Source organism: Kitasatospora sp. NPDC091335, from assembly GCF_044757205.1.
In the GTDB taxonomy this organism is placed as follows: Bacteria; Actinomycetota; Actinomycetes; order Streptomycetales; family Streptomycetaceae; genus Kitasatospora.
In genome coordinates, this window is record NZ_JBIVUM010000023.1 from 1 (window position 1) to 57001 (window position 57001).

The following is a 57001-nucleotide window of genomic DNA, read 5'->3' on the forward strand; positions in this document are numbered from 1 at the left end:
CCGCCTCCGGCCTCCCCGCCGGCGTCACCGCCACCTTCAACCCCACCTCGGTGCAGGCCGGTTCGTCCTCCACCCTGACCCTGTCGGCCTCCTCGGCCGCCGTGGCCGGGACGTACCAGATCACCGTCACCGGGACCGGAACGGCCACCCACACCGCCCAGTACAGCCTGACGGTCGGCGGCGGGGGCAACCCCGGCGGGTCCGCGCCCGACATCGACGTCGCCAAGATCCAGGCCCACCTGGCGCAGCTGAACACCATCGCCAACCAGAACGGCGGCCACCGCCGGGCGGGCAGCGCCGGCTACAGCCAGTCGCTGGCGTACGTCAAGGGCAAGCTCCAGGCGGCCGGCTACACCGTCAGCGAACAGACCTGCACCTCCTGCACCTACCAGTCCAACAACCTGATCGCCGACTGGCCCGGCGGCCCGGCCGACCAGGTCACCATGTTCGGTGCCCACCTGGACAGCGTCTCGGCCGGCCCCGGCATCAACGACAACGGCTCCGGCTCGGCCACCCTGCTGGAGAACGCGCTCGTGCTCGCCCAGCAGAACCCCAGCCTGACCCGGCACGTCCGGTTCGCCTGGTGGACCGGTGAGGAGCAGGGCCTCCAGGGCTCGCAGTCCTACGTCGCCCAGCTGGGCTCCTCCCAGCGCTCCGCGATCAAGTCGTACTACAACTTCGACATGATCGCCTCGACCAACGCCGGCTACTTCATCAACAACATCAACTCCGCGGCCTCCGCGCCGATGAAGGCCTACTGGGACTCGCTGAACCTCAGGCCGGAGGAGAACGTCGAGGGCCAGGGCCGCTCGGACGACTACTCCTTCCAGCAGGCCGGCATCCCGACCTCGGGCTACGCGGCCGGCGCCAGCGACACCAAGACCTCGGCTCAGGCCGCCAAGTGGGGTGGCACGGCGGGCCGTTCGTACGACTCCTGCTACCACTCGTCCTGCGACACCACCAACAACATCGACGCGACGGTGCTGAACCGCAGCGCCGACGGCGTGGCGTACACCATCTGGAAGACCTCGGTCGGCGGCACCACGCCCACCAACGACTTCTCCCTCTCGGTGAACCCGGCCACCGCCACCGTCAAGCCCGGTGAGTCCGCCACCGCGACGGTCGCCACCGCCACCACCTCCGGCTCGGCCCAGACGGTCAACCTGACCGCCTCGGGCGCCCCGGCGGGCGTGACGGTCTCCTTCAGCCCGTCCTCGGTGCAGTCCGGCGGCTCGGCGACGGTCACCGTCGCCACCTCCGCCTCGACCGCGACCGGCACCTACAACATCACCCTGACCGGCACCGGCGCGGCCGCCCACAGCACCAGCTTCTCGCTGGTGGTGGGCAACGACTCGCCGAACCCCGGTGGCACCTGGACCCCCGGCACCACCTACCAGGCGGGTGACGTGGTGACCTACAACGGGGTCAGCTACCGCTGCCTCCAGGGCCACACCGCCCAGGTCGGCTGGGAGCCGTCGATCGTCCCGGCGCTCTGGCAGGCCCTGTGACCGAGGCGCACTGACGCCCACTGAACCGCTGCGCCGCAGTCCGTCGAGGGGGACGGACCGCGGCGCAGCCGTGTGCGGGGGCAGGGGCTCAGCCGGGCCGGGCGGCGGGTCCTGCCGCCTCCGAAGTGCCGGGTCCCGGGCATGAGTTCTCCCATCCGCGCAGCGAGCAGGGGCCGGTCGGCCCCGCCGCACGGTACGCGTGCGGACCGGGCCGGGCGGGCCGCCGCGCTGTCTCCGGCCGGGGCGGCCACCCGTTCGGGGCAGGCCGGACGGCCCCCGCCCCTGGCATAGAGTCGGAGCGGACACACCGTCAGACGCGCCGCCGGCCGACCGGAAGGACCACCCCCGTGAGCACGGACACCCGCCCGGTACCCGAGCTGGGCGCCGAGGTCGTCGAGCAGTGGCGGGCCGAGGAGGCCGAGCTGGTCGACCTGCTGGCCAGGGCGCAGCGCGGGGTCGGCGGCCTCGCCGCCTTCCGGCTCGGCCCGGCGCCGACCGTCCTGGTCACCGACCCGGCCGCCGTGCAGCACGTCCTGGGCCGCCACCCGGAGCGGTACGTCAAGCGCTCGCACCGGGCCCGGATGCTGGTCGGGGACGGCGTGCTGTCCGCCACCGGGGACGCCTGGAAGCGACAACGGCGGCTGTTGCAGGCGCAGTTCACCGGCGCCGGGATGCACCGCTACGAGCGGCGGATCGCCGCGGCGGCGCGCCGCACCGCCGAGCGCTGGGCGGGGTACCGGCGCAGCGGGGAGACCTTCGACGTCGGCGAGGAGATGCGCGGCTTCGCCCTGGACACCGTCTGGCGGGCGCTCACCGGGCTGCCGCTGGACGACCGTACGGATCGCGAACTCCGCTCGGTGGAGCGGGTGGTGGCCGCGATGCCGACGCTGCCGAGCAACGCGGCGGACGCCAGGGACGCCGTCGCCGGGGACCTGGCCAGGATCGACGCGGTGGCGCACGCGGCGATCGACGCGGCGCGCTCGGCCGGCCCGACCGAGGAGCCGGGGGTGCTCCGGATGCTGGTCGAGGCGGGCGAGCGGTTCCCGGAGTACACCGACCGGCTGATCCGCGACGAGCTGGTCACCCTGCTCGTCGCCGGGCACGAGACCACGGCCACCACGCTCACCTGGCTCTTCCTGCTGCTCGACCGCCACCCCGAGGCCCGGACGGCCGATCCGCAGGCGCTGGTGAGCGAGACCCTGCGGCTCTACCCGTCCGCCTGGCTGCTGCCCCGGCACGCGGCCGAGGACGACGTCATCGCCGGGCACCGGATCGCCGCCGGGACGGACGTGCTGGTCTGCCCGTACCTCACCCACCGCGACCCTGCGCTGTGGCCCGACCCCGAGCGCTTCGACCCGGCCCGTTTCTCCCCCGGTGCGGACCGCCCCGCCCAGCTGGGCGCCTACTTCCCGTTCGGCCTCGGCGCACGCGCCTGCCTCGGCACCAGGTTCGCGCTGCGCGAGACCACGGCACTGCTGGAACTCCTACTGCCGATGGGGCCGTTGACGTTCCGGTCCAGGCCGTCCGGCTCGGCGTACAGCATCACCGTACGGCCGGACGGGCCGACGCCGGCGGTACTGGGCTGAGGCCCGCTACGGCGCGGTGCCGCGTGCCGGGCCGTCCGGACTCGCGGTGCCGTCCGGCCGCACGAGGCCGTCCGACGGCGCGGGCAGGAAGCCGTCGGCGAGCCGCTCGCCGTTCAGGGCCGCGTCCACCCGGGCGCCGATGTGGGCCCGGGTGGTGGAGCAGTCCAGCGGGCGGTCCCGGGTGCAGAGCAGCATGTGGGTGAGGACTGCCGCGGCGTGCTCCAGCCGGCGGGCCCGGGTGAGCATCTCCTCCCGCTGGGCGTGCAGCAGCGCCTTGCGCTCGGCCGCCTGCTCGCTGGCCAGCACGGCGGCGGTCCCGCTGACCGGGATCATCCCGTCCACGTGCCAGAGCTGGACCAGGGCGAGGCGCTCCAGCGCCTCGCGGTCGTAGTAACGGACCCGGCCGCGGCGGGTGGTGGGGGCGATCAGGCCGCACTCCTCGTAGTAGCGCAGCGCGGGCACCGAGAGGCCGAAGGCCGTGGCGACCTCGGTGATCGAGTGGAGTTCCGCCATGCCGTGACCGCCTGAGGGGTGAACCGGGTTGCGCTCAAGCGCGCTTGAGCGAGAACGCTTAGGCAAGCCTAACCTCCTCTCGCAGTGAAGGGCTCGCCACTCATGCCGCTCACCACCGCGCCGGTCACCACCGCGCCCGCCCCGGCCCGCACCCCACGGGCCGCCGGGGCCCTGCTCGTCCTCGGCTTCGTCCTGCTCAGCCTCAACACCCGGGTCGCGTTCGGGCAGATCGGACCGCTCGCGCCGGTCGCCGGCTGGGGCCCGGGCACGGTGACGCTGCTCGCCCTGCTGCCGCCGCTGGGCATGGGGCTGTTCGCCCCGCTCGGCGCCCTGGCCCGGCGGCGGCTCGGCGAGGAGCGCGGGCTGTTCTGGGCCAGTGTGCTGCTGCTGGCGGGGGCGCTGCTCCGGACGGCGGGCCTGCCCGGGCTGTACGCGGGCACGGTGCTGGTGGCCGCCGCGGTGGCGGTGGTGAACGTGCTGGTCCCGGTGTTCGTCCGGGCCCGCTTCGCGCCCCGCCGGATCGGCACCGCGACGGGCGTCTACGCGCTGTCCATGGGCGTCGGTTCCGCGGTCGTCGCCGCGCTGGCCGCGCCGGTCGCGGTCGCCTGGTCCTGGCAGGCCGCGGTCGCGATAGCCGTCGTCCCGGCGGCGCTGGCGGCGGCGGGCATGGCGCCGCAGCTGCGGGTGGCCCGCGAGCGGGCCGCGAACGCCGCCCCCTCCCCCGTCTCCGCCGCCCCCGCCGGGCGCCGGCGGGTCGGGCGGACGGCGCTCGGCTGGAGCCTGACGGTGTTCTTCGGCGTCCAGACCCTGGTCTTCTACGCCACGCTCGCCTGGCTGCCCACCGTCCTGGTCGACGCCGGCCTGAGCCGGACTGCCGCCGGCACCGACCAGGCCGTGCTGATCCTCGGCCTCGCCGCCGGCGGCTTCCTCGCCCCGGCCCTGGCCGCCGCCGGCCGCAGCCAGCGGCCGCACATCCTGGGCGTGGTGGCGGTCTGCGTGTCCGGCCTGCTCGGCGTGGTGCTCGCCCCCGCCGCCGGCGCACCGCTCTGGGCCGCCGTGCTCGGCATCGGCATGGGCGGCGGACAGGCGCTCGCCGCCGTCCTGTTCGTCCGCCGGGGCACCGACGCCGACCACGTCGCCGCGCTCTCCACGATGGCCCAGACCTGGGGCTACCTGTTCGCCGCCACCGGCCCGGCGCTCACCTCCGCCCTGCGCACCGCGAGCGGCTCCTGGACGCCGCCGCTGCTCGCGCTGGTCGCCCTGCTGCTCGCCGGATCGGTCTTCGGCGTCCGGGCGGGCCGGGCTGTCACAAACCCGCGCCGCGATCCGTCGGACCGGTGACCGCACGGTTCACCCGCGAGAAGAGGAACACCACGATGAACGCCCTCCCGATCACCGCCCGCCCGATCACCGCCGAGATCCCGCTGCGCCCGCGCCTGGCCCAGGACCCGGTGGGGCTCGTCCCCGAGCTCGCCGAGGTCTCGGCCGCGCTGTTCAAGGCCACCGGCAACCACTCGGTCCCCCGCGCCACCATCAGCCTGGTCCAGCTGCGGGCCGGCCAGATCGCCGGCAGCACCTACCTGACCGTCCTGCACACCGGATTCCTCCGCAAGGCCGGCGAGTCGCCCGAGCGGATCGCCTCGGTGGCCGGCTGGACGGACTCGCCCTACTTCACCGCCCCCGAGCGCGCCGCGCTCGCCCTGGTCGAGGCCGTCCTCCAGCCCAACCCGCACGGCGAGCGGGTGCCGGACGCGCTGTACGCCGAGGTGGCCGGGCACTACGACGACAAGGCGCTGACCACGCTCATGCTCGCCATCGGGCAGGTCAACTTCTTCACCGCCATCGCGCTGGTCGCCAAGCCCGTCCCCGGCCGGTCCTTCACCGACCCGTGGGTCTGACCGTTCCGTGGGCCTGACCGGCCCGTACCCATGAGGTGGTCCGCCCGGCCCGACGCCGGGCGGGCCGTCCCGCTGTCGACCGATCCCGTGCCCCGGCATAGGCTGGTCCGCGCTCGAACGGACCTTCGTCCACCGGGCCGGCGGGCCGGCGTACCGAAGGGCGGGCCCGCCGCGGAAGCGGCATCTCAGGGGGGACGGACCATGTCCGGGGAGCGGAAGAACGACCGGCACGACGAGCTCGATCCGATGGACGCGTACGACCGGTACGGCCGGTACGACGCGGATGGCACACCCGAGGGGCAGGACGGGTACGACGGGTACGACGGCCACGGCGCCTCCCGGGAGTACGACGAACTCGCCGACGACGACGGCGGGTACGGCCTCCACACCGAGGACGGTGCCGAGGGCGACCCGGCCCCGCGCGGCTCGACCGGCCGCAAGGTCGTGATGCTGGCGGCCGGCGGGGTGTTCGCCGCCCTGCTGGCCGTCGGCGGCTACGGCGCCTACAACGTGCTGACCGCGGTGACGGACAACGGTCCCTCCGCCGGTGGCGGCGGGCAGAGCGCCGACACCGCGGCGAAGGCCCCGCAGGAGCCGCCGACCGCCGAGCAGGCCGGGTCGGCGGCCAAGGAGTTCCTGGCGGCCTGGAGCCGGGGCGACGTCACCGCGGCCGCCGGCCTGACGGACCACCCGGAGACGGCGCGCGCCGCGCTGAGCACGTTCCACGAGCAGGTGGGCGCCCGCTCGCTCGCGCTGACCGGGACGGGCCGCGCGCCGGCCGACGCCCCGAGCGAGCCGGCTCTCGGCTTCCACGTGAAGGCCGAGTTCGAGGGCACCCCGGACGCCTGGGAGTACGACGGCGTGCTGAGCTTCGTCCGCTCCCAGGACGGGCGGCCCGTGGTGCGCTGGAAGCCGTCCGTGATCCACCCCCGGCTCACCCAGGTCACCACCATCACGGTGAAGACGCTGCCCGACCCGGTGTCCAAGCCCACCGACCGCAAGGGCCGGCCGCTCGACACCTTCCCGTCGCTGCGCGCCGTCCTCCCCCAGATCGCCCCGCCGGACGGCGCCACCGCCGTCACCGGGCGGGCCGTGGTGCTCTCGGGCGGCGGCGGCAGCGAGCCGGAGCAGCTGTTCGTCCTGACCCCGCCGAGCGCCCCGCAGGTCAGGCTCACCCTGGACGCCGACCTCCAGCAGGCCGCCGAGGAGGCCGTCAAGCAGCAGTCGGCGAACGGCAATCCGGCCTCGCTGGTGGCCATCCAGCCGAGCACCGGCCACATCCTGGCGATCGCCAACGCCCCGCAGGGCGGCTTCAACCGCGCGGTCGCGGGCGGCCAGGCCCCCGGCTCGACGATGAAGGTGATCACCTCCGCCGCCCTGCTGGAGGCCGGGGTGAGCCCGGACACCGTGGTGCCGTGCAAGGACACCACCAACTCCCCGCGCGCCTGGCACAACGACGAGCGCGGCGACTTCCCGTCCTACACGCTCACCGACGACTTCACCCACTCCTGCAACACCGGCTTCATCGACAAGGGCCTGGAGAAGCTCCAGCCCGGCACCCTCGGCAAGGTGGCCCGCGACCAGTTCGGCCTCGGCCTGGAGTGGCACATCGGCATCCCGAGCCGGGACGGCACCATCCCGGCGCCCGGGAACAAGGACGAGGCCGCGGCCCAGTACATCGGCCAGGGCCAGATCCAGGTCAACTCGCTGCTGATGGCCTCGGTCGCCGCCACCGTGCAGAACGGGACGTTCCGCCAGCCCGTGCTGCGCGAGGACGCCAAGCGCGTGTCGGCGCCCGGCAAGCTCCCGGCCGACGTCGCCAGGGACCTGCGCGCCATGATGAACAAGACCGCCACCCAGGGCACCGCCCGCACCCCGATGGCCGGCCTGTCCGGCCAGATCGGCGCCAAGACCGGCACCGTCGAGGCCGGCGGCCAGGCCAACAACAGCTGGTTCATCGCCTACCGCGGCGACCTCGCCGTCGCCGCCGAGGTCGAGGGCGGCGGCCACGGCTTCAGCGCGGCGGGCGTGGCCGCGGCCCAGGTGCTGAAGGCGGGCGGCAAGGGCTGAACCGCCGCTGCCGCCCACGCCGTCCGCACGGCCGCCGGCGCCGGAGGGCTCAGGCCCGGCCTTCGCCGCGGATCAGGCGGAGGTTCGGCACGCCGGGGAACGGCGGGGTGTGCTCGGCCTCCCGTTCCGCGATCAGGTCGGCCAGTAACCGGGCGCCCATCGCCCGGAACCCGGCCTTGCGCTCCTCGTCGGCCTCCTCCTCCCCCGGATACAGGGTGATGTGGACGGCGCCGTCCCCGCCGTCCCAGGTGTAGCTGCGGTACGGCGGCGGCTGGGGCTCGTCCGTCGTCGCGGGCTCGTCCGTCATGGGGAACCTCCGGTGGTTGTCCTGGGGTGGTCGTTCTCGGCCGGCCTGCCGCCGTGCGCAACGATTCGGGAGCAAGAAGGGCCCGGCGGCACGGTGCGATTCGCCCGTTCCGGTACGCACGGGCTCCGAACCGGACGGCCCGAGGGCCCGTCGAGGCGGCCGACGGCTCGTCTGGACGGCCTGGGAACTCACCGGACGGCCGGGAACTCACGGGCCCGGCCCGGGGATTTCACCGGGCCGGCCGCACCCGGCCCGCCCGCGCCTCCAGGTACCTGCGCTCCGCGAGGCTCGCGGTGGCCCGGGCCGCGCGCCGGTACTGCTCGTACGCCCCGGCCCGGTCGCCGGTCCGCTCCAGCAGGTGGGCCCGGACCGACAGCAGCCGGTGGTGCCCGGCCATCCGGGCGTCGGTGTCCAGGGTGGCGAGCAGGGCCAGGCCGGCCTCGGGGCCCTCGGTCTCGGCGAGGGCGATCGCCCGGTTCAGGGTGACCATCGGGTTGGGCGCGATCCGCTCCAGGATCAGGTACAGGGCGTACACCTGCCGCCAGTCGGTGTCCTCGGCCGCGAGCGCGTCGGCGTGGGTGGCGGCGATCGCCGCCTGGAGCCGGTACGGGCCGAGTTCGGGGCCGGCCAGGGCCGCCTTGACCAGGTCCGTTCCCTCCTCGATCAGCGCGCGGTCCCACGCCGTGCGGTCCTGCTCGGCCAGCGGGACCAGGTCCCCGGAGGCCGTGGTCCTGGCCGCGCGGCGGGCGTGGGTCAGCAGCATCAGCGCGAGCAGCCCGGCGACCTCGCCGTCCTCCGGCAGCCGCGCGCGCACCGTCCTGGTCAGCCGGATCGCCTCACGGGCGAGGTCGAGGCGGTGCAGTTCGTCGCCCGAGGAGGCGGTGTAGCCCTCGTTGAAGATCAGGTAGAGCACGTGCAGGACGACCCGCAGCCGCTCCTCGTGCCCGTCGGCCGGCACCCCGCCCTCGGATCCGGCCGCCCCGGGCAGCTCGAAGGAGCCGCCGGCGGCCCTGATCCGCTGCTTGGCCCGGCTGATCCTGGCCGCCATGGTCGCCTCCGGCACCAGGAACGCGCGGGCGATCTCGGCCGTGGTCAGCCCGCCGACCGCCCGCAGCGTCAGGGCCGTCTGCGAGGCGGCGGTCAGCGCCGGGTGGCAGCACAGGAACAGCAGCAGCAGCGTGTCGTCGGTGTCCGGCACGTCCTCCGGCACCACCTCGGCCGCCGCCGTCGCCCACTCCCGCTCGCGCCGGGCGCGGTCGCCGCGCAGCTGGTCGATCAGCCGCCGCGAGGCGACCGTCACCAGCCAGCCGCGCGGGTTGGCCGGCACCCCCTCGGACGGCCACTGCACGGCGGCGGCGAGGACCGCCTCCTGCACCGCGTCCTCGCACCCCTCGAAGTGGCCGTACCGTCGTACCAACGTGCCGAGGACCTGCGGCGTGAGCCCACGCAGCAGGTCCTCGAAGTCCGGAGCCGTCATGCGTCCAAGTGTCCGTCGGAGAACATCACCTGGCGCACCTCGACGCCCAGCCCCTCGATCGCGGCGTCCGGGATGCGGGCGGCCAGGTCGATCGCGCGCTGCCTGTCCTCGCAGTCGACCAGGTAGAAGCCGCCCAGGAACTCCTTGGCCTCCAGGAACGGCCCGTCGGTCACCACCGGCTGGCCGTTGCGGACGGTCACCACGGCGGCCTGCGAGGGGTCGACCAGCGCCTGGGTGAGGATCAGCTCGCCGGACTCCTTCAGCTCCTCGATGAACCGGCCGTGCCCGCCACCGATCGCCGCCTTCTCCTCGTCGGTCAGCGCGTCCAGCACGGCCGGGTTCAGGTGCAGGCTGATCAGGAACTTCATGTCGTCCTCCTCGGATCGGCGAGCCCCGTCGGGGCCCCTTCGGCCGGTGGTCGGAGCGGACGCCGCGGTCTTGACGTCCTCCACCGGACAATCTCGCACGAGTCTCCCGCGCCCCCTGCGCCCCCCGGTCCCCCCGGCTCCCTCGGGTCGCCGCCGGCCCGTGCGGCCGGACGGCCGCCGGGGGGCCATCTTCCGTACCGGAACCGTCCACCTGATGGCCTGTCACCCATTGATAGCGTCGGTCGTGACGCCGCGTCACCACGGCGCAGCACCACCGACGAAACGAGAGAGCTCCCCATGGCCCCCCGGACCATCCGCCGAGCCGTCATCCCCGCCGCCGGGCTCGGCTCCCGCCTCCTGCCGCTGACCAAGGCCACGCCGAAGGAGATGCTGCCGGTCGGCGACAAGCCGGTGATCGAGCACACCGTGCGCGAGCTGATCGAGAGCGGCATCACCGACATCACCATCGTCGTCAACGGCGACAAGGGGATGATCCAGGAGCACTTCCGCCCCAACCCGGTCCTGGTCGAGCAGTTGCGCCGGGACGGCAAGGAGGCCTTCGCGGCGGCGGTCGAGGAGGTCGGCGAGCTGTCCCGCAAGGGCCACATCAGCTACCTCTACCAGCACGGGCCGTACGGCAACGGCACCCCGGTGCTCAACGCCGCCCGCCACTTCGGCGACGAGCCCTGCCTGGTGCTCTGGCCCGACGACGTCTTCGTCGCGGAGGTCCCCCGCGCGCAGCAGCTGATCCGGGCGTACGAGCAGACCAACGCGCCGGTGCTCGCGCTGATGCCGATGGCGCCCGAGGACTCCTACCGCTACGGCGTGCCGGTGGTGAAGGAGGACCTCGGCGGCGGTTCGCTGCGGATCTCCGGCCTGGTCGAGAAGCCGAAGCCGGCCGACGCGCCCTCCTCGTACGCGGCGATCGGCGGCTACGTCATCACCCCCGGCATCGTCGACGAGCTGCGCGAACTGACCCGGCGCTGGCACGAGAAGCCCGAGGACGAGGTCTACCTGACCGACGCGATCAACGCCTACGCGGCCCGGCGCGCGGTCTACGGACAGGTCATCGACGGCACCTGGTACGACACCGGTAACCCCGCCGCCTACCTGCGCGCCCAGTTCGCCGCCGCGCTCGCCAACCCCGAGTACGGGCCGGAGCTGCGCCGGCTCGCCGCGGAGCTGTCCCCGGCCGCCGACCGGTAGGCCGGGGGCGGGGGCTCCGGCGGGGCGTCAGGGGCTCCGGCGGGGCGTCAGGGCGTCAATCGGGCGTCAGTAGTCCGGCAGGTCGAAGTCCAGGGCGGCCTGGTAGGCCGCCTCCAGCACCGGGTCGGCCTGTCCGAGGTTCATGACGGTCTCGGACCGGTCCTTCCGGTCGCCGGTCAGCTTGAGGATCGCCCGGTTGGCGTCCACGTGGTCGCGCAGCCGCCGCTCGTAGGCGGGGAAGGCCGTACGGTGGTCGCCGCCGGCCGCGTGCGGTTCGCCCGCCAGGACGTAGGCGGCGGTCAGGGCCACGCTGGTGCCCTGGCCGGTGGCCGGGGAGCAGCAGTAGCCGCTCGCCCCCGGCTCACAGCTCGGTGGGCTCGCCCAACCCCAGCGTGCGCAGCATGTGGTCGGCCATCCTGCGGTGGCCGACGGCGTTGGGGTGGGTGGGGTCGTCCAGCCACGGGATCGCCTCGCGGTCGGGCAACTCGGCGAGCCAGTGCGCCTCGTGCTCGACGGGCAACGCGCCGTTCTCGGCAGCGAGTTCGATCATGTGGCGTTCCCCCCTTGCCTGTTGGCCCTGTTCGGCAGCCGTCGCACGGCAGGCCATGACGCCGGGCAGCGATCCCCTGCACCTGGCGCCGGCCGTGGATCCGGGCCCGCCCCCGCGGCCGGCCGCCCGACGCGGAGGAGCCCGCGGCGAGCCTCGCCGTCGGCGAGCGCTTCTCAAGCGGCGCCTGGAGGGACAACGCCTCGGCCGACGACCGCTGGAGCGTCGTGGGCCCGGAGCCGGACGCCGCCGTGCGGCGGCGGGATGCAGTAGCTCGTTACTGCTTGACAAGGTGCGTAATACTGTAACGAGCTGTCGCCCCGGCGGATCCCGGTCTCCCCGGCCCGTCGGGTCCCTCTCCCCGCAGCCCGGAGCACCGCATGCACCCCTTCCTCGACCATCCCGGGCCGCTCGCCTTCGCGCACCGGGGCGGTGACCTCGGGCGCCCCGAGAACTCCCTCGCCGCCTTCGAGGCCGCCGTCGCGCTCGGGTACCGCTGCCTGGAGACGGACGTCCACGCGACCGCCGACGGCGTACTGGTGGCCTTCCACGACTCCCGTCTGGACCGGGTCACCGACCGCACCGGGGCGGTGGCCGAGCTGCCCTGGGAGACCGTCAGGCAGGCCCGGATCGGCGGGGCCGAGCCGGTGCCGCTGCTGGAGGACCTGCTCGGCGCGTTTCCCGGGGTCCGCTTCAACATCGACGTCAAGGCGGCACCGGCCGTCGGGCCGCTGGTCGAGGCGATCCGCCGGACCGACGCCTGGGACCGGGTCTGCGTCGGCGGCTTCTCCGACGCCCGGCTGGCCGCCGTCCGCGCCGCCGCGGGCCCCCGGCTGGCCACCTCGCTCGGCCCGCGCGAGGTCGCCCGGCTGCGGCTGCGCTCGCTGGCCGAATCGTTCCTGCCACCGTTCGCCGCCCGGCCGCTCTCCCGACGGCCGGGGGCGCCGTTCGCCGGGCTCTGCGCGCAGGTGCCGGAGCGGCACCGGGGCGTCCGGGTGGTCGACCGGGCCTTCGTCCGCACCGCCCACCGGCTCGGCCTCCAGGTGCACGTCTGGACTGTGGACGATCCCACACGGATCAGGGCTCTCCTCGACCTGGGCGTGGATGGCATCATGGCCGATCGCATCGACGTCCTGCGGGACGTCCTCGGCGAGCGCGGCTGCTGGACGGACGGCAGTACCGGCTCCAGCACGGTGATGGGGACCCCATGAGCACCACGAACCCGGCGACGGCGCACCTGCCGGACGACCCACCGACCGGCCCCGCGGCCACCGACGACGGCCGGGCCCTGCGCCGGATGCAGTTCGGCTGGTACGTCAACGACTGGGCCAACGCCGCCTTCTCGGCCACCGTGCTGACGGTGTTCCTCGGCCCGTACCTGACCACCGTCGCCAAGGAGGCCGCCGACGCGGCCGGCGACGTGCACCCGCTCGGCCTGTCGATCCGCGCAGGATCGTTCTTCCCGTACACGGTCTCCTTCTCCGTGCTGCTCTCGGTCGCGGTGATGCTGCTGACCGGCACGCTCGCCGACCGCACCGGGCGGCACAAGGAGCTGATGTGCGGCTTCGCGTACGTCGGCTCGCTCGCCACGATGGGGATGTTCTTCCTCGACGGCGACCGCTACCTGCTCGGCGGCGCGCTGCTGGTGGTCGCCAACATCTCGTACGCGGTCTCGGTCGCGCTCTCCTACGCCTACCTGCCCGGCCTGGCCTCCCCCGACGAGCGCGACAGGGTCTCCTCCAAGGGCTGGGCCTACGGCTACGCGGGCGGCGGACTGCTGCTGATAGCCAACCTCGCGGTGTTCCAGGGCCACGACGCGCTCGGCCTGGACTCCGGCACCGCCGTGCGGATCTGCCTGGCCTCGGCCGGCCTGTGGTGGGCACTGTTCACCATCGTCCCGCTGCTGCGGCTGCCCTCCCGGGCCGGCGTCGCTCCCAGCCGCACCGCGGCACCCTCCGAGGGCGGCAAGCCCGCCGAGCCCGCCACCGGCAGCCTGCGCGAACTCGCCCGCACCCTGCGCGGCATGCGCGAGCACCCGCTCACCCTGCTCTACCTCGCCGCCTTCCTCTGCTACAACGACGGCATCCAGACCGTCGTCTCCCAGGCCTCGCTCTACGGCAGCGAGGAACTCGGCATGGAGCAGACCTCGCTGGTCACCGCCGTCCTCCTGGTCCAGGTCGTGGCGATCGGCGGCGCCCTGCTGCTCGGCCGGATCGCCCACCGCTACGGCGCCAAGCGGACCATCCTCGGCTCCCTGGTCGGCTGGGTGGTCACCCTGGCCCTCGGCTACTTCATGCCCGCCCACCAGCCCGCCTGGTTCTATGCCCTGGCCTGCATGATCGGCCTGGTGCTCGGCGGCAGCCAGGCGCTCTCCCGCTCCCTCTTCTCCCACCTCATCCCGCCCGGCCGGGAGGCCGAGTACTTCAGCTTCTACAAGATCAGCGATCGCGGCACCAGCTGGATGGGGCCGCTCGTCTTCGGCCTCGCCTACCAGCTCACCGGCAGCTACCGCTCGGCGATCATCTCGCTGCTGGTCTTCTTCGTCATCGGCTTCGCCGTCCTGCTGAAGGTCCCGGTCCGCCGCGCCATCGAGGCGGTCGGCAACCCGGTGCCGGAACGGCTCTGACGGCCCGACGGTTCTGAAGGTTCCGACGGCCGTCACCGCTCCGACGACCTGCACGACCGACTGATTCGGCACCTGCTGGTGTGTCTGATCCGGGAACCCCGGATGTCGGCCTCCGGGCGGGCCTTCGGCACCGGCCCCGGCAGCACCACGTCGGCCCCCTCCGAGCTCGGAGGGGGCCGACGTGTTCCGGGTGGCACCGGCGGGGACGGGCCGATGCCGTCGGTGCCGTCGGTGCCGCCGATGCCGTCGGTGCCGTCGGTGCCGTCCGCGGCCGGGTGTCAGCAGCCGATGTAGCGCATGGAGAGGCTGGTGAAGTGGGTGTCGGAGGGGGCGTAGATGGCGATGGAGCGGGACTTGCCCTTGCCGCCGGCCCAGTCGCTGTCGACGTGCCCGCCGTTGGAGAGCTTGCCGCTGACGTAGGGACAGCGGCCGTCCGCCTTGGTGTCGTGGACCGTGCCGACGACCTTGGTGTTGTAGTTGCACCACTTGCCGTTCGCGTAGCCCTCGCCGGAGCTGATGCTCCAGTTCTGGGTGCACGAGTCGGCGAGCGGCGCGACGGGGGCGGCCGTGGCCGCGGCCGCGGCCGGGAGCAACAGGGCGGCGAGGGTCAGAGCGGCGACGGCGGCTCCGGGGACGGCGAGACGGCGCTTGGACATGACGGTACCTCCACACGGTTGCACGGTGGACATCCGGGCCGGGGCATCGGGGCGGCGTGTGGTGTGACGGCCGACTGCTCGCCCCCCTCGGCAGTCCATCGAGCGTGACGTAGTCGAACGACTGTCGTCAACGGCGGAGTCGGGCCCGGGCGGTGACCCGCCTCCCGGCGGCACCGGGACGGCCTCGGCGCCCCAGGGGAACGTCCCGCACCACGGGGATGGGGTCGGCGAGTCGGCTCGGTGTACGAACCTCGCGCCGGGGTTCGGCTGCTTCGCCGTAGCGGGAGGGGACGTCAGGCCCGCTGCGCCCGGTGGGCGGCGACCCGGACGCGGGTGGCGCAGCGCGGGGTGCAGTAGCGCTGCGGGGTGCGGCGGCCGGTGTCGACGAAGAAGCGCTCGCAGCCCGGAGCGGCGCAGCGGCCCGAGAGCGGGCGGCCCGTCCCCGCTCGAACCACCGGAGGCATCCGCCACCCCCGCACCGGCCACCGCCTCCCCCTCGGGGAACCACAACCGGCCTGCCGGGGGTTGAGCAGACAGGCCCGGCACGGTCCGGCGCCGCGAAAGGAGGGGGCGATGGACGTCCAGGCCGAGGGAGAGAGCACCGAGGGAAGCGAGACGCTCGCATCGGCGTGGGAGTTCCAGGCGGACGCGGCCGCGCACTGGGACGAGCACGCCCGGAACTCCACCACCACCTGGGTGCCTCCCATCATGGCCGCCCTCGTCGACCGGGCGCGGAGCAGCACACTGAGCGGCTTCTTCCCCTTCACCAGCCACACCTCGCTCCTCTTCAGCACCGGCCCGCTCGCCGGGCCGGGAGGAGCCGTGGTCGCCCCGGTGACCATCACCCTCACCGCCGAAGCGCTGTACCGCGTGAGCACCAAGCCCGACGGCACGGCGCTCGAAACCGCCGACCCCGACGAAGCGGTGACCACCGCCGAGCACCTGATCGCCGGATGGCTCCGGAAGAACGGCACGCCTTCAGACCGGTAGTCCACCCCGCGCGGGTCGTGGCCGCCGCTGCCGACGGGCGCAGCCGGTGATCCGAGCCGCACCGCGCCCACAGTGCCCGGTAGTCGGCGCCGGCCGGGTGGTCAGCGGCCGGTGGTGACGACCATGCGGAAGCGGGCCAGGCCGCCGGCCATCCTGGCCACCGCGGCGGCGGTCTCCTCCAGCGGGACCTCCTCGATCCACGCCCGGACGCCCGTGCGGGCCGCGAAGCGCAGGGTGTCCTCGGTGTCGACGGCGGTACCCGAGGAGTGGCCGTAGACCCTGCGGTCGCCCGTGATCAGCTGCAACGGGCTGATCGCGAGCTGGTCGGCCGAGACGCCGACGACGACGAGCTCGCCGCGCCGGCCGAGCCCGTCCACGGTGGCGGCCATGGCGGCGGCGTTGGTGACGGTGGACAGGACCACCTTCGCGCCGCCGAGCGACCGCAGGGCCTGGGCGACGTCACCGGAGGTGCTGTCGATGTAGTGCTCGGCACCGAGTCGGCGAGCCAGCGGCTCCTTCTCCGCCCCACGGGCGATGGCGACAGTGCGGAAACCCATCGCACGGGCGAACTGCACACCCAGATGGCCCAACCCGCCGACGCCCAGGACGGCGACGGTGTCACCGGGCCCGGCGGCGGAGCGGCGCAGGGCGTTGAACACGGTGATCCCGGCGCAGGCCAGCGGCGCGGCCTCGGCGGCGGTCAGCCCGTCGGGGATCGCGGCCAGGGCCATCGCCGGGACGACGACGCTGTCGGCGTAGCCCCCGGGGTACGCCGCGCCGGGCACCTGTAGCTCGGGGCAGTGGATGCCGTCACCCGAACGGCAGGCGTCACAGCGCCCGCAGCTGCCGCCGTACCAGCCGACGGCGACCCGGTCACCGGCCTTCCAGCCCTCCACCCCCTCGCCGAGGGCGTCGATCCGGCCCGCGATCTCGTGACCGGGAGTGACCGGGAAGGTCGTGCCCGGCAGCGCACCACCGGCGATCAGGAGGTCCGAGTGGCAGACGCCGCACGCCTCGACGGCGATCCGCACCGCCCCCGGCCCCGGCTCGCGGACCGGGACCTCGGACAGCTCGGGCGCCGAGCCCGGGGCGGCGACCCGCACGGCGCGCTGCGCGCCTGCGGAGGAGGGGGTGGCGGTGGACGAGGTGGCAGCCATGGTGGAACCCTTCTGTACGGGGTCGAGCGGCGCGGTGCCCGCATGCGCCGGCCCCCTCAGCTTCGTACGTCCACCACCGTTTGTCCGCCCACGGCCGGTCCGAAGAGGGGCACCGGCCGCTTGCGCTCCTGGTCGGCGACTCTCGGTTCACTTCGGCATCAGCCTTCACGATCAGCTCCGGCGGCTCACCGAGTGAGTCGATTCCTCCCGGGTCTCGTCCACCAAGCACTCGCCGACGTCGAACACCACCGCGCCAATCACGGCCGCGGCCTGACGAAGTGATCTGCCCGCCGCGCTCGGGCGGGCACGGCGGGCGCGGGTGGGTGCTCAGTGGCGGTGGTGGTTGTCCGGTTGGGCGGGGTCTCCCGGGTGTTCCAGGCCCTTGACCAGGGTGAGGCGTCGGGCCCTTTCCCGGTCGAGCCAGCGGACGAACTCCGCTCGGCGGGCGGCTTCTCGTAGAGCTGAGGTGGGATCGGGGGCAGGCGCGGGCGTGGTGACCTCCAGGAGCACCGCCTTCCAGGGGCCGGCGGTGACCCACTCGCCCGGCGGCGCTGCGCGGAGGGCCTCGGTGAGCACGGTCGGGAGGGTTGCCGGGTCGGCTTCCAACTCGCCGTCGGGCAGTGCGAGATGCCAGCGGATGACCGGAGGACAGGCGGTCATGCCGCGGTAACGGGCGACGTCAGCCGGTGCGGGCTCGACACCGGCGGTGACCGCCTCGTAGACGGCGCGGACGGCCGCGCTGCCCTCGTACGCCGCCGCCGTGATGGAGCCCAGCTCGACGGCGGCCTGCTGGTCGAGGTGGGCAGGACGTGAGGAGCCGACGGGGAGGTCGCGTTCGGTGGCTACCGCTTCGCAGAGGGCCTCGGTGAGGAGTACCTGCGCCACCCACCGGGTCAGCTGCCGGTCCTCCGAACTCCCCGGCTGTGGCAGGGCGGTAGCGCGCGGGCCCGACCGGAGGGCGGTCAGGCGGTAGTCGAGAGCCGTCCGCGAGAGGGGCACTCCGTCAAGGAGGCCGAGCGTGGTCATGCCTCCACCACCAGGGCGACGGTGGGGGCGTACTGGCAGCGGCCGAACCACATGACCTTCGCCAGCGCCCAGTACTGGCCCGGGTCGGTGGACTCGGGGACGGTGAGCGCGAAGTCCACGGTCGCGGAGGAGCCGGCCGGGACGGAGAAGCCGCGCACCGGGTCGGCGATGGCCTCCCAGGTGCCCCACGGCGAGACCAGTTGCAGCTCGCCCCGGATCTCGCCGCGCGTGCGGTTGGTGAGGCGAAGGCTCAGCGCGGCCCGGCCGCCCGGGGCCAGCCGCAGGGTCTCGTGCGGGACCGCGACGTCCAGACCGGTGTCGCGCCCGACCTCGGCCTTGGTGCCCTGGGCGATCGTCCAGTCCTCGGGGGTCTCGCCGGGCACAGGCAGCAGCTCGGGCAGATCACCCACGGCGATCGTCACCACGTCCTCGATCCGCTGACCGTCGTGCTCGATCCGGACGGCCGCGAAGTACAGCCCCGGCTCGGCCCCGGCCGGCGGGGTGAGGGTGACCGGGAAGCGCAGGGCCCCGTCCGCCTCCAGTCGGTACGGGCGGCTCCCGAGGTCGGCCGTCCAGCCCTCGGGCGGCAGCACCCTGGCCGTGCCTTCGACCGCCGCGTCCCGCAGCTGCGAGGAGAGGGCGACCGACAGCGTCACCGGCTCCCCCGCCGTCCGCAGCAGCCCGGGCGAGGCGCCGACGGACACCGGCAGGTACCCGAGCGGCGCCGGGCCACGGTTGTGCAGCCAGTAGCGGGCGTGGACGGGCTGGGCGACCTCCGCCGTCGGGCCGAGGTCCTTCTCCGCCGCCGGAGCCGACACGGTCGGGGAGGCGAGCAGGGTGGCGATCCGCGAGCCGGGCAGGTCGAGGGCGGGGCCGCCGGCCGGAAGTGGCCGTTCCAGCAGGTCGGCCGGCCGCAGCGCGCTCAGGCCCAGAGCGCCGCCCAGCCGCGCCGTCCGCCCGAGACCGGTCGACTCGACCAGGCGGACGGTGAGATCGCCCCCGACCGCAGCCGCCGAGCCGTGCGCGATCGGGTTCCCGGCCGGCTTGAGCGCGCCCAGCAGTACCTCGCGCTGGGGCTCGACCCGCAGCCAGGACAGGGTGGCCGGCAGCGGCCCCTCCTGCGCCGGAACGATCCGGGCGTACAGCGGGTGGATGAACTCCTGCCCCTGGGCGGGCAGCGTCTGGTCTCGCCAGTCGCCGTCCCCTCCCACCAGCGCGTAAGTGAACTCGTGGGTCCAGTGCTGGAGTTGGAAGGAGGCCCCGTCGGGCAGGGTGCGCCGGGGCGGGTCGATCCAGACGCCGGAGGGCCAGCCGGTACAGGATCGCATCAGCGACAGGTGCAGCGCTCCGGTGGTGTCGACGGCGAACCCGGGCAGGCCGAAGCTCAGCAACGCGACTGTGTGGTCGGCGAGTTGGTCGTCCACCGGAGACGGGCAGACGACGGTGACCCGGGCGTCGGCCAGGTCGTCGACCAGCGCCGCCACGTCGGAGACGACGAGCGCCGGCAGTGCCCGCAGGTCGCGCAGGTCGGCGTCCGGGCGCCAGACCTCGGCGAGCGGGGTCACCGCGGGCACCCACACCGCGCCGTGCGCCTTCAGCGCGGCCGCGTACTCCTCCCCCGCCGAGGCGAGCAACTCCGCGGCGGCCTCACTGACTTCTGGCCCGCCGACGACGATCCGGAAGTCCGGCAGGTTGGAGTCCACGTCCAGCCACCCGTACCGGGCCCAGTCCGCTCCCGAGGTGGTGGCGGTGACCCCGACCCGGGCGAGCGCGACGACCAGCGGACGGGCGTCGGCCGCGTCGTCCAGGGTGGGGACGACGACCTCCGCCACGCCGAGGGCGCGCGAGCCGACGACCGCGCCCGACGGGTCGGCGAGGTCGACGCGTGCCGTGGCGCCGAGCCCGAACCAGGTGTTGGCCGGGTTGTCCAGGGTCCACGGCGCCTCCGCCGAGTCCACGTCCGGCATCGCGAAGCCTCGCCCGACGACCGCGCCCGCGACCTCGCTGACCGGCAGCCCGCCGGGCACGTCCACCGGGAAGCGCAGCCGTAGCAGCCGGTCGGCGCCGGAGTAGTCGATCACCCGGGTGCGGCAGTCCACCCGGTCCAGGCCGCGCCAGAGCGTGACGGTCTGCTCGTAGCGGACGGAGTCGACCGTGCCCTCGCTCACCAGGCGCTCGCCGAGCGGCCCGGTCTCCCGGCGGACGGACGCCCCGGCGTCCCCGGATCCGACCACCGGGCCGCTGGGCACCAGGTGCCACGGGCCCTCGCCGAAGTCGGGGTGCTGCGGGTACTCCTCGTACACCCGCAGCTCGTTGCCTATCCTGCCGTCCTGGATCAACTCCCGGTCGTGCAGCAGGTCCCGCACCGAGCTGAGGCCACCGCCGCGCGCCGGGTCGGCGGTGACGCGGTACCGGTCGCCCTCGATCACGAAGCCGTCGGCGGCCGTCCACGGCTGCTCCGCGGCGCCCTCCACCAGCCGCCAGGTGCGCCAGCCGAGCGCGGGCACGTCGGTGGCCAGGAAGCGCAGCGTCCCCCGGTCGACGGCGCTCGGCACCGCCTCGCCCCGGTCGTCGATCACTCGTACCGACCGTACGACGGAGGGGAGTTCGACGCAGACGAGGCCGGTCCGGTCGAAGGAGAGGGTGTTGGTCACCACGATCGCCTCGCCCGCCCCCGCCGTGGCGATCCGCGCCGTGAGCGCGTCCAGCGCCGCGTCCCGCACCCCGGACGCCAGGTCGTACGCCTCCCGCCAGCCGCCGAGCAGGTCCAGGTACACCTGGTCGGACTCGGAGCCGGTGATCGCGTCGTGGTGCGCGCCGTAGGCGAGTTGGCGCCAGACCTTGTCCAGGGCGGCGGCCGGGTAGCGGCCGAGGCCGTGGACGGAGGCGAGCGTGGCGAGCTTCTCCGCGTCCACCGCCGCGACCTCGCCCGCCCGCTGGGCCTGCTTGGTGTCGATGTAGGAGACGTCCTTGCCGGTGTACACCGGGTTCATGTCCCGGGTCTGCGGGCTGGGCCGGCGCCCGGTGGCGGCGAGTTCGGCGCGCACGGCGTCCAGGAAGTCGCGCGGGGTGGCGCAGACGAACCGGGGCCAGAGGTACTTGGCGGCCCAGGAGCGGTGGATCTCGGTGACCCACTTGTTCGGCGGGGTGTAGTCCGTCCCCACCGGCAGCAGCAGGTTCTTCGTCGCGCCCACCGGCTTGAGCTTCCGGTACAGCTCGTAGACGGCCTGTTCGGCGGTGGCGAGGTCGGCGGAGGAGTCCATCCACCAGCCGGCCGAGTAGTGGTGCGGCATGTAGTGGGTGAGCACGCCCTCGCCGCCGGGGGCGATCCACTCGAACTCGCTCGGGAACTGCATCACCCGGGCGTCGTCCTTGGCCTCGCGGAAGTTCTTCTGGATCGGTCCCCACTGGTGGAACGGGCCGCGCGCCCAGGCGCTGCCGGTGAGGCCGGCCGCGGCGAGGTGGCCGGGGAACTGCGGGTCGTGCCCGAACACGTCGAGCTGCCAGGCGGTCTGCGGGTCGCCGCCGAGGATGTCGCGCTGGTAGCCGATGCCGTGGACGATGTTGCGGATGGTGGTCTCGGCGCCGGTGAGGTTGGTGTTCGGTTCGTTGTAGGTGCCGCCGACCAGCTCGACCTGCCCTCGCTCCAGCAGCAGGCGCAGTGTCGCGCGGCGTTCGGGGTGCTGGTCGAAGTAGGGCTTCAGGTAGTCGACTTCGGCGAGCACGAACTTGTACACCGGGTCCCGCAGGGCGAGGTCCAGGTGCGCGTCGACCAGGGCGAAGCCGTTGCGCTCCCAGAGCGGCCGGGTGGTGGCGTCGGCGGAGAGCAGTTCCCACGGGGAGGTGTACGCGGCCTGGGTGTTCCACCAGACCGGGTCGTAGTGGAAGTGCGAGACCAGGAACATCGTCCAGCCCGGCTCGGCGACGTCGAGCAGGGCTTCGACGGAGGCCTCGGCAGAGGATTCGGCAGAGGATCGGGCGAAGGCACTGACGACGACGGGCAGTCGGTCGCCGGGCGAGGCCCCGCTGATCTCCAGCGGGACGTCGACCGGCCCCGTGCCGGTGGCCTCGCCGCGGACGCCCGGACCGCGGACAGTGATCCTGGCGGCCGGGCCTTCCAGCCTCACCCGCAGGACTTGGCGCGGGGCCTCCTCCGGGCCGACGAACAGGTCGGTGCTCTCGACGGCGGTGATGGTGACCGGCACGGGGGCCTCCTTTCCGGCCGGGGCTACGCGCCCCAGGCCTCGAACTCGTAGATGCGGGCGGCCGGGTCACCGTTCTGGGTGGGCGTGGTGACCACCAGCCGGACGTAGCGGGCGGTGGTGTTCACCGGGTGGGTGGTGGTGCCGGCCGTGTTGCCGGTGACGTCGGCGACCGTCGTCCAGGGGTCGTTCGCCCCGGACCGGACCTGGACGGCGAAGTCACGGGTGTTGAACGAGGTGCTCTCGCCGCCCGCCGAGGCGTGCTTGACCACGAACTTCGCCAGCTGTTTCGCCGAACCGAGGTCCACCTCCAGCGACTTGGCCGCGGTGAGGGCGCACCACTTGTCGGCGGTCCCGCCGCTGACGCTGCCGTTGACGGCCTTGGCCGGGCCCTCGTCGGCGTTGCACTGCCCCGAGGCGGTGGCCGGGCGGTTCAGCGCCAGGTTGGCGGAGGTCGGCGGGGTGCCGTTCCAGCCGACCGTGGTGGAGGCGGCGGCGGAGCGGCCGTAGGTGGTGGAGACCGCCTCGACGTCCAGCGTGGTGGCGCTCTCGCCGCCGGCCCGGTCGAGCCGCCCGACGAAGTAGGCGTCGTTGGGCGTGGCGCCGAGGAAGGTGCGGCTGCCGTCCGCGTTGCGCCGGTACACCTCGTAGTGGTGCACGTTGCCGCCGGGCGCCGCCGTCCAGGACAGCCGCAGGGACTGGCTGGAGCCGGGCGTCACGTCGGCCGCGCCGAGCACGGTGAGGCCTGCCGGTGCCGCCGGGGTCTCCACCGAGCCGTCGTAGACAGCCACTTGGCCGACCCGCAGGTCGTACCCGGGGTCGCTGCCCTCGGCCCGCAGGGCGATCTGGGCGATGGTGCGGCCCGCGTACGGGGACAGGTCGAGGCCGTGCCGCTCCCAGCCGGTACCGGAGTTGGCGCCGACGTCGAGCGTGGTGAAGGTGCTCGGCGCGTCGGTGAAGGAGACGGCGGCCTTGAGCCTGGTGGGCCCGGCGGCCGGGGTCTTGACCACCAGGTCCAGCCTGGTGTTCGCGGCGACCGGCAGCTTGGTCTGGTACAGCCGTACGGTGTTGGCGGCGTCCAGCCTTCCGCTCAGCCGCAGCGAGGATCCGCCCTGGTAGGCGTCGGTGAAGTCGACGGACGGGGTGAGCCTGCTGCCGCTCGACTCCACCACCCAGCGGTAGGTGGGCGGGACGTCCTGGAGCGAGAGGTTGTTCCAGCCGCCGGTGGCGACCCGGGTGCCGGACGCGTTGTAGAAGTCGCCCTGCCCGGTGTCGAAGTTGGTGACGAAGGGCTTGGCGGTGATCGGCGAGGACTCGGCGACGTAGCCGGCCAGGCCCGGCCAGCCCGCCGAGAGGTCGGTCCGGGACGGGTCGTTGTTCGCGCCGACCCAGTAGCGGGAGTCCTTGGCGTAGAAGTCGGCCCGGTCGGTGGCGGACTTCCAGGTCCACTCAGGGCGGTAGAGCCCGAGCGAGGTGGTGTGCGCCTTCCCGGACGGGAAGAGGGTTTTCCAGTCCACGCCGGTGTTGTAGCCGTTGGCCTCGGTGTCGATGCCGGTGTAGAGGTCGTACTCGCTGCGGCCGAGCTGCCTGGCCAGTGTCCGGGAGGAGTTCAGCCCGCTCGCCGACCAGTTGAAGTTCAGGAACATCGAGTCCGAGGTGCGCTTGGAACCTTCTTGCAGGAAGGGCGAGTTGGCCGAGGTGAGGGCGTTCTGCCAGTTGACCGCGCCCGAGGTGGTCATCGCGTCGTACCACATGAACTCGGTGCCGCTCTGCGCCTTGGTGTACTGCATCAGGCTGCGCAGTTCGCCGGCCAGGGCCGAATCGCCGCCGCCGGTCTCCTGGTTGATGAACCAGCCGTCGAAGCCGTAGTACTGCGCGGCCTGGGCGAGCTTGTCGGCGACGGGGTAGCGGCTGCCGGACTTCTGGACGAAGTCCCGCACCCACTGGAGTTGGCCGCCGTACGCGCCGGGCGGGAAGAAGACCGTGCCGTAGACCTTGACGCCGTTGCGGTGGGCGGCGTCGATCACCGTCGGGTTGGGTGCGAGGATCAGGCCCTCGCCGGCCGAGCCGCCCCAGAACACCAGCTTGTCGACGTACTGCCAGTAGCCGAAGGCGTAGTAGTTCGGATCCGCGGAGCCCTGCGAGGGGTTGTTGGAGGTGGGCCCGAAGGAGACCAGCGAGGCGATCTTCCCTTCGCCGGCACGGGCGTTGGGGTTGGCCCGCAGTGCCGGGTCGCCGGTGCGCGGCTGGAGCGGGACACGGGAGCGGTTGAAGCGGGCGTCCGGGTCGGTGGCCGGGTCCCAGTTCAGGATGGTGTCGGGGTACCAGTACGAGGCGAAGGGCTGGGTGCCCTGGCCGCCGGCGGCGGGCGCCGCGGCCGGTATCGGGTCGGCCCATGCGGCGGGGGTGACGGTCAGCGCGGCCGTCGCGAGGGCGGCGCTGAGCAGCAGGGGGAGGCGTCGTGACATGCGGTGGCTCCGATCGAGCGGAGGAGGGTGGGGGCGGGCCCGCCGTCGTGGACGGGGGCCGGCTGCATGTGGGCGTGCCGGTGCTGGATGGTGTGGGGCTCGGGGCCGCACCGCTGCCCGGCTTCCTCGGCGTTCGGGTGGCGCGGCGGGGAGCGGCATGAGCAGCGGGACGAACGGCGGGACGGGCAGCGGGAGCCGGTCGTGGTGCGGTGGAGCGCGCCGAGCGGGGCCCGCTCGGCGCTGCGAGGCTAAACCGGTTCAGAACCGCTGTCAACGATGCGCGCAACAACCACGCCCGCGGGGGAACGGACGGCCTGATCGGCGGCGGAACCGCCGTCCGGGGCCCCCGCCGCGGCGCCCGGCGGCGAGGTGGACTCCCGCACGGTCAGCCGCGGGGTCGGCATCCGCAGGTCCCGCCCCGGCCCCGCCTCGTCCAGCTCCGCCAGCAGGCTGCGCGCGACCTGCTCGCCGAGCGCGAAGGTGTCCCGGCTGAGCGCGGTCAGCGGCGGGTGGACGATCCGGGCGAGCACCGAGTCGTCGAAGGAGACGATGGACAGCTCGCCGGGCACCGCGACGCCCATCTCCCCCGCCACGCCGAGCCCCGCGACGGCCATCACGTCGCTGTCGTAGACGATCGCGGTGGGCCGCCCGGCCCGGGACAGCAGGGTCCTGGTGGCGGCCGCGCCCTCGGCGTCGCTGAAGTCGGTGGGCACCGACACCGCCTCCTCCAGCCCGAGCCGGCGGGAGGCGTCGCGCAGGGCGCGGATCCGCCGCTGGGTGTGCTGGAAGTGCGGCAGCCCGGCGAGGTGGGCGATCCTGCGGTGCCCGATGGCGGCCAGGTAGTCGACGATCGAGAGCATCGCCTCCCGGTCGTCGGCCCAGATCCGCAGCTGGTTGCCGCCCTTGCCGGGCCCGCCGAGCACCACCGCGGGCAGCCCGAGCCCGTCCAGCACCGGCAGCCGCGGGTCCCTGACCTGGAGGTCGACCACGATGAAGCCGTCCACCCGGTGCTCGGAGGCCCAGCGGCGGTAGACCTCGATCTCGGCGGCGGTGTCCTCGACCACCATCAGGTGCAGCGCGACCGAGCCGGCCGAGAGCACCGCCTGGAGCCCGGAGAGCAGTTGGCTGAAGAACGGCTCGACGCCGATGGTGCGGGCCGGGCGCGCGATCACCAGCCCGACGGCGTCGGCCCTGGCTCCGCCGAGGGCGCGCGCGGCACTGTGCGGGCGCCAGTTCATCTCCTCGGCGACCCGCAGGATCCGGGCCCTGGTCGTCTCGCTGACGCCAGGGCGGCCGTTGAGCGCGAAGGACACCGCGCCCTTGGAGACACCGGCCTGGCGGGCGATGTCGGCGATCGTCGGTCTGCCCACGAAACGCGTCTCCTCTCTTGACAGCCAAGTTTAGGCGGGAGCATAGTCCCTGCCATAGCTAGACCGGTTTAGTAATTCAGGTTCGATAATCCCCCACCAGCCCCACCACCCCCGAAGCTCGGCACGATCCCCCACCCACCCTCAGGACCGGGAGACCCTCATGCGCAGAATCTGGGCGGCACTGACCACCACGGCACTCGCCACCGCCGCGCTCACCGGCTGCGGACTCGGCTCCGGCGAAACCAAGGACAGCGACGCGGTCGCGAGCGCGGCCGCCACCGGCGAGGTCAAGGGCAAGGTCTCGCTCCAGACCTGGGCACTGAAGCCGAAGTTCACCGACTACATGCAGGGCGTGATCGACGGCTTCAGGAAGAAGTACCCCGGCGTCGAGGTCGAGTGGCTCGACCAGCCCGGCGAGGGCTACTCCGACAAGGTGCTCAGCCAGGCCGCCGCCGGCAGCCTGCCCGACGTGGTCAACCTCCCGCCGGACTTCGCGTTCCCGCTGGCGAAGAAGGACGTCCTGCTGGACGTCGCCAAGGCCGATCCCAAGCTCGCCGAGGAGTACGTCTCCGGCGGTGTGGACGCCTACCGGTTCAACGGCCACCAAGGCACCTTCGGCTACCCCTGGTACCTCAACACCGATGTGAGCTACTGGAGTTCCGAACTCCTGACGAAGAACGGCCTGGACCCGCGGAAGCCCCCGGCCACCCTGGACGAACTGATCGCCCAGGCCCGGGTGATGAAGGAGAAGTCCGGCGGCCAGGCCTACCTGATGAGCCGCAAGCCCGGCATCGGCGACCTGTACAACATCGGCGTGAAGATCATGTCCGACGACGGGAAGACCTTCACCTTCAACACCCCCGAGGCCGCCGCACTGCTCGACAAGTACCGCGACGCGTTCAAGGAGGGCCTGATGCCGAACGGGGTGCTGACCGACACCTATGCCGGCAACGCCAAGCTGTTCAGCTCCGGCACCGCGGCCTGGACCACCGGCGGCGGCAACTTCATCACCAGCCTCGCCACCGACAACCCGACCCTCGCCCCGAAGGTCGTCCCGTCCACCGCGATGGGCACCCCGCCGCTGTACGTCCAGGGCCTGTCCATCCCGAAGACCACCAGGAACCCGGCCGCCGCGGTGGCCCTGGCCCGCTGGGTGACCAGCCCCGAGAACCAGGCCGCCTTCGCCCACCTGACCAGCGTCTTCCCGTCCACCAAGGCGTCCGCCGGCGACCCGTTCTTCAGCAGGAGCGACGGCACCAACGCGGGCGACGCCAAGGTGATCGCCTTCACCTCGCTCGCCAAGGCCGAGCTGATCCAGCCCGTCGAGGTGGACGACGCGATGGGCACCATCATCAAGCAGCAGTTCGCGCTGGCCATCAGCGGCGAGACCGGCTCCAGGCAGGCGCTGGACTCGGCCGTCGAGCAGTGCAACAAGCTGCTCAAGGGCTGAGCCCCGGCGCGCACGCAGGCCGCCCGGGCCTCACCGGACCCCACGGCGCGCCGCCCGGACCCCCACGGCATCCCACCGGAACCCCAGGGTGCGACGCCGGAACCCCACGGCACCCCGCGACGCCCCACCCCGTACCGGCGCAGCGGCGGGCCTCCCCCGCACCCGCCGCTCCCCGGGAATCAGCCGCACCACCCCTGGCCCCAGGAAGGCAACCGCATGACCCACCGGCGTTGGTTCACCCCCTGGCTGCTCGCCGGGCCCGCGATAGTCTGGCTGGCCGTCTTCAACCTGTGGCCGGCCGTCAACACGGTGATCCTGTCCTTCACCAACGCCAAGCCGCTGGGCGGCGGGCAGTTCACCGGCCTGGAGAACTACGGCCGGCTGCTGGACGACGACCAGCTCGCCGACGCCCTGCTCAACAGCATCGTGTTCATGCTGGTCTGCCTGCCCCTGCTGACCGTCCTGCCGCTGCTGATCGCCCTGCTGGTGCAGCGCAAGATCCCCGGCATCACGTTCTTCCGCACCGCGTTCTACACCCCGGTGATCGCCTCCGCCGTCGTGGTGGCGCTGATCTGGGGCTGGGTGCTGGACGACCGCGGCCTGGTCAACGGCCTGCTCGGGCAGGCCGGGCTGGCCGACTCCCCGGTCCCCTTCCTGACCGACCGCTGGCTGCTGCTGTTCAGCGCGATCGCCCTGACCGTCTGGAAGGGCCTCGGCTACTACATGGTCATCTACCTGTCCGCCCTCGCCAACGTCCCGCGCGAGCTGCACGAGGCGGCGGCCGTGGACGGCGCCGGTCCGCTGCACCGGTTCTGGCACGTCACCCTGCCCGGGGTGCGCCCGACCATGATCCTCATCTCCGCGCTGATCTCGGTGAGTTCGCTGCGCGTCTTCTCCGAGCTGTACGTGCTCTCCAACGGCCTGGGCGGCCCCGGCGGACGGGACATGTCGGTGGTGATGCTGATCCAGATGTACAGCCGCGGCTTCAACGGCCACCTGGGTTACGCCTCGGCACTGAGCCTGCTGCTGTTCGTGATCACCCTCGGCCCGATGCTGTTCCTGATGCGGCTGAACCGGAAGGCGGCCTGAGCCCATGACCACCGTCCGTACGAAGGCCACCGAACCCGCCGGGACCGCCGGGACCGCCGGAAGGACCGGAAGGGCGGGAAGTGCCGAGGCCCGCAGGGCCGGCCGGGGCTTCAACACCCCCTCCACCGCCCAGACCGTCACCCGCTACCTGCTCCTGGTACTGGTCCTGCTGCTGGTCATCGGCCCGTTCCTGTGGCAGCTCTCCACCTCCCTCAAGGGCCCCGCCGAGGACGTCTACACCCGCACCCCGAGCTTCCTGCCCGACCAGCCCACCCTGGACAACTACGGCAAGGTCGCCGACGCCATCCCGGTCTGGACCTACGCGCTCAACTCGGTGATCGTCGCCGTGGTCTGCATCACCGGCAACGTGGTCGGCTGCACGCTGGCCGGCTACGCGCTCGCCCGGCTGCGCTTCCGCGGCGCCAAGCTCGTCATGGGCCTCTTCCTCGCCACCCTGATCCTGCCCGGCGAGGTCACCATCGTCTCCCAGTACGTGCTGGTGCGCGGCCTCGGCCTGGCCGACAGCCTGGCCGGCGTGGCGCTGCCGGGTTCGATCGCGATGCTCAACGTGCTGCTGATGCGCACCGCCTTCGCCGCCGTCCCGGCCGAGCTCGACCAGGCCGCCCTGGTGGACGGCGCCAACGTCTGGCAGCGGCTGTGGCACATCGGGCTGCCGAACGTGCGGGGCATGCTCAGCGTGATCGTGATCTTCACCTTCATCGGCGCCTGGGACGACTTCCTGTGGCCGCTGATCGTGCTCAACGACCCGCAGAAGTACACCCTCACCGTCGGGCTCCAGTACCTCAACGGCACCTTCTCCGCCAACCCCCGGCTGATCGCGGCCGGCACCATGATCGCCTTCCTGCCGATCGTCGTGGTGTTCGGCGTCTGCCAGCGCTTCTTCTTCAAGGGCGTCGAGGAGGGAGCCGTCAAGGGCTAGCCGTCGAGGGTCGGCCCACCGTCCGTACGCCCCGAACCCGTTGAGGAAGCCATCCGATGACCACAGCTCCGCGCTTCGGCGTCAACTACACCCCCAGCGCCGGCTGGTTCCACCACTGGCTCGACTTCGACCTCGACGCCGTGCGCGCCGACTTCGACTCCATCGCCGCCCTCGGCCTGGACCACGTGCGGGTCTTCCCGCTCTGGCCGGTCTTCCAGCCCAACCGCACCCTGATCCGCCCGCGCGCCGTCGAGCAGCTGACCGCCCTGGTGGACGCGGCCGGCGAGCGCGGCCTCGACGTCGCGGTGGACGGCCTCCAGGGCCACCTGTCCAGCTTCGACTTCCTGCCGTCCTGGACCCGGACCTGGCACCGGCGCAACATCTTCACCGACCCCGAGGTGCTCGACGGCCAGGCCGCCTACCTGCGCACCCTCGCCGGGGCGCTGCGCGAGCGGCCCAACTTCCTCGGGATGACGCTCGGCAACGAGATCAACCAGTTCTCCGGCGCCCCGCACCCCGACCCGGACCGCGCCACCCCCGCCGAGGCCGAGGCCTGGCTGCGCCGGATGCTCGACGCCTGCGAGCAGGGCGCCCCCGGCGGGCTGCACCTGCACGCCTCGTACGACGCGGCCTGGTACCTGGACGAGCACCCGTTCACCCCCTGGCACTCGGCCCGGATCGGCGCCGCGACCGCCGTGCACTCCTGGGTGTTCAACGGCACCGCCCAGCGCTACGGCGCGCACTCCACCGCCACCGCGCAGCACGCCGCGTACCTGGTCGAACTGTCCAAGGCCTGGGCGGACGACCCGGCCCGCCCGGTCTGGCTCCAGGAGGTCGGCGCACCCGCCCCGCACATCACCGCCGGGGACGCGGCGCGCTTCACCGGCGACACCGTGGCGGCCGTGCTGGACTGCCAGGACCTGTGGGGCGTCACCTGGTGGTGCTCCCACGACGTCGACCGCTCGCTCGCCGACTTCCCCGAACTTGAGTACAGCCTCGGCCTGTTGACCACCGACCGGACGGTCAAGCCGGCCGGCGCCAGGCTCGCCGAGGCCGCCGCCGAGGCGCGCCGCTCCTGGCAGCCGCCGAAGCCGCGCGGCACCGCCGTGGTGGTCACCACCGGCGACGAGGTCACCTCGCCGCGGCGCTCGGTCTGCGGCCCCGGCGGCCCGGTGTACGAGGCGTTCATGCGCCTCGCCGAGGCGGGTGCCCGCCCGACCGCGGTGCTCGCCGAACACGCCGGGGACCGCGAGCACCTCGCCGCGCGCGGCATCACCGAGGTGGTCCACCCCGACGACGTACGTTCTCCCTGATCTGTCACCCAGCACGCAACGGAGCCCGCTGACATGCACGATGACCGCACCCTGGTCGAGTCCCGCCTCAAGCGCGTCCTGGACGAGCGCATCCGTCCGGCCGTGTACCCCGAGTCCGTCCCGCTGGAGGCCGGCATCTGGACGGCTCCGGGCGAGCCCGTCCCGGTCGCCGAGGGCCTGCCCGCCCCGCGCAGCCCGATCGCGGTGGGCGACGCCTGGGGCGCGCCCTGGGGCACCAGCTGGATCACCGTGACCGGCACCGTGCCGCAGGCCTGGGCCGGGCGCACCGTCGAGGCGCTGATCGACCTCGGCTTCGACGCCAACATGCCGGGCTTCCAGTGCGAGGGCCTGGTCTACCGGCCGGACGGCTCCCCGGTGAAGGGCCTCAACCCGCAGAACCAGTGGGTGCGGATCGCCGCCCCCGCGGCCGGCGGCGAGCAGGTGCTGCTGCACGTCGAGGCCGCCTCCAACCCTGTCATCCTGGACTACCACCCCTTCCTGCCAACCGAGTTGGGCGACAAGGAGACGGCCGGCGACCAGCCGCAGTACAAGCTGGCCCGGATGGACCTCGCCGTCTTCGACGAGACGGTCTGGCGGCTGGTGATGGACCTGGAGGTGCTCGGCGAGCTGATGGCCGAGCTGCCGGTGGAGGGCGCCCGCCGCTGGGACGTCCTGCGCGCGGTCGAGCGCTGCCTCGACGCGGTCGACCTCCAGGACGTCAACGGCACCGCGGCCGCCGCCCGTTCACAGCTCGAAGCGGTGCTGGCCGCGCCCGCCGTGCCGTCCGCGCACCGGATCAGCGCGATCGGCCACGCCCACATCGACTCGGCCTGGCTCTGGCCGCTGCGCGAGACCGTCCGCAAGGTGGCCCGCACCACCGCCAACATGACCGCGCTGCTGGAGGACGAGCCGGAGTTCCGCTTCACCATGTCCCAGGCCCAGCAGTTCGCCTGGATCAAGGAGCACCGCCCCGAGGTGTACGCCCGGGTGCGGAAGGCGGTGGCCGAGGGCCGGTTCGTCCCGGCCGGCGGCATGTGGGTCGAGTCCGACACCAACATGCCGGGTTCGGAGGCGATGGCCCGGCAGTTCGTCCACGGCAAGCGGTTCTTCCTGGACGAGTTCGGGGTGGAGAACCACGAGGCCTGGCTGCCGGACACCTTCGGCTTCACCGGCGGCCTGCCGCAGATCATCCGCAACGCGGGCTCCAAGTGGCTGCTCACCCAGAAGATCTCGTGGAGCCAGGTGAACCGGTTCCCGCACCACACCTTCCTCTGGGAGGGCATCGACGGGACCAGGATCTTCACCCACTTCCCGCCGGTGGACACCTACAACTGCTCGATGAAGGGCAGCGAGATCGCCCACGCGGCGAGGAACTTCAAGGACAAGGGCGTCGCCCGGCACTCGCTGGCCCCGACCGGCTGGGGCGACGGCGGCGGCGGCACGACCCGCGAGATGGTCGCCAAGGCGGCCCGGATGAAGGACCTGGAGGGCTCGGCCACCGTCCGCTGGGAGAACCCCGCCGACTTCTTCGCCAAGGCCGAGGCCGAGTACCCGGACCCGCCGGTCTGGGTCGGCGAGCTCTACCTGGAGCTGCACCGCGCCACCCTGACCAGCCAGGCCAAGACCAAGCAGGGCAACCGGCGCAGCGAGAACCTGCTGCGCGAGGCCGAACTCTGGTGCGCCACCGCCGCGTCGCGCATCGGCGCGGACTACCCGTACGAGCAGCTGGACCGGATCTGGAAGACCGTGCTGCTGCACCAGTTCCACGACATCCTGCCCGGCTCCTCCATCGCCTGGGTGCACCGTGAGGCCGAGGCCACGTACGCGGCGCTCGCCGGGGAGCTGGAGGGGCTGATCGGCGCGGCCCAGCAGGCGCTGGCCGGGGCCGCCTCGGGCGGGCGCGAGCTGGTGTTCAACGCGGCGCCGCACACCCGCTCGGCGGTGCCGGCCGGCGGGGCCTCCCCGCTCGGCGCGCCGGACGGTGCCTGCGAGGCCGTCGAACGGACCGAGGGCGGCTTCACGCTGCGCAACGGTCTGCTGGAGGTGGTCGTGGACGCGGACGGCCTGATCGCCTCGGCGGTCGACGTCGCGACCGGCCGGGAGACCGTCGCCCCCGGCAGCCGGGCCAACCTGCTCCAGTTGCACCCCGACTTCCCGAACATGTGGGACGCCTGGGACGTGGACCAGTTCTACCGCAACACCGTCACCGACCTGACCGGCGTGGACTCGCTCACCGCCACCGTCTCCGCCACCGCGGCCACGGTGCGGATCGCCCGCTCCTTCGGCTCCTCCACCGTCGTCCAGACCCTCACCCTGCCGGCGGGCGAGCAGCGCCTGGACATCGACACCGAGGTCGACTGGCACGAGACCGAGAAGTTCCTCAAGGCCGCGTTCCCGCTGGACATCCACACCGAGCGCTACGCCGCCGAGACCCAGTTCGGCCACCTCTACCGGCCCACCCACACCAACACCAGCTGGGACGCCGCCAAGTTCGAGGCCTGCAACCACCGCTTCGTCCACCTCGACGAGCCCGGCTGGGGCGTCGCCCTGGTCACCGCCTCGACCTACGGCCACGACGTCACCCGCGCGGTGCGCCCCGACGACGGCGGCACCACCACCACGGTCCGCTTCTCGCTGCTGCGCGCCCCGCGCTTCCCCGACCCGAAGACCGACCAGGGCCCGCACCGCTTCCGGCACGCCCTGGTGCCGGGCGCCGCGATCGGCGACGCCGTCCGCGAGGGCTACCGGATCGGCCTGCCGGAGCGGACGGTCACCGGCACCGCCGAGCACGTCGCGCCGCTGGTGGAGCTGGACGACGACGCCCTGGTGGTGAGCGCCGTCAAGCTCGCCGACGACCGCAGCGGTGACCTGATCGTCCGGGTCTACGAGGCCGGCGGCGGCCGCGCCAGGGGCCGGCTCACCACCTCCTTCCCGCTGGCCGGCGCCGTCCCCTGCGACCTGCTGGAGCGGCCCTGGGACGGCACCCGCGGCGAGGTGACGGTCGAGGACGGCGCGGTGCGCCTCGCGCTGCGCCCGTTCGAGCTGGTCACGCTCCGGCTCAGCGCGGCCCGCTGACCGGCCGGCCCACTGATCCGCAGGTCCACGTACGCTGTTCGGCGCCTCGGCCCCCGCGGCCGGGGCGCCACCCTCCACCGACCCTCCTGGAGCCCACCGTGCCCGTCACCCAGCTGTTCGCCGCCCTCGACATCGGCGGCACCAAGATCGCCGGGGCACTGGTCGACGCCGACGGACGGCTGCGGCACCGGCTCCAGCTGCCCACTCCGGCCACCGAGCCGGGCCCGACCGTGCTCGCCGTGGTGCACCAGGTGCTGGACCGGCTTGCCGGGACGGCCGACTGGGCCGCCGTGACGGCCGTCGGGATCGGCAGCGCCGGCCCCGTCGACCTCGCGGGCGGCACCGTCAGCCCGGTCAACATCCCCGGCTGGCGCGACTTCCCGCTGGCCGCCGCGGTCGCCGCCCACCCGGCGGTGGCGGCCCGCACCCTGCCCGTCCGCCTCGCCGGGGACGGGGTGGCGATGGCCGCCGCCGAGCACTGGCAGGGCGCGGCCCGGGGCGCCGACCACGCGCTCGGCCTGGTGGTGTCGACCGGCGTCGGCGCCGGCCTGGTGCTCGACGGCGCGGTGCGGCCGGGCCCCAGCGGCAACGCCGGCCACCTCGGCCACATCACCGTCGACCTGGACGGCGAGCCCTGCCCGTGCGGCTCCCGCGGCTGCCTGGAGGGCCTCGCCAGCGGCACCGCGATCGCCCGCCGGGCCCTCGCCCGGGGCTGGCAGCCGGTGGGCGGCGACCGGACGGCCCGCGCCGTGGCCGTCTCCGCCGCCGCGGGCGACCCGGTCGCCCTCGCCTCCTTCGACCGCGCCGCCCAGGCGCTGGCCGCCGGGATCGCCGCCACGGCCGCCCTGGTGGACCTCTCCAGGGTCGTGGTCGGCGGCGGCGTGGCCGCCGCCGGGGACGTGCTGTTCGCCCCGCTGGCCCGGCACCTGGACCGCTACGCCGCCCTCTCGTACATCCGCGGCCTCGACGTGCGCCGCGCCGAACTCGGCACCGACGCCGGGCTGATCGGCGCGGCCGCGCTCTGCCGCCGATCCTCCCCGGAGCCGCCCGCATGCCTCCCTTCTCGCTCCTGCTGAACCCCGTCCGCCGCTACGCCTGGGGCTCGCCCACCGCCATCCCCGCGCTCACCGGCACCGCCCCCGACGGCACCCCGCAGGCCGAACTCTGGCTGGGCGCCCACCCGTCGGCGCCGTCCCTGCTGACCTGCGGCGACGACGGCGACGACGGCCCGCGGCAGCTGGACCGGCTGATCGCCGCCGACCCGGACGGCATGCTCGGCGCGGACACCGTACGGCGGTTCGGGCCCGCGCTGCCGTTCCTGTTCAAGGTGCTGGCCGCCGACCGGGCGCTCTCCCTCCAGGTCCACCCCACCCGCGCCCAGGCCGAGGCCGGGTACGCGGCGGAGCAGGCCCTGGGCATCCCCCTGGACGCACCCGAGCGGGTGTTCAAGGACCGTGGGCACAAGCCCGAACTCATCTGTGCCCTCGGTGACTTCGAGGCCCTGTGCGGATTCCGGCCGGCCGCCGGCACCGCCCGGCTGCTGGACGCTCTCGGCGTGCTCCCGCACTGGGCCGCCGCCCTGCGCTCCCGGCCCGCGGAGGCGGTGCTGCCCGGGCTGCTGCGCGCCGGGCTGGACGCCACCGACGGCGAACTCGCCGCCGTCACGGAGGCCCTGCGCCGTGCCGCGGCCCTGGGCGACACGGCGGCCTCCGACGGGCCGTACGCCGTGGAAGGCCCGGACGCCGCGAGCTGCGCCGCGTACGCCCGCCTCGCCGACGAGTACCCCGGCGACCGGGGCCTGCTCGCCGCGCTGCTGCTCAACCACGTCCGGCTCACCGCCGGACAGGCGCTCCACCTGGACGCCGGGGTGCCGCACGCCTACCTCCGGGGCGTCGGCGTGGAGTTGATGGCCAACTCGGACAACGTGCTGCGCTGCGGGCTCACCCCCAAGCACGTCGACACGGACGGCCTGACGGCGGTCACGTCCTTCCGCGCCGGGGTGCCCGAGGTGCTCGCGCCGATCCCCGCCGAACACGGCTTCGAGGGTTTCGAGGGTTTCGAGGAGGAATACCCCACCCCCGCGGCGGAGTTCAGGCTCTCCCGGCTGCGCCCCGGCAGCGCCGCCGCCCGGGTCGACCTCGCCACCCCGCAGATCCTGCTCTGCGTCTCCGGGCAGGCTCTGCTGCGGTCGCCCGGCGGCGCCGAACTCCCGCTTCCGGCGGGCTCATCGGCGTACCTGCGCCCGTGCGCCGGGCCGGTCGAACTGACCGGCCCGGGCGCGCGGCTGTTCCGGGCCACCACGGGATAGCGGCGACCGGCGACCGGACACGCTCAGGTCCGCGCCGGATGCCCGAACAACAGGTCGTATCCGTCCGGGAGTTGCTCGATCACCCGGTCCAGCACCTCCCCGGGGACCAGGTCGGCGACGGTGCTGAGCACCGCCCCGATGTCCCACTGGGCCGTCGCCGGGCTCGCCCCGTGGATCCAGCCGACGACGGCCTGCACGAAGCGCTCGGCAGTCAGCGGCTCGGCCGCGGGCTGGGCGTCGCGCAGCAGCGAGGCGTAGGTGACGGGCAGCGCGTCGGCGAGTTCGGACCGGTCGGAGCCCACCAGGTGTTCGCCGAGCAGGGCCAGCACGACCCGGGCGGCGTGATCCGCCTCGGCCTCGCCCCGGTACTCACCGCGCTCCACGACGCGGGCGAGGAATTCCTCCCAGGAGATGGTCATCGCGTCCTCCTTCCGGTCGGCGGGCGCCGGCCGGACCTACAGCGGCCCGCTCGCCCTGGGCCGGGAGGGAGGTCGCAGCCCGTGACCACCGGGGGACGTACCGGTTCCGGTGCCCGTGCTGCTCAGGGTAGCTCGCCCCGGCGTCCGCGGACCCTGCCGCCCGCCACGGGATCGCGGGACCACGGAACCTCGTGGACACGGGGAGGGCCGGTCCGGCGGACCGAAGCGCTTGTCGACCACGCCACCGGCCGGGCACGCCACCGGCCCGGGACGGCGGTTCACCCCGCCGAGGCGTGGCACCGCCTGCGCGGCCGGCGCGCCGGCGCCATCGGGCCGCCCGGCACGCGCTGCGCCGGTGTCGTCGCGGTCACCGCCGCCGTGGTCACGGCCACGGCGGCAGCGGTCACGGCAGCGGTCACGGCCACGGCGGCGGCCGTCACGGCCGGGGGCGCGGTCACCGTCGAGCCGGTGGTCACGGTCGTCGCCGCGGTCACCGTGGTGGCCGCCAGGGCCGCCTGGGCGCGGGCCGCGTCCGTCATGAACGCCGAGAGGAATCGCCGTTCGGCCGGGCTCAGCGCGCGCGAGCGGCCGGATTCACGGTCCCGCGCGACCACCACGGTCCGCGCCCGCATAAAGGTGAGCCGATCCCGGCAGACATTCACCTCGACCTGCGCGGAACTGCGCCCGAGCCGCTCCACGGTGAGCCGCACCGAGAGCGGCTCGGGCCGGTGGTGCAGCTGTTCCAGGTAATCGATCTCGTGCCGCGCGATAAGGAATCCGGCCGGGAACAGGGCCTCCCGCACGGCGGTCGCGTGGTGGCGGAACAGGTCGTGAATCCCCTCCTGGACGTAGCCGACCAGACGGGCGTTGTTGATGTGCCCGTTCTCGTCGACGTCGCTCCACCGGGTGGGGCAGGACAGCACGTGCGCGCCCGGCTGCACCGCGTTCACTGCCGGGTCAGCCCGGCACCGGCGGGGAGCAGCGCGCGCTGCAACCTGGCGTAGTAGCCGGAGTGTTCGGCCGCCATCCGGGCCGCGGTCCAGCCCTCCTCGGCCGCTTCCGCGGCCGCCTGGACGACCAGGCTGTCCAGCACCGCGTCGACCGCCCGGCACAAGTCGTGGACGGCCGCGAGCCGCTCGGTCACATCCGCCCCGCTCCCTGCATTCCGGGACGGGAAGGCGGCCAGTGACTCCATCGCGAGCTGAAGGTCGTCGACTCCGTCCGGCCGGTTTTCCGCAGGGAAATTCCGCATGTTTTTCTCCATGACTCATTCGGCCATTACGGCCCAGTAACTAGCGTTCGAATACACCGGATCGGTGTCGACCCCCCGACCCCACGACGCTATCCCAGCCGAACGGGGTCGACGGATGGTTTGTGGACCGCGACGGAAAACTGACCTCCATCGGAGTAGTTTGTCGGGGCACACAATATGCCCCATCAGCCGGATGCCGTCCGCAGTTCGGGTGGTATCTCCGACGCGCGCCCCACGATCGACTCCCCGGGGTCCGAAGTCTGCTACCAGCCACTCCACCACCTCGCCTTGTACAGGTGCGTGCCGCGCAGCGACCGCGTTCCCTCCGGGCGGTGCAGGGTGATCACCGACGTGCACCAGTCGCACGGCGCCGTGTGCTCGGGCGCCACCGTGAGCAGCCGGCCCGTCCCGGGCTCGTCGCCCACGCTCTTCAGGTCCCGCTCGGCGGCCGGATCGGCCAGGTGCACGGCGGAGAAGCGGTCGGCCGCCGGGTCGTAGCGCCACAGCCCCGCCAGCGTGGTCACCCAGAACCGCCCGGGATCCCCCAGCACGGCGGCCAGGTCGTGCCCGCCGCTGCCGGGCAGCGCACTGCTCCGCGCCACCGTGAGGGTGGGCGCGGCGGGGGTGCCGCCGACCCGCAGCGCCGTCAACGCCGTGTCGCCGAGCACCCACAGCAGGCCGCTCCGCCCGTCCCAGTGCACCCCGTGCGCACCGGGCAGCGGGAACTCCGCGAACGCCGCGGCCCGCGGCCCCCGCGAGGCCGCGTACAGCCGTACCCAGCCGCCCGCGCTCGCGGCCACCGCCACGTTGCCGTCCGGCAGCAGCTCGATGCTGTGCGGGTTGACGACCGGCCCCAGGTCCGCCGCCCAGTGGACACGGCCGGTGACGACCTCCACGGCGGCGGCCAGCCCGCCGGAGGCGGTCGTCAGCAGATAGCGCCGCCCCTGCCGGAACCGGGACTTCGCCTCGTCCGGGTTCGTCCAGCTGCGCGCGGGCGCCAGATCCGCCAACTCCGGGGCCCGGTCGGCACTCCAGCCCCAGACCACCGGCAACCGGTCCGGCCCGCGATAGGCCATCAGCTCCTCGGCGCTCTGCAACACCAGCACGCTGCGCGAGGCCTGGTCCACGACCGCCACCTGCCAGCCCGGCGACCTGGCCCACGCGCCGCTCCCGGGCACACAGAGCAGCAGGGCGACCGCGAGGGCCGGCAGTGTTCTCCTCAGCACGCCTTCACCGTCGGCGCTCCGGACCCGCTCCGCTCGGCGGCACGTCCGAACGGCCGATCGCCACGGCGGCGGCAGGGGCGACCGGTCTCCGGCGTGCGTCCGTCAGTACGTCCCGTAGAAGCGGTGCCACCAGGTGGGCCGCTCGACGTGCCGGGGCGGCCGGCTCGGCCCGGCGTAGTCCTCCTCCAGGAGTTCCTCCGGAACGACCGTGTACCCGAGCCCGACCAGTGCCCGGCGCACGGTCGCGAGGTCGGCAGCATCCAGTTCCCCTTCCGCCTGGGCCTCCTCGGTGCCGAGGAAGGCTCCGGGATTGTCGGCGCAGACCAGCGCGAGGGAGCCGAACTTGCTCACGCAGACGACGATCCGGGTGCCGCACGCGGTGGCTTCCGCGGGAACGGTGACCCGCCCGAACTCGCTGGAGTCCTGGGCGTCCTGTTCGGCTCCGCACCCGGTCGAGAAGTCCGCCTCCAGGCGGGCCACGAGGCCGCGGAACAGGGCGACGGTCGCGCCGCGGTCGTAGTCCGCCGGCCACTCCAGCCACTCCGGGTCGTCGAGTTCGCGCAAGACCGTCAGCAGATCCGCCCTGTTCGCCGTCACCCGCACATCCTGGCGTGCCGGCCGCACCGGTGGCCACCCCGACACGGCCGGACCCGCCTGCCCGTATACCGGACGCCGACCGCCGGCCGCTGTCGTTCGGCGGCCGGCGTTCGGCGGCCGGGGGCTCAGCGCGCGAAGGCACAGCGTCCGGAGACGAAGTGACGATGTCCGCCTCGATCCGCTCGGCGGCGGCGATGTCGACGACCTCCCCGGCAGTCCCGGGCCCGCCTCGGGTACCCCGTCCGCCGCGTACCAGAACGACACCTTGCCGTTGTCCGCCGCCACCGGAAACCTCCCACACCCTCGCTGACCTGCGCGGACGCTAACTCCGCGGGCTCGCCGGGGGCCACCCTCCACACTGCAAGGGCCATTGGTCCCGGCCGGCCACCCTGTCAGATCCGCAGCAGCTCCAGGGCCCGCGTCCAGTCGTAGGAGCCCGGCGTGAAGTCCGCGATCCGCACCCCCATCCGCCGCAGCTTGGCCAGGCTGTCCGCGTACGCCGGATGCGCCGCCTGCGCCGCGCTCAGACAGGGCTGCACGGCGACCGGGACGCCCCAGCCGTACGACTCGCAGAGGATGCCGAGGGCGAGGGTGTCCGAGATGCCGAGGGCCCACTTGTTGACGGAGTTGAAGGTGGCCGGCGAGACGATGATCGCGTCCGGATCGGGCAGCGGCCTGGGCTCCCCCGGCTTCCGCCAGGCCGAACGGATCGGATGCCCCGTCTGCGCGACGATCGCGTCGGCGTCGACGAGCGCCATGGCGTTCGGCGTCGCCACCACCCCGACGTCCCAGCCCTGCGCCTGGGCCGCGGAGATCAGCTCCCCGACACCACCCGCGACTCCCGCCGCGCACACCACGACGTACAACACCGGCTTCCTGGCCTCGGACATCCTGGATTCCCCATTCTCGGACCCGCCTTCGGACCCACCTTCGGACTCCAGAACAGTAAGCCGCCCGCTTGGTCCGCTCGCTCCGCCGACCGTCCTCAGGTCCTGATCCGGACCGGCGGGGCGATCGACGGCGGGGAGCAACGGGGCGTCGTGGCGCAGACGGTGAGCGGTCCCGGGTGGGGGCCGTCGAGGATCCGGACGGACCAGAGCACGGCGTAGTCACCCCCGCAGATGCCGCAGCCGGGCCGGGGTGCGGCGAAGCCAGGTGCCGGCGGTGCCGTGGGCATCGGGGGCACGGCGGGCGGCGGCGGGGGTGGCGGGGTGAGCGGGGGCGGGGGTGTGGTGTCCCAGACGGGGAGGTCCGGGGCGAGGGCCGCGAAGTCGTGGCCGCACTCGGAGCAGGTGTCCAGGACGGACTCGGTGCGCATGTCGCCGCACTGCGGGCAGAAGGTCACCGGCTGCTCGTCGGCGGCGGTGCTCTCGCAGCGCGAGCAGACGAAGTCCGGGTCGATCCTGGCCTGTTGGAAGATCGACCCGAAGATCAGGAAGGGATTGGGGTCGCCGTCCTTCTCGTACGTCGTCTGCATCACCGAGGCGATCGTCCTGAGGCGGTTCTTCCGCTGCCGCAGCCGTTTGAGGTCCAGGTTCACGACCTTGGTCTGCCGGCAGGCCCGGCAGGTGCAGAGCGTGCGGACGGGCAGGCGGGAGCGGATGCCGAACTGGCGGTGCAGGAACTCGAAGGCCGGGCGGTCCGCCTCCGCGATCGCCACCTCCACCGAGCCGAGACCGCCCGCACTGAGGCGCCCCTCCACCACCGCCGCCAACCGCCGGACGTCGGATGCCAGTTGGTCGGGTACGCCGGCCGGCCTGCTGCCGATCATCACCGGGATCGCCAGCAGGGTGCGGGCGGTGGCCATGTCCATCGCGTGGAAGCCGGCCGGGGAGTGGAAGACGATCCGGTCGATGCCCTCCCACAGGGACGGGCCGGCGCTGCGGCGCCCGCCGGCGAGCCGCTCGTTGACGCGGGCGGCGACGCCGCCGACGAGGCGCTGGCCGGTCTCGTGGTGCCGGGCCAGGGTGTCGGCCCTGGGTGCCCGGGACCACCAGCGGGGCTGGGGGAAGCCGGCCGCCCCGGCCGCCGGGTCGAGGCCGGTGAGGGCCCGGTCGAGGGCGAGCAGTGTCGCCCGGAAGGCGGCCAGGTAGGGGTCCTGGATGCCCAGCGCGACGACCGAGATCGCCCGGTCGGTCAGGTGCAGGGACACCGAGGTGTGGTCGCCGTCGGTGGGTGCGACGTGGAGGCGCGCCGCGAGCGGCACCTGGTCGGGCAGGAGCATCGCGGAACGGACGGCCGAGCCGCGCCGGGCCTCGACCACGGTGGCCATCTCCGAGGTGATCTGGAAGCCGAGCGAGCGCAGCGCGTCCACGGCGGCGACCCGGACGCGCCCGGCATCCGTGTGGACGCGGCGCTCGGCGTCGAGCGTGATCGAGGCCAATGTTCCTCCGGCGGAACGAAGTTGGTTATGTGGGTCGGGACGGTCGCGCTACCGTAGCGAACTCAGCCCGCCGCCGTGACCACCAGTTCGGCGGCGGTGTCGGCGCAGCCCCAGCTGAGGGTGACGCCCGCGCCGCCGTGGCCGTAGTTGTGGACGGTGCGGCCGTCCGGGTCCGCTTCGAGGCGGGGGCCGCCGTGGCGGGCGGGGCGCAGGCCGGCGGCGTAGCGGATGACGCGGGCCTCGCGCAGTGCGGGGACGTGGGCCGTGCAGCGGGCGAGGATGGCCTCGGCCGTGGCCGGGTCGGGGGTGGTGTTCCAGTCGTCCTCCTCGAAGGTGCCGCCGAGGACGACGTCGGTGCTGCGGGGGTGGATGTAGGTGTAGCCGGCCGGGTCGTCCTGGATGCGGGTCGAGCTGGGCAGTCCGGGGTTGCGGACCAGGACGAGCTGGCCGCGCACCGGGTGGACGGCCTGGTCGTCGCAGAGCCGCCGGGCGCCGAGTCCGGTGGCGTTGACCACCACGGGCGCCCAGTCCCCGGCCCGGCCGAGGGTGTCGAGGCGGCGGTGGACGATCTCGCCCCCGTTGCCGGTGAACCGGCCGAGCAGCCAGGGCAGGTAGAGCGGCATCTCGACGGCGGGGGCCGTGAACGACCAGCCGCCCGCGCAGTCCGGGCCGCGTTCGGCGGCGGTGAGCGGGCGCAGGTCGGGGACGGCGGCGCCCCACCAGGGCAGGCCCTCCGGCTGCCGCTCGTGCGCCAGCATGCGGGTGCCGCGCATCGAGACGCCGGGCACGCCGTCCTGCGCCTGGCGGGCGAACTCGGCGAAGGCCGTCGCGGACCAGTCGGCGACCCGGCTGTCGGTGCCCGTGGCGACCGGGAACCAGACGGCCGCGGCCGTGGCCGAGGTCGTCGACAGCAGACCGTCGGCCGTCACCACGACGACCCGACGGCCTCTCTCCTGCAAGCGGACCGCCGTGGTGAGCCCGATGATCCCGCCGCCGACCACGACGACGTCCGCCACACCATCCACCATCGCGAACTCCTCCTCCGAGGGCCGCCCACCGGGTGTCGGCGGCCGCCTCCAGGAAAGCCGGTCGCACCGGGAGCCGTCCAAGACCGGTTCTGTCCCGAGGCGATAAGCCGGCCTTATCATCACCGGATGGATCTGCGCCGCATGCGCTACTTCTCCGTGCTGGCGGAGGAGTTGAACTTCACCCGGGCCGCCCGCCGGCTGCACGTGGCGCAGCCGGCGCTCAGTCAGCAGATCAAGGCGCTGGAGCGGCAGCTCGGCGCGCAGCTGGTCGAGCGCACCAGCAAGGGCTGCGCGCTGACCCCGGTCGGGCGGGCGGTCGCCGCGGAGACCGGGCGGGTGCTTCGGGAGGTCGCGGAGGCCGAGGGGCGGATCGCGGCGGTGGTCCAGGGGCGGGAGGGACGGCTGCGGGTGGCGTACACCCGTTCCGCCCGGGGCGGGGTCTGCGACGCCCTGGTGACGGAGTTCCGCAACCGGTATCCGCGGCTGGACGTGGCGTTGCAGACCGGCTGGACGTCGCACAGCGTCGCCGAGCTGCTCGCCGGGCGGCTGGACGCGGCGTTCGTCCGGCCGCCGCTCGACGTCCCCGGGCTCGACTGCCGGATCATCGCCGAGGAGGAACTGCTGCTCGCCGTTCCGGCGGGCCATCCGCTCGCCCGCACCCGGGCCCGGATCGGCCGGCACCGGATCGCCGACGAGCCGGTGGTGCTGTGGCCGCGCGAGAACGGGCCCGGGATGCACGCGCTGATCACCGGGCAGCTGTGGCCCGGAGGGCCCCCGCGGATCGTCCGGGAGGAGCCGGACGACGAGCAGCTGCTGCTGGCGGTGGCGGCGGGATACGGCATCGCGCCGATCCCCGAGGGACGGGCCCGGGTGTTCCGGATTCCCGGCGTCTGCCTGCGCCGGCTCACGGCTCCGGTGCCGACCGTCACCCTGGGGCTCGCCCACCATCCGCGGACCGCGCCCCCGGCCGTCCAGCTGCTGCTGGCGATGGTGCCGCCGCTCGTCGGGCCGGGGGTGCCGCCTGGCGACGGGCGACCGTGATTCCGTACGGCAGCCGTGCCCGCCCTCGTCATGCCTCGGGGGCGGGCGCGGCCGTCAGGGCGGCGGACCGGCCGTCAGGTGCGGGCACGGTCGCCGAGCGCGGTCGCCGGGGCCGTTCGCCGGAGCCGCGTCCGGCCTCAGCCGATGGTGGAGCCGGTGATCGGGGCGGAGAGCTCGACGGTCCGGCCGTTCAGGGCGGTCTTGACGAACTGCCAGCTCAGGCCGGTGATGACGCCCTTGTCCAGCGGGGCCAGCTTGGCGAAGGCGGGCTGGCTGAGGTCGATGTGGGTGGAGTCGCAGGAGGGACACTGGTCCTTCACCGGGACGGTGATGGTCTTGCCCTGGTAGGTGACCTTGACCGAGATGCCCTTGCAGACCGGGTCGTTGTTCGGGTTGGCGGTGGTCCACCAGGTGTGGGAGACGGCGACCAGCATCTGGGTGGCGGCGTTGATCTGGGCGCCGCAGGCACCGTAACCGGCGTCGTTGTAGTAGGTGGCCTTGCCGCTCATGGGCTGGTTGATCGGTATCGCGGCGCTGGCGGAGCCGGCGGTGAGGGCGATGAGGGCGGCCGCGGCGAGCGGGGCGCCCGCGAGGATCCTGAGGTTCTTGCCGATGACACGCATGGTTCGGTCCCTCCGGTCGAATTTGCGATCATGGGCATGACAGGCTCAAGTCGCCACATCAGCACGTCAGTTCGCCGATCGAATGCCCACCCTTGTGAAGGGAACGTATGCGGCGGCCCGCATCGTGGTCCAGACCTCCACAATGTTGGCATGAACACAAAGCAAGGATCTTTACCAATGCGACCGAAGGGGCGATGATGCGTGACCACTCCGGCACGGAGGGTGTTGACAGGCCGTCACCCGAGCCACTCCGGAGGCCTCCTCAGATGCGCACCTCGTTCGTCGCCCTGCTCCTCGGCACCGTCCTGCTCTCGACCGCCGCGCCCGCCACCGCCGCGCCCGCCACCGCCGACGCGGCACCCCCCGTGGTGAACCAGGGCTACAGCATCCCGGTCGCCGGCGTCACCGACCTCGGCGCGCTGCCCGTCCTCGGCAGCCTCGGGCTCGACTTCGCCCGCCTGCTCGCGCAGTAGCACCCGCACCCGCACCCGCACCCGCACCCGCACCCGCACCCGCACCACGGTCACCGAACGTCACAACCGCGGCGGCAGTCGCACCGGAATCCGGGCAGGCCTCGGCCCCGGCGCGGGAATCGCCCGCGCCGGCCCGGATTACTTGCGCTCCGAAAATTAGTAACCCGGCGCCCCGGCCACAAGGCCGAACGCCCGCCCGCAGCGCGCCCGCCATCCCCCCGCCATCGGCCGCAACACGGCGCAAGGGGCCGCAAGCGGCCGAAACGAAGCGGCAACACCCGTTCCCACCAGCAGAGATGACGATTGACAGGGCCCGGTGCCGTTCAGCACGATGAGGCCAGAGCCCGCGCCCAGCGACCCGGAAGGAGGACCGATGCACACCGTCGTCCGCCCCGTCCCCTGTCGCCGCCCGCGCCGCTGTCGTCGCGGCGCGCTCGCCCGCTGACCGTCCGCCGAAGCGGACCGCCACACCCCCACGCCACACCCCACGCCGCGTCGCGGTGCCGTGGAGCCGTACGCCCACAGCTGCCCGGACGCCCCTCCGCGCCCCCTCCGGCTGTCACGCACCGTCACGTCACCAAGCCCCACCCCAGCCACCCCAGTCACCGCGCCCACCCCAGTCACCGCACCCACCCCGAAAGGGCCCCGCCATGACCACCGTCACCACCCCGACCACGCTCCGCCTCACCCCCGTCGCCGGCCGGATCGGCGCGATCGTGCACGACATACGCCTCGGCGGCGACCTCCCCGCCGAGACCGTCGCCGCCCTGGAGGCCGCCCTGTACGAGCACAAGGTGCTCTTCTTCCGCGGCCAGCAGCACCTGGACGACGCCGGGCAGGAGGCCTTCGCCCGGCTGCTCGGCCGGCCCGTCGGCCACCCCACCGTCCCCAGCGCGGACGGCCGCTACATCTTCGAGCTGGACGCCACCAAGGGCGTGCGCGCCAACAACTGGCACACCGACGTCACCTTCGTCCCGTCCTACCCCAAGGCCTCGATCCTGCGCTCCCTTGAGGTCCCGCCGGCCGGCGGCAGCACCGTCTGGGCCAACACCGCGGCCGCCTACCGGGACCTGCCCGCCCCGCTGAAGACGCTCGCCGAGAGCCTGCGCGCCGTCCACACCAACGACTACGACTACGCCGCCCGGCTCGCCCTGCGCCCCGAGCTGGCGGACAACGCCGAGGTCGCCAAGCTGTTCCGGGAGGTGTTCGTCTCCACCGCGTTCAAGACCGAGCACCCCGTGGTCCGGGTCCACCCGGTGACCGGCGAGAAGACCCTGCTGCTGGGCGCCTTCGCCCAGCGCATCCAGCTCCTCTCGGGCGACGACAGCAAGGCGCTGATCGACCTCTTCCAGCGCTACGTGGAGCGGCTGGAGAACACCGTCCGCTGGGACTGGCAGGTCGGCGACGTGGCGATCTGGGACAACCGCGCCACCCAGCACTACGCGGTCGCCGACTACGGCGACGAGCCGCGCCTGGTGCGCCGGATCACCCTGGACGGCGATCTGCCGGTCGGCGTGGACGGCACCCCGAGCCGGCTGCTGGAGCCCGCCGACCCGCCGCGGGTGCCCGGCCTGGTGCCCGCCGAGGAGCTCGAAGCGGCCAACTGACCCGGGGCCCGCGGACACACGACGGCAGGAACGACACCCGTGGCCACGTCCACCGCCCCGCGCTCCGGCGACGACCGCCGGGACGCCAACGCCGCCGCCGTCCTGCGCACGGTGCTCGACCACGGGCCGATCGCCCGCAGCCGGGTCGCCGCGCTCACCGGCCTCAGCGCCTCGGCCGTCTCCCGCCAGACGGTGGACCTGGTCCGGCTCGGACTCCTGCACGAGCGGCCGGAGTCGGCGGCCCCCGGCACCCGCGCGCCGGGCCGCCCCCAGCTCCCGCTCGACCTCGACCCGGACCGGCTCGCCGTGGCCGGGCTGCACATCGGCCTGCCGTTCACCACCGTCGCGCTGCTCGACCTGCGCGGCCGGGTCCTGGTGCGCCAGGAGGTCCCCAACCGCGGCCGGACCGGGCCCGGCCTGCTGAGGCCGCTGCTCGCCCGGCTGCCCCGGCTGCTCGACAGGCTGCGCGGTGACCGTACGGTGGTCGGGCTGGGCGCCGTCACCGGCGGCTCGGTCGATCCGCAGCGCGGCCTGATCATTCGTCACGATCCGCTGGAGTGGCGGGACTTGCCGATCCGCGCGCTGCTGGCTGATGCCACCGCACTGCCCGTCCAGGTGGACAACCACGCCCGGGCGCTCACCCTGGCCGAGATCCTGTTCGGCCACCCGGCGGCCCGCCGCAGCATGGTGCAGCTGTTCGTCGGCCACGTGGTGGACGCGGCGCTGGCGGTCGCGGGCACGGTCCACCTGGGCCCGCCCTCGGTCACCGGCGACCTCGGCCACCTCCCGGTCTCCGGTACGGTCACCGATCCGGACGCGGACAGCCGGGAGCGCTGCCACTGCGGCCGGCTGGGCTGTCTCTCGGTGGCCGCCTCGGACACCACCCTGTTCGCGGCGGCGGCCGCCGCGGGGATCACCGCGGGTCCAGACCGGGCCCAGCTGGTCGCCGCCGTCCGACGGGGCGACCCGGCGGCCGGGCGACTGGTCCGCAACCGGGCCCTGATCATCGGCCGGGCGCTCGCCCTGCTCGCCGACGTGGTCAACCCCGACCTGGTGGTGCTGACCGAGCACTTCACCGCCCTCGATCCGGCCCATCTCGACGTCGTCCGGGCCGAGTTCGCACTCCGCTCGCACCTGCACCGGGACGCCGGCCTGCTGATCACCCAGCGGCGCGGCCGGGACGTGCTGGCCGTGGCCGCCGGGGCGCCGGTGCTCGGCGAGCTGTACGCCCGGCCGGTGCACGCACTCGCCGCCGCGCCCCGCCCGTAGCCCCGCACCTCCTTGCAAGCCCCCCGTCCCCGAAGGACCTCCATGACCGCGCTCCCCCGTCCCCCCGCCCCGAGCCGCCGCGCCCTGCTGCGCGCGGGCCTCGCCGGTGCCGGCCTGCTGACGCTCGCGAGCTGCCGGTCCGCCGTCGAGCACGCCAGGAACGCCGCCAACGCCGTGGACGCCGGATCCCCGCGCCGGGGCGGTGTGCTGACCGTCTCTACCGCCATCGACGTCACCCCGAGCCTGCTGTTCGCCGTGAGCGCCAACACCCTGGTCCAGCGGCTCGCGTTCAACACCCTCACCAGGTACGACGACCGGCTCCAGCCGCAGCCCGAGCTGGCCACCGCCTGGGAGGTCGCCCCGGACGGCCTGAGCGTCACGCTCAGGCTGCGCGAGGACGTGCTGTTCCACAGCGGCCGCCGGTTCACCGCCGACGACGTGGTCTTCGCCGTCAGGAACCTCCAGAACCCCGCCCGCTCGGCCCAGTTGCGCTCCACCGCCGCCGCCGTCACCGACTTCCGCAGGAACGGCGACTTCGAGCTGACCCTGGTGCTCGCGCACCCGGTGAGCAACCTCTTCGACCTCTTCGAGTTCATGATCATCCCGGACGCGGCCACCATCGAGGACGCCGTCGCGGGCACCGGGCTGATCGGCACGGGGCCGTTCACCCTCACCGGGCGCAAGCCGGGCTCCTCGCTCACCTTCGCCCGCAACGAGCACTACTGGAACCCCGGCCGCCCCCACCTCGACGGCGTCGAGATCCGGATCATCCCGCAGGCCGAGTCGCTGCTGTCCTCGCTCAGGACCGGCCAGACCCACCTGTCCTACAACATCCGCGGCAAGGACGTCGCGGCCCTGCGCACCGACCCGCAGTTCCGGATCAGGCAGTACGACACCGGTGCCGGCGCCCACTACATCGGCGTCGACGTCACCGCCGAGCACGTCCGCGACAAGCGCGTCCGCCAGGCCATCGCCTGGGCCGTCGACCGCGACCGCCTCGTCCAGCAGGCCCTCGGCGGCTACGGCACCGTCTCCTCGGTGCCCTGGCCGAAGTCCTCCCCGGCCTACACCGAGGCCGGCGCCACCCACTACCGGCACGACCCGGAGCGGGCCCGGGCCCTGCTCAGGGAGGCCGGCGCGGAGCACATCACCCTGCCCTTCGGCCACTCCAACGAGGCCGGGCCGACCGCGATCGCGCAGATCCTCCAGTACGACCTCCAGCAGGTCGGCATCGACACGGTGCTCCAGCCGGCCGACTCGCCGACCATGCAGAAGCAGCTGATCTCCCAGTCCATGCCCGCCCTGTGGACGCTCAGCCACGGCTTCGCGCAACTCCAGCCCGCGACGCTCGCGGTGAGCGCCTACCCCTTCAACGAGGCCAAGAACAGCTCGCGCTTCGGCTCCCCCGACTACACCGACGTGGTGCGGCGGGCCTGGAACCGCAGCGACAGCGACAGCCCCGAGGCCAGGGCGCTCTACCGGCAGATCACCGACGTGCTGCTGGACGAGGAGTTCGTGATCGACCTCGCCATCGCCGGACTGGTCGAGGTCGCGGGCCACCGGGCCCGGGGCGTCACGCTCAACAAGTTCGGCTACCTCAACCTCGACGACGCCTACCTCACGGCCTGAGCAGGACGGCCCGGAACCCCATGCGCACCTTCCTCCTGAAACGCCTCCCCAGTGGACTGCTCGTCCTGGTCCTCGCCTCCTTCCTGGTCTTCCTCATCCTCCGGCTGATCCCCGGCGACCCGGCCACCACGCTCGCCGGACCGGACGCCACCCCCGCCACCGTCGAGGCCATCCGGAACCGACTCGGGCTCGACCAGCCGCTGTTCGGGCAGTACGCGAGCTGGCTCGGCCGGGTGCTGACCGGCGACCTCGGGCCGAGCTACGCGATCGGCGGCCAGGTCTCCGACCTGATCGGCAACGGCCTCGGCGCCACCGTCCAACTCACCCTCGGCGCCCTGCTGCTGGTGGTGCTGATCGGGCTGCCGCTGGCCGTGGCCGGCGCCACCACCAGGCGCCGCCCGGTCGCCGCCGCGGTCCAGGCCGTCACCACCGGGGTGCTGGCGATCCCGCCGTTCGTCACCGGCGTGTTGCTGGTCCTGCTGTTCGCCGTCTCCTTCGAACTGCTCCCGGCCGGCGGACACGAGTCCCTGCTTGCCGAACCGGACCTGGCCGTCCAGTACCTGGCGATGCCCGCCGTCTGCCTGGCCCTGCCCAGCGCCGCCGTGCTGGCCCGCTACCTCAGGGACGGCGTCGAACGCGCCCTCGCCGAGGACTACGTCCGCACCGCGACCGCCCTCGGCGTCTCCCGGCGGCGGATCGTCTGGCTGCACGCCCTGCCCAACGCACTGCCCTCCGCCGTCACCGTCCTCGGCCTCCAGATCGGCCACCTCATCGCCGGGGCCGTCCTGGTGGAACGGATCTTCGCCTGGCCCGGCCTCGGCCAGCTGATCGAGCAGGGCGTGGTGCGCCGGGACTACCCGGTGGTGCAGGACCTGCTGCTGCTCGTGGTCGCGGTCTACGTGGCCGTCCAACTGCTCACCGACCTGGCCTACACCTGGCTCGACCCCCGGATCCGCTGGGAGTGACCCGATGACCACCGCCACCCTTCCCCTCAAGTCCGCGGCACCGCGCGGGCGTTACCGCGCCGCCCTGCTCAGCCCGCGCGGCCTGGCCGGGCTCGCCCTGGTCGGTGTGGTCGCCCTGGCCGGGCTGTTCGCGCCGCTGCTCACCGGCACCGACCCGAACGCCCAGAGCGCCCTCGCCCTGGCCGGTCCCAGCGCCGGACACCCCTTCGGCACCGACGACCTGGGCCGCGACCTGTACAGCCGGGTGCTGCACGGCATCGGCACCGACCTCGCGCTGATCGTCACCGCCGTCCCGGCCGGCGCCCTGCTCGGCTGCTCCGCGGCCCTGCTCGCGGCCACCTCCCGGTGGACCGACCTCGCCGTGCAGCGGGCCTTCGACCTGCTGCTCGCCTTCCCCGGGCTGATCCTCGCCCTGGCCGTGACCGCCGTCCTCGGCCCAGGCCGCTGGCCGGTGGTGATCGTCATCGCGCTGGCCGAGATCCCGGGCTTCGGGCGGCAGTTGCGGGCCGGCATCCTGGTCCAGCGGGAGCGCGAGTACGCCCTGGCGGCCCGGGTCGGCGGCGCCTCCCGGGCCCGGGTGCTGCTGCGGCACGTGCTGCCCAACGCCGTCGACCCGCTGATCGTGCAGACCGCCGTGGCGCTCTCGCTCGGCGTGTTCATCGAGGGTGCGATGAGCTTCCTCGGCCTCGGGGTCCGCCCGCCGGAGCCCACCCTGGGCAGCATCCTCAGCCAGTCCGTCGCCTACCTGGCCACCCATCCGACCTTCGCGGCCGCCCCGCTGGCCGCCACCACCGCGCTGGTGCTCGGCTTCACGCTGATCGCCGAGGCCCTGAACCGGGGGATCCGCCGATGACCACCGTGCTCCGCGTCACCGACCTCACCGTACGGTTCGGCGACACCCGTACCCCGGGCGACGCCGCCGTCGACGGCGTCGGCTTCGACCTCGCCGCCGGCGACACCCTGGGCATCGTCGGCGAGTCCGGCTCCGGCAAGTCCACCACCGCGCTGGCCCTGCTGCGGATGCTGCCGCCCGGCGGCCGGATCACCGGCGGCTCGGTCGAACTCGCCGGGCAGGACCTCGCCGCCCTTCCCGAGGACGCGCTGCGCGCCCTGCGCGGCCGGCGGATCGCCATGGTCTTCCAGGACCCGATGTCCTCGCTCAACCCCGTGCTCACCGTCGGCCGCCAGCTGGACGAGGCGCTGCGCGCCCACGGCGACCGGGTACGGAAGGCCGAACGGCAGGCCAGGGCAGCCGAGTTGCTCGACCTGGTCGGCATCCCGGACGCCGCCGGACGGCTGCGCGACCACCCGCACCAGTTCTCCGGCGGCCAGCGCCAGCGCATCATGATCGCCCTCGCGCTGGCCCACGACGCCGAAGTGCTGGTCGCCGACGAGCCGACCACCGCCCTCGACCCGACCGTCCAGCAGCAGATCCTGAACCTGCTGGCCCGGATCAACCGGAAGACCGACACCGCGCTGGTGGTGATCAGCCACGACCTCGGGGTGATCGCCAGGACCTGCCGCCGGCTGCTGGTCATGCGGCACGGCCGGGTGGTCGAGCAGGGCACCACCGCCGAGGTGCTGTCCCGGCCACAACACCCGTACACCCGGGAGCTGCTGGCCGCCGTGCCGCGCCTGTCGGAGCCCTCCAGAGCCGCCGCCAACAGCACCCCAGGGGCCCGGCCGCTGCTCACCGTCCGCGGCCTGACCAAGACGTACGGTGCCCGGCGGCGCGCCGTCACCGCGCTGCACGGCGTCGACCTCGACCTGCATCCGGGCGAGACGCTGGGCCTGGTCGGCGAGTCCGGTTCCGGCAAGTCCACCCTGGCCAGGGCGCTGGTCCAGGCGCACGCGCCGTCCGGCGGCAGCATCCGCTTCGACGGCGAGGAACTCGGCCGCGGGGCACGCTCCGGCGGGCCGCACCGCGAGGTCCAACTGGTCTTCCAGGACCCGTACTCCTCGCTCAATCCCCGGATGACCGCCGGGCAGATCATCGCCGAACCGCTGATCGCCCACCGCCTCGGCGACCGGGAGCAGCGCGCCGCCCGGGTCGCCGAACTGCTGGAGCAGGTCGGCCTGGACCCGGCCACGGCCGACCGGCACCCGCGCGCCTTCTCCGGCGGACAGCGCCAACGCATCGGCATCGCACGGGCGTTGGCGCCCGAGCCGAGCGTGCTGATCTGCGACGAGCCGGTGTCCGCGCTGGACGTCTCGGTGCAGGCCCAGGTGATCGAGCTGATCGCCCGACTCCAGCGCGAACTCGGCCTGGCCGTCCTGTTCATCGCCCACGACCTGGCGGTGGTCCGCCGGGTCAGCCACCGGATCGCGGTGATGCACCGCGGCCGGATCGTCGAGACCGGCCCGGCCGACCGGGTCGTCACCGCGCCCGAACACCCGTACACCGCCGAACTGCTGGCCGCCGTGCCGGGCCTGGAGCCCGCTCCGGCCGCCGTCCGCTGACCCGCCGTCCGCACGAGTCCCCCGCCACCCGCCACCCGCCACCCGCCACCTGCCACCCGCCACCCGCCACCCGCCACCCGCCCGAGCCACCCACCGGAGCACCCGATGAGCACCGCACCCGAGCCGAACCTTCCCGCCCCGAACCGCCCAGAGCCCGATCCGCACCGCCGCGACCCGTACGCCGGCTTCCCCGGCACCGTCGGCCGCACCTTCGCCGAGTCCGTCCCCGCCTGGCCGCAGCGGGTTCGCCCGCGCGAGGGCGCGCCCAACGTCGTGGTCGTCCTGATCGACGACATGGGCTACAGCGACATCGGCCCGTTCGGCGCCGAGATCCCCACCCCCACCCTGGACCGCCTCGCCGCCACCGGCGTCCGGCTCGCCAACTACCACACCATGCCGCTCTGCTCCCCCGCCCGGGCGGCCCTGCTCACCGGCCTCAACCCGCACCGGGTCGGCTACTCCTTCGTCGCCAACGCCGACCCGGGCTTCCCCGGCTACGGCATGGAGGTCGCCGGCGACATCCCCACCCTGGCCGAACTGCTGCACGACGCCGGGTACGCCACCTACGCGGTCGGCAAGTGGCACCTCACCAGGGACTCCGCGTCCGGCGCCGCCGACGACCGTTCCAACTGGCCGCTCCAGAAGGGCTTCGACCAGTACTACGGCGTCCTGGAGGGCCTGACCAGCCTCTTCCACCCGCACCAACTCGTCCGCGACAACAGCCCGCTGGACATCGACGAGTTCCCCGACGGCTACTACTACACGGACGACATCACCGACCAGGCCGTCAGGATGGTCAAGTCGCTGCGCGCCCACGACGCCGACAAGCCCTTCTTCCTCTACCTCGCCCACAACGCCGTGCACGGCCCGCTCCAGGCCAAGCCCGAGGACCTGGCCCGCCACCGGGGCCGCTACGACGGCGGCTGGGACGAACTGCGCCGCGCCCGCTTCGCCCGCCAGCTGGCCGCCGGCCACTTCCCACCCGGCACCGAACTGCCCGAGCGCAACTCCGAGGCCGGGTACGAGGTCGACCCCTGGGACGAACTCACCGACGTGCAGAAGAAGTTGTACGCCCGGTACATGGAGGTGTACGCGGCGATGGTCGACAACGTCGACCAGAACCTCGGCCGGCTCACCGACACCCTCGCCGCCCTCGGCGAACTCGACAACACCGTCATCGTGTTCACCAGTGACAACGGCGGCACCGGCGAGGGCGGCGCCGGGGGCACCCGCAGCTACTTCAGCCGCTTCGTCCACCACCCGAACCTGCCGGCCGACTGGAACCCGGACGTCGAACGCGAGATCGACCTGATCGGCGGCCCGCGGAGCCTGGTCCACTACCCGCGCGGCTGGGGCATGGCCTCCAACACCCCGTTCCGCCTCTACAAGGGCCAGACCTACGCGGGCGGCGTCCGCGTCCCCTTCGTACTCTCCTGGCCGGCCGGCCTGCCGCGCGCCGAGGCCGACACCGGCGTCCGCCCCCAGTACCAGTACGTCACCGACATCCTGCCAACCCTGCTCGAACTCGTGGGCGTGGAACGGCCGTCGGAGCGCCGCGCCCAGCCCGTCCAGGAGCTGGACGGCGTCAGCTTCGCCTCCGTGCTCCGCGACGGAGCGGCGCCCGGCACCCACCACGAGCAGTACTGCGAGATGACCGGCAACCGCAGCTACTACCGCGACGGCTGGAAGCTGGTCACCCTGCACCGCCCCGGCACCCCGTACGACGACGGCGAGTGGGCGCTCTACGACCTGCGCACCGACCCCACCGAGATCCACGACCTCGCCGCCGAACACCCGGATATCGTCAAGGAGTTGTCCGCCGCCTGGGAGGCCGCCGCCTGGCGCGACGGGGTCTTCCCGCTGGCCGACGGCAGCGGCGCCCTCGCCCTGCGCGGCCCGGAGGCGGAGCGGCTGCGCCGCCCGGTCACCCTGCTGGCCGGCACCCCCGAGCTGGAACGCTACCGCTCCTCCCGGCTGGTCTCCTTCCGCTCCTTCACCGTGGAGGCCGCGCTCGACGGCTACCGGGCGGGCGACCAGGGCGTCCTGGTCTCGCACGGCGACCAGGGCGGCGGCTACAGCCTCTACGTCGAGGACGGCCGGCTGCGCCTCGCCTACAACCAGTACGGCGAACTGCTGGAGGCCGACGGCGGCCCGGTGCCGGACGGCGCCCGGCTGGTCACCCTGGAGGCCATCGCGGTCGCCGACCTCAGGTGGGAGTTCCGGCTGCTCGTGGACGGCGCCGAGGGCGGCCGGCTCGGCCCGGTCCACCAGCTGATCGGCATGGCGCCGTTCCAGGGCATCAGCGTCGGCGTCGACCGCAAGTCCCCGGTCTCCTGGCCGGTGCACGAGCGGCACCGCTCCTTCCGCTACACCGGCGGCCTGCGCTCCGTCACCTACCTGCCCGGCGAGCCCGCGCCGTACGACCCGGAGACCGTCGCCCGGGCGCTGCGCGAGGCGGCGGCGGCCTTCGAGTAGCCGTCCGTCCGGCGGCGGACCCCCGATCCACCCGCCAGGATCCGCCCACCCGGGTTACCCTCGTCCCGCGCGGCGACCCGCCCGCGCGGCCGACCCAGGGGGGAACGGATGATCAAGGACCTGCTGCCGGACGTCGTGGTGACCGAGGTGGCGTACGACGACCCGCCGGAGGCCCGGCTGGAGCCCGAGGAGGAGGAGGCCGTCGCCCGGGCCGTCGACAAGCGCCGCCGCGAGTACGCCACCGTCCGGCACTGCGCCCGGATCGCCCTCGGCCGGCTCGGCGTCCCGTACCGCCCGCTCGTCCCCGGCCTGCGCGGCGCGCCGAGCTGGCCGGACGGCGTGATCGGCAGCCTCACCCACTGCGACGGCTTCCGCGCGGCCGCCGTGGCCAGGGCCGGCACCCTCGCCTCCGTCGGCATCGACGCCGAGCCCGCGCTGCCGCTGCCCGAGGGCGTCCAGGAGGCGATCGCGCTGCCGGTCGAGCAGCAGCGCCTCGCCAAGCTCGCCGCCGAGCACCCGGACGTCCCGTGGGACCGCATCCTGTTCAGCGCCAAGGAGTCGGTGTACAAGGCCTGGTTCCCGCTGACCCGGCTCTTCCTGGACTTCAGCGAGGCCGAGCTGGACCTCTCCCCCGACGGCACCTTCACCGCCCGGCTGCTGGTCCCCGGACCGGTGGTCGGCGGCCGGCGGCTCGACGGCTTCGACGGCCGCTGGGCCGTGCGGGACGGCCTGCTCGCCACCGCGATCGCCGTCGCTCTCTGAGGCACCGCCCCCGGACACCTCCCGCCCAGGCCGTTCACCGCCGCCGCATATCCTCGTCCCCGTGACGGTGACCTATGTGATCGACGGCAACGAGATCAGGACCCTGGAGGACTTCTGGGACGTGGTCGGGCGGACCATCGGCGTGGACGGCTACTTCGGCCGCAACCTCGACGCCTTCGCCGACTGCCTGCGCGGCGGCTACGGCACGCCGGAGGACGGGGACTGGGTCATCCAGTGGCGCCACCACGAGGTCTCCCGCCGCAACCTCGGCTACCCGGAGACGGTCCGCCGGCTGGAGCTGCGGCTGGCCCACGCCCACCCCGCCAACCGCGGGCGCGTCACCGCCGAACTGAGCGCCGCCAGGGCGGGCCGGGGGCCGACGGTCTTCGACTGGCTGGTCCGGATCATCGAGGAGGAGCACCCGGGCGGCCTGCGGCTGGCCTGAGCCGCCCGGCCAACGTCACCCGGCTCACGGCGTGTCCGGGTCACGGCACACCCGGGTCACGGCACGTCCGGTTCACAGCCCGTCCGGTTCACAGCACGTCCGGTTCACAGCCCGTCCGGTTCACAGCACGTCCGAGAGCCGGACGAAGCGCCGCCCCGCCGCCAGCAGCCCCGGCACCGCCGCCGCCACACCGGGGG

Annotated in this window: 50 protein-coding genes (1 of these 50 cut by a window edge); 27 read left to right on the top strand and 23 right to left on the bottom strand. The window is 73.8% G+C overall.

Going from position 1 to position 57001, the window contains the following annotated elements; all coding sequences use genetic code 11:
• Positions 1 to 1508 (top strand): M28 family peptidase (locus ACIQOW_RS34440; RefSeq protein WP_401091676.1); only part of this gene is annotated, 1508 nt, incomplete at its 5' end.
• Positions 1509 to 1855: 347 nt separating this feature from the next.
• Positions 1856 to 3094 (top strand): cytochrome P450, encoded by a 1239-nt coding sequence (locus ACIQOW_RS34445; protein WP_401091678.1) that lies wholly within the window; start codon positions 1856 to 1858, stop codon positions 3092 to 3094.
• A gap of 6 nt (positions 3095 to 3100) precedes the next feature.
• On the opposite strand, the gene ACIQOW_RS34450 is transcribed toward ACIQOW_RS34445, so the two are convergent.
• A complete protein-coding gene (locus tag ACIQOW_RS34450) occupies positions 3101 to 3607 on the bottom strand; it encodes a MerR family transcriptional regulator (protein WP_401091680.1) in 507 nt (168 codons plus the stop codon).
• A 102-nt stretch (positions 3608 to 3709) separates the two neighbouring features.
• Between ACIQOW_RS34450 and ACIQOW_RS34455 the strand changes: the two genes are divergently transcribed.
• The 3 genes from ACIQOW_RS34455 to ACIQOW_RS34465 all read left to right on the top strand — a co-directional run bounded on the left by ACIQOW_RS34455 (position 3710) and on the right by ACIQOW_RS34465 (position 7575).
• Positions 3710 to 4948, top strand: a complete 1239-nt coding sequence (locus tag ACIQOW_RS34455; protein WP_401091682.1) for an MFS transporter — start codon at positions 3710 to 3712, stop codon at positions 4946 to 4948.
• 35 nt (positions 4949 to 4983) lie between these two features.
• On the top strand, positions 4984 to 5505 hold the full coding sequence (locus tag ACIQOW_RS34460) for a carboxymuconolactone decarboxylase family protein (RefSeq protein WP_401091684.1): 522 nt from the start codon (positions 4984 to 4986) through the stop codon (positions 5503 to 5505).
• Positions 5506 to 5706: 201 nt separating this feature from the next.
• Positions 5707 to 7575 carry a penicillin-binding transpeptidase domain-containing protein gene (locus ACIQOW_RS34465; protein ID WP_401091686.1) on the top strand — a complete coding sequence of 623 codons (1869 nt, stop codon included), beginning with the start codon at positions 5707 to 5709 and terminating at the stop codon, positions 7573 to 7575.
• 49 nt (positions 7576 to 7624) lie between these two features.
• Here the strand turns inward: ACIQOW_RS34465 and ACIQOW_RS34470 are convergent, their stop codons facing one another.
• The 3 genes from ACIQOW_RS34470 to ACIQOW_RS34480 form a co-directional block, all read right to left on the bottom strand.
• Positions 7625 to 7882: a hypothetical protein gene (locus ACIQOW_RS34470; RefSeq protein ID WP_401091688.1), complete on the bottom strand. Its 258-nt coding sequence runs from the start codon at positions 7880 to 7882 to the stop codon at positions 7625 to 7627.
• A 229-nt stretch (positions 7883 to 8111) separates the two neighbouring features.
• Entirely contained in the window at positions 8112 to 9359 is a 1248-nt protein-coding gene (locus ACIQOW_RS34475) for an RNA polymerase sigma factor (protein ID WP_401091690.1), read from the bottom strand.
• Complete coding sequence (locus tag ACIQOW_RS34480; protein WP_188299435.1) at positions 9356 to 9727, bottom strand: YciI family protein; 372 nt, start codon at positions 9725 to 9727, stop codon at positions 9356 to 9358. Before ACIQOW_RS34480 ends, ACIQOW_RS34475 begins: the two co-directional genes overlap by 4 nt.
• A 297-nt stretch (positions 9728 to 10024) precedes the next feature.
• Here ACIQOW_RS34480 and ACIQOW_RS34485 point away from each other — a divergent pair, with 297 nt between their 5' ends.
• A complete protein-coding gene (locus ACIQOW_RS34485) occupies positions 10025 to 10933 on the top strand; it encodes a UTP--glucose-1-phosphate uridylyltransferase (protein ID WP_401091692.1) in 909 nt (302 codons plus the stop codon).
• Positions 10934 to 10999: 66 nt separating this feature from the next.
• On the opposite strand, the gene ACIQOW_RS34490 is transcribed toward ACIQOW_RS34485, so the two are convergent.
• Complete coding sequence (locus ACIQOW_RS34490) at positions 11000 to 11242, bottom strand: hypothetical protein (RefSeq protein ID WP_401091694.1); 243 nt, start codon at positions 11240 to 11242, stop codon at positions 11000 to 11002.
• Between the two features lie 52 nt (positions 11243 to 11294).
• The gene (locus tag ACIQOW_RS34495; RefSeq protein ID WP_401091696.1) at positions 11295 to 11483 is read right to left on the bottom strand and encodes a hypothetical protein; all 189 of its coding nucleotides are present in this window, start codon (positions 11481 to 11483) and stop codon (positions 11295 to 11297) included.
• Between the two features lie 377 nt (positions 11484 to 11860).
• Here ACIQOW_RS34495 and ACIQOW_RS34500 point away from each other — a divergent pair, with 377 nt between their 5' ends.
• On the top strand, positions 11861 to 12691 hold the full coding sequence (locus ACIQOW_RS34500; protein WP_401091698.1) for a glycerophosphodiester phosphodiesterase: 831 nt from the start codon (positions 11861 to 11863) through the stop codon (positions 12689 to 12691).
• Positions 12688 to 14106 (top strand): MFS transporter, encoded by a 1419-nt coding sequence (locus tag ACIQOW_RS34505; protein ID WP_401091700.1) that lies wholly within the window; start codon positions 12688 to 12690, stop codon positions 14104 to 14106. Before ACIQOW_RS34500 ends, ACIQOW_RS34505 begins: the two co-directional genes overlap by 4 nt.
• Before the next feature lie 278 nt (positions 14107 to 14384).
• Here ACIQOW_RS34505 and ACIQOW_RS34510 read toward each other — a convergent pair whose 3' ends face one another.
• Both ACIQOW_RS34510 and ACIQOW_RS34515 read right to left on the bottom strand, forming a co-directional pair.
• Complete coding sequence (locus ACIQOW_RS34510) at positions 14385 to 14762, bottom strand: hypothetical protein (protein WP_401091702.1); 378 nt, start codon at positions 14760 to 14762, stop codon at positions 14385 to 14387.
• 293 nt (positions 14763 to 15055) lie between these two features.
• Positions 15056 to 15217, bottom strand: a complete 162-nt coding sequence (locus ACIQOW_RS34515) for a CGNR zinc finger domain-containing protein (RefSeq protein WP_401091704.1) — start codon at positions 15215 to 15217, stop codon at positions 15056 to 15058.
• Positions 15218 to 15335: 118 nt separating this feature from the next.
• Here ACIQOW_RS34515 and ACIQOW_RS34520 point away from each other — a divergent pair, with 118 nt between their 5' ends.
• Positions 15336 to 15752 (top strand): DUF6193 family natural product biosynthesis protein, encoded by a 417-nt coding sequence (locus ACIQOW_RS34520; RefSeq protein ID WP_401091706.1) that lies wholly within the window; start codon positions 15336 to 15338, stop codon positions 15750 to 15752.
• Positions 15753 to 15853: 101 nt separating this feature from the next.
• Here ACIQOW_RS34520 and ACIQOW_RS34525 read toward each other — a convergent pair whose 3' ends face one another.
• The 5 genes from ACIQOW_RS34525 to ACIQOW_RS34545 form a co-directional block, all read right to left on the bottom strand.
• Positions 15854 to 16909, bottom strand: a complete 1056-nt coding sequence (locus ACIQOW_RS34525; protein ID WP_401091708.1) for an alcohol dehydrogenase catalytic domain-containing protein — start codon at positions 16907 to 16909, stop codon at positions 15854 to 15856.
• A gap of 327 nt (positions 16910 to 17236) precedes the next feature.
• The gene (locus ACIQOW_RS34530; RefSeq protein WP_401091710.1) at positions 17237 to 17935 is read right to left on the bottom strand and encodes a hypothetical protein; all 699 of its coding nucleotides are present in this window, start codon (positions 17933 to 17935) and stop codon (positions 17237 to 17239) included.
• A complete protein-coding gene (locus ACIQOW_RS34535) occupies positions 17932 to 22140 on the bottom strand; it encodes an NEW3 domain-containing protein (protein ID WP_401091712.1) in 4209 nt (1402 codons plus the stop codon). The genes ACIQOW_RS34530 and ACIQOW_RS34535 overlap by 4 nt, the downstream gene beginning before the upstream one ends.
• Positions 22141 to 22163: 23 nt before the next feature.
• Positions 22164 to 24605, bottom strand: coding sequence for a discoidin domain-containing protein (locus tag ACIQOW_RS34540; protein ID WP_401091713.1), 2442 nt, complete (start codon positions 24603 to 24605; stop codon positions 22164 to 22166).
• A gap of 248 nt (positions 24606 to 24853) precedes the next feature.
• Entirely contained in the window at positions 24854 to 25975 is a 1122-nt protein-coding gene (locus tag ACIQOW_RS34545) for a LacI family DNA-binding transcriptional regulator (protein WP_401091714.1), read from the bottom strand.
• Positions 25976 to 26135: 160 nt separating this feature from the next.
• Here ACIQOW_RS34545 and ACIQOW_RS34550 point away from each other — a divergent pair, with 160 nt between their 5' ends.
• The 7 genes from ACIQOW_RS34550 (at position 26136) to manA (ending at position 36150) form a co-directional block, all read left to right on the top strand.
• A complete protein-coding gene (locus ACIQOW_RS34550; RefSeq protein ID WP_401091716.1) occupies positions 26136 to 27425 on the top strand; it encodes an ABC transporter substrate-binding protein in 1290 nt (429 codons plus the stop codon).
• Positions 27426 to 27641: 216 nt separating this feature from the next.
• Positions 27642 to 28514 carry a carbohydrate ABC transporter permease gene (locus ACIQOW_RS34555; protein WP_401091718.1) on the top strand — a complete coding sequence of 291 codons (873 nt, stop codon included), beginning with the start codon at positions 27642 to 27644 and terminating at the stop codon, positions 28512 to 28514.
• Positions 28515 to 28518: 4 nt separating this feature from the next.
• Positions 28519 to 29454 carry a carbohydrate ABC transporter permease gene (locus tag ACIQOW_RS34560; protein WP_401091720.1) on the top strand — a complete coding sequence of 312 codons (936 nt, stop codon included), beginning with the start codon at positions 28519 to 28521 and terminating at the stop codon, positions 29452 to 29454.
• Between the two features lie 56 nt (positions 29455 to 29510).
• Entirely contained in the window at positions 29511 to 30767 is a 1257-nt protein-coding gene (locus ACIQOW_RS34565; RefSeq protein ID WP_401091722.1) for a glycosyl hydrolase, read from the top strand.
• A 33-nt stretch (positions 30768 to 30800) separates the two neighbouring features.
• Positions 30801 to 33842, top strand: coding sequence for an alpha-mannosidase (locus tag ACIQOW_RS34570; protein ID WP_401091724.1), 3042 nt, complete (start codon positions 30801 to 30803; stop codon positions 33840 to 33842).
• 98 nt (positions 33843 to 33940) lie between these two features.
• The gene (locus tag ACIQOW_RS34575) at positions 33941 to 34918 is read left to right on the top strand and encodes an ROK family protein (protein WP_401091726.1); all 978 of its coding nucleotides are present in this window, start codon (positions 33941 to 33943) and stop codon (positions 34916 to 34918) included.
• Positions 34894 to 36150 (top strand): mannose-6-phosphate isomerase, class I, encoded by a 1257-nt coding sequence (manA, locus tag ACIQOW_RS34580; RefSeq protein ID WP_401091728.1) that lies wholly within the window; start codon positions 34894 to 34896, stop codon positions 36148 to 36150. Before ACIQOW_RS34575 ends, manA begins: the two co-directional genes overlap by 25 nt.
• Positions 36151 to 36173: 23 nt before the next feature.
• Here manA and ACIQOW_RS34585 read toward each other — a convergent pair whose 3' ends face one another.
• The 8 genes from ACIQOW_RS34585 to ACIQOW_RS34620 form a co-directional block, all read right to left on the bottom strand.
• Positions 36174 to 36569, bottom strand: coding sequence for a DUF2267 domain-containing protein (locus tag ACIQOW_RS34585; RefSeq protein WP_401091730.1), 396 nt, complete (start codon positions 36567 to 36569; stop codon positions 36174 to 36176).
• Between the two features lie 278 nt (positions 36570 to 36847).
• Positions 36848 to 37519 carry an acyl-CoA thioesterase gene (locus tag ACIQOW_RS34590; protein WP_401091732.1) on the bottom strand — a complete coding sequence of 224 codons (672 nt, stop codon included), beginning with the start codon at positions 37517 to 37519 and terminating at the stop codon, positions 36848 to 36850.
• Positions 37516 to 37713, bottom strand: a complete 198-nt coding sequence (locus ACIQOW_RS34595) for a hypothetical protein (RefSeq protein ID WP_049657510.1) — start codon at positions 37711 to 37713, stop codon at positions 37516 to 37518. The genes ACIQOW_RS34590 and ACIQOW_RS34595 overlap by 4 nt, the downstream gene beginning before the upstream one ends.
• A 371-nt stretch (positions 37714 to 38084) precedes the next feature.
• Complete coding sequence (locus tag ACIQOW_RS34600; RefSeq protein WP_401091735.1) at positions 38085 to 39047, bottom strand: DUF6528 family protein; 963 nt, start codon at positions 39045 to 39047, stop codon at positions 38085 to 38087.
• A 102-nt stretch (positions 39048 to 39149) separates the two neighbouring features.
• Positions 39150 to 39644 (bottom strand): hypothetical protein, encoded by a 495-nt coding sequence (locus ACIQOW_RS34605; protein ID WP_401091737.1) that lies wholly within the window; start codon positions 39642 to 39644, stop codon positions 39150 to 39152.
• Positions 39645 to 40036: 392 nt separating this feature from the next.
• Positions 40037 to 40534, bottom strand: a complete 498-nt coding sequence (locus ACIQOW_RS34610) for a flavoprotein (RefSeq protein ID WP_401091739.1) — start codon at positions 40532 to 40534, stop codon at positions 40037 to 40039.
• A gap of 95 nt (positions 40535 to 40629) precedes the next feature.
• Positions 40630 to 42027, bottom strand: a complete 1398-nt coding sequence (locus ACIQOW_RS34615) for a hypothetical protein (protein WP_401091741.1) — start codon at positions 42025 to 42027, stop codon at positions 40630 to 40632.
• A 62-nt stretch (positions 42028 to 42089) separates the two neighbouring features.
• The gene (locus ACIQOW_RS34620; RefSeq protein ID WP_401091743.1) at positions 42090 to 43055 is read right to left on the bottom strand and encodes an FAD-dependent oxidoreductase; all 966 of its coding nucleotides are present in this window, start codon (positions 43053 to 43055) and stop codon (positions 42090 to 42092) included.
• A gap of 126 nt (positions 43056 to 43181) precedes the next feature.
• Here ACIQOW_RS34620 and ACIQOW_RS34625 point away from each other — a divergent pair, with 126 nt between their 5' ends.
• Positions 43182 to 44096 (top strand): LysR family transcriptional regulator, encoded by a 915-nt coding sequence (locus tag ACIQOW_RS34625; protein WP_401091745.1) that lies wholly within the window; start codon positions 43182 to 43184, stop codon positions 44094 to 44096.
• 137 nt (positions 44097 to 44233) lie between these two features.
• On the opposite strand, the gene ACIQOW_RS34630 is transcribed toward ACIQOW_RS34625, so the two are convergent.
• Positions 44234 to 44719: a cysteine/serine endopeptidase inhibitor gene (locus tag ACIQOW_RS34630; protein WP_401091747.1), complete on the bottom strand. Its 486-nt coding sequence runs from the start codon at positions 44717 to 44719 to the stop codon at positions 44234 to 44236.
• 266 nt (positions 44720 to 44985) lie between these two features.
• On the opposite strand from ACIQOW_RS34630, the gene ACIQOW_RS34635 reads away from it, so the two are divergent.
• The 10 genes from ACIQOW_RS34635 to ACIQOW_RS34680 all read left to right on the top strand — a co-directional run bounded on the left by ACIQOW_RS34635 (position 44986) and on the right by ACIQOW_RS34680 (position 56804).
• Entirely contained in the window at positions 44986 to 45192 is a 207-nt protein-coding gene (locus ACIQOW_RS34635; protein ID WP_401091749.1) for a hypothetical protein, read from the top strand.
• Between the two features lie 650 nt (positions 45193 to 45842).
• A complete protein-coding gene (locus tag ACIQOW_RS34640; RefSeq protein ID WP_401091751.1) occupies positions 45843 to 46799 on the top strand; it encodes a TauD/TfdA dioxygenase family protein in 957 nt (318 codons plus the stop codon).
• A 39-nt stretch (positions 46800 to 46838) separates the two neighbouring features.
• Entirely contained in the window at positions 46839 to 48068 is a 1230-nt protein-coding gene (locus tag ACIQOW_RS34645) for an ROK family protein (protein WP_401091753.1), read from the top strand.
• Between the two features lie 42 nt (positions 48069 to 48110).
• Positions 48111 to 49697 carry an ABC transporter substrate-binding protein gene (locus ACIQOW_RS34650; protein ID WP_401091755.1) on the top strand — a complete coding sequence of 529 codons (1587 nt, stop codon included), beginning with the start codon at positions 48111 to 48113 and terminating at the stop codon, positions 49695 to 49697.
• A 20-nt stretch (positions 49698 to 49717) separates the two neighbouring features.
• The gene (locus tag ACIQOW_RS34655) at positions 49718 to 50662 is read left to right on the top strand and encodes an ABC transporter permease (RefSeq protein ID WP_401091757.1); all 945 of its coding nucleotides are present in this window, start codon (positions 49718 to 49720) and stop codon (positions 50660 to 50662) included.
• A 4-nt stretch (positions 50663 to 50666) separates the two neighbouring features.
• Positions 50667 to 51515 (top strand): ABC transporter permease, encoded by an 849-nt coding sequence (locus ACIQOW_RS34660; RefSeq protein WP_401091759.1) that lies wholly within the window; start codon positions 50667 to 50669, stop codon positions 51513 to 51515.
• On the top strand, positions 51512 to 53122 hold the full coding sequence (locus ACIQOW_RS34665; protein ID WP_401091761.1) for an ABC transporter ATP-binding protein: 1611 nt from the start codon (positions 51512 to 51514) through the stop codon (positions 53120 to 53122). Before ACIQOW_RS34660 ends, ACIQOW_RS34665 begins: the two co-directional genes overlap by 4 nt.
• Positions 53123 to 53227: 105 nt before the next feature.
• A complete protein-coding gene (locus ACIQOW_RS34670; protein WP_401091763.1) occupies positions 53228 to 55597 on the top strand; it encodes an arylsulfatase in 2370 nt (789 codons plus the stop codon).
• Positions 55598 to 55705: 108 nt separating this feature from the next.
• Positions 55706 to 56359 carry a 4'-phosphopantetheinyl transferase gene (locus ACIQOW_RS34675; RefSeq protein ID WP_401091765.1) on the top strand — a complete coding sequence of 218 codons (654 nt, stop codon included), beginning with the start codon at positions 55706 to 55708 and terminating at the stop codon, positions 56357 to 56359.
• Positions 56360 to 56420: 61 nt separating this feature from the next.
• Positions 56421 to 56804, top strand: a complete 384-nt coding sequence (locus ACIQOW_RS34680; protein ID WP_401091767.1) for a barstar family protein — start codon at positions 56421 to 56423, stop codon at positions 56802 to 56804.
• Between the two features lie 120 nt (positions 56805 to 56924).
• On the opposite strand, the gene ACIQOW_RS34685 is transcribed toward ACIQOW_RS34680, so the two are convergent.
• On the bottom strand, positions 56925 to 57001 hold the final stretch of the coding sequence (locus ACIQOW_RS34685; RefSeq protein ID WP_401091769.1) for a polysaccharide deacetylase family protein. The gene runs 835 nt beyond the window's last position; the window shows 77 of its 912 coding nt (coding positions 836–912); its start codon lies off the right edge, out of view — the gene reads right to left on this strand; it ends in the stop codon at positions 56925 to 56927.

Bases quoted from the DNA above. Each gene is read 5' to 3' on its own strand.
- ACIQOW_RS34560 (WP_401091720.1), top strand. From the start codon at position 28,519: ATGACCACCGTCCGTACGAAGGCCACCGAACCCGCCGGGACCGCCGGG.
- ACIQOW_RS34650 (WP_401091755.1), top strand. From the start codon at position 48,111: ATGACCGCGCTCCCCCGTCCCCCCGCCCCGAGCCGCCGCGCCCTGCTG.
- ACIQOW_RS34460 (WP_401091684.1), top strand. From the start codon at position 4,984: ATGAACGCCCTCCCGATCACCGCCCGCCCGATCACCGCCGAGATCCCG.
- ACIQOW_RS34640 (WP_401091751.1), top strand. From the start codon at position 45,843: ATGACCACCGTCACCACCCCGACCACGCTCCGCCTCACCCCCGTCGCC.
- ACIQOW_RS34540 (WP_401091713.1), bottom strand. From the start codon at position 24,605: ATGTCACGACGCCTCCCCCTGCTGCTCAGCGCCGCCCTCGCGACGGCC.
- ACIQOW_RS34570 (WP_401091724.1), top strand. From the start codon at position 30,801: ATGCACGATGACCGCACCCTGGTCGAGTCCCGCCTCAAGCGCGTCCTG.
- ACIQOW_RS34625 (WP_401091745.1), top strand. From the start codon at position 43,182: ATGGATCTGCGCCGCATGCGCTACTTCTCCGTGCTGGCGGAGGAGTTG.
- ACIQOW_RS34510 (WP_401091702.1), bottom strand. From the start codon at position 14,762: ATGTCCAAGCGCCGTCTCGCCGTCCCCGGAGCCGCCGTCGCCGCTCTG.
- ACIQOW_RS34670 (WP_401091763.1), top strand. From the start codon at position 53,228: ATGAGCACCGCACCCGAGCCGAACCTTCCCGCCCCGAACCGCCCAGAG.
- ACIQOW_RS34450 (WP_401091680.1), bottom strand. From the start codon at position 3,607: ATGGCGGAACTCCACTCGATCACCGAGGTCGCCACGGCCTTCGGCCTC.
- ACIQOW_RS34660 (WP_401091759.1), top strand. From the start codon at position 50,667: ATGACCACCGCCACCCTTCCCCTCAAGTCCGCGGCACCGCGCGGGCGT.
- ACIQOW_RS34620 (WP_401091743.1), bottom strand. From the start codon at position 43,055: ATGGTGGATGGTGTGGCGGACGTCGTCGTGGTCGGCGGCGGGATCATC.
- ACIQOW_RS34475 (WP_401091690.1), bottom strand. From the start codon at position 9,359: ATGACGGCTCCGGACTTCGAGGACCTGCTGCGTGGGCTCACGCCGCAG.
- ACIQOW_RS34555 (WP_401091718.1), top strand. From the start codon at position 27,642: ATGACCCACCGGCGTTGGTTCACCCCCTGGCTGCTCGCCGGGCCCGCG.
- ACIQOW_RS34495 (WP_401091696.1), bottom strand. From the start codon at position 11,483: ATGATCGAACTCGCTGCCGAGAACGGCGCGTTGCCCGTCGAGCACGAG.
- ACIQOW_RS34550 (WP_401091716.1), top strand. From the start codon at position 26,136: ATGCGCAGAATCTGGGCGGCACTGACCACCACGGCACTCGCCACCGCC.
- manA (WP_401091728.1), top strand. From the start codon at position 34,894: ATGCCTCCCTTCTCGCTCCTGCTGAACCCCGTCCGCCGCTACGCCTGG.
- ACIQOW_RS34465 (WP_401091686.1), top strand. From the start codon at position 5,707: ATGTCCGGGGAGCGGAAGAACGACCGGCACGACGAGCTCGATCCGATG.
- ACIQOW_RS34655 (WP_401091757.1), top strand. From the start codon at position 49,718: ATGCGCACCTTCCTCCTGAAACGCCTCCCCAGTGGACTGCTCGTCCTG.
- ACIQOW_RS34455 (WP_401091682.1), top strand. From the start codon at position 3,710: ATGCCGCTCACCACCGCGCCGGTCACCACCGCGCCCGCCCCGGCCCGC.
- ACIQOW_RS34520 (WP_401091706.1), top strand. From the start codon at position 15,336: ATGGACGTCCAGGCCGAGGGAGAGAGCACCGAGGGAAGCGAGACGCTC.
- ACIQOW_RS34630 (WP_401091747.1), bottom strand. From the start codon at position 44,719: ATGCGTGTCATCGGCAAGAACCTCAGGATCCTCGCGGGCGCCCCGCTC.
- ACIQOW_RS34530 (WP_401091710.1), bottom strand. From the start codon at position 17,935: ATGACCACGCTCGGCCTCCTTGACGGAGTGCCCCTCTCGCGGACGGCT.
- ACIQOW_RS34675 (WP_401091765.1), top strand. From the start codon at position 55,706: ATGATCAAGGACCTGCTGCCGGACGTCGTGGTGACCGAGGTGGCGTAC.
- ACIQOW_RS34585 (WP_401091730.1), bottom strand. From the start codon at position 36,569: ATGACCATCTCCTGGGAGGAATTCCTCGCCCGCGTCGTGGAGCGCGGT.
- ACIQOW_RS34485 (WP_401091692.1), top strand. From the start codon at position 10,025: ATGGCCCCCCGGACCATCCGCCGAGCCGTCATCCCCGCCGCCGGGCTC.
- ACIQOW_RS34610 (WP_401091739.1), bottom strand. From the start codon at position 40,534: ATGTCCGAGGCCAGGAAGCCGGTGTTGTACGTCGTGGTGTGCGCGGCG.
- ACIQOW_RS34525 (WP_401091708.1), bottom strand. From the start codon at position 16,909: ATGGCTGCCACCTCGTCCACCGCCACCCCCTCCTCCGCAGGCGCGCAG.
- ACIQOW_RS34665 (WP_401091761.1), top strand. From the start codon at position 51,512: ATGACCACCGTGCTCCGCGTCACCGACCTCACCGTACGGTTCGGCGAC.
- ACIQOW_RS34635 (WP_401091749.1), top strand. From the start codon at position 44,986: ATGCGCACCTCGTTCGTCGCCCTGCTCCTCGGCACCGTCCTGCTCTCG.
- ACIQOW_RS34470 (WP_401091688.1), bottom strand. From the start codon at position 7,882: ATGACGGACGAGCCCGCGACGACGGACGAGCCCCAGCCGCCGCCGTAC.
- ACIQOW_RS34480 (WP_188299435.1), bottom strand. From the start codon at position 9,727: ATGAAGTTCCTGATCAGCCTGCACCTGAACCCGGCCGTGCTGGACGCG.
- ACIQOW_RS34565 (WP_401091722.1), top strand. From the start codon at position 29,511: ATGACCACAGCTCCGCGCTTCGGCGTCAACTACACCCCCAGCGCCGGC.
- ACIQOW_RS34500 (WP_401091698.1), top strand. From the start codon at position 11,861: ATGCACCCCTTCCTCGACCATCCCGGGCCGCTCGCCTTCGCGCACCGG.
- ACIQOW_RS34505 (WP_401091700.1), top strand. From the start codon at position 12,688: ATGAGCACCACGAACCCGGCGACGGCGCACCTGCCGGACGACCCACCG.